We start from the raw sequence: 54,052 nt of genomic DNA on the forward strand, positions 1-54,052 counted from the left end.
CATCCGCCCGGCTCGTCGACGCTGTCCTGGTCGGCGGCGCGGCGCACGATGACGCGCGGGTCGTCGGGTCGGGCGACCAGGTCGGCGAGGGCCACGCCGAGTCCGTCGGCGATACGGTCGAGCACGACGACGGTGGGCGCCTTCTGCCCGCGCTCCACGGACGACAGCATGCTCACGCTCACGTCGGCGGCTTCCGCCACCTGCTGAAGGGTCAGGCCGAGGTCATGCCTCAGCCCCTGCACCCGCCTGCCCAGGGCCTCCAGATCCAGCATTCCTCTATAATAGCTACGGTTTTCGCTATAGAGGAAAAGGAACGGAGAGGGAGCAGAGAAATGAACGTCGCGGTGCCCCCGGCCCCCTCCCCCGTCCGTCCGGTCCGTCCGGCGGTCGCGGCCGACCTCCCGAGCGTGGCCGACATCTTCGCGCACTACGTCCGCCATACCGTCGCCACCTTCGAAGAGACCCCACCGAGCGTGGCCGACTGGGAACGGCGGCTGGAGGACCTGACCGGACGCGGGCTGCCCTTCCTCGTCGCCGAAACGGACGGCGCGGTCGTCGGCTTCGCCCACGCCTCGCCCTGGCGGCCGAAGCCGGCGTACCGGTTCACCGTGGAGGACACCGTCTACCTCGCGCCCGGCGCCACCGGCCATGGGCTCGGCGCGGCCCTGCTGGACGTGCTCGTCGCCGAGTCGGCGCGGGCGGGGATGCGGCAGATGATCGCCGTGATCGCCGACACCGGCAGTGACGCCTCGCTCGCCCTGCACCGCCGCTTCGGCTTCGCCGACGCCGGGCGCCTCGTCGGGGTCGGCCACAAGCACGGGCGGTGGATCGACACGTTCGTGCTGCAGCGGTCCCTGGCCGCGGGACAGCCGGGCTGATCCCGGTCCCCGGTCAGTGTCCCAGCGCGGCCTCCTGCGGACGCTCCTCGTCCGGTTCCCTCGGCAGCAGCAGATCCTCGTAGCGGCCCAGTGCCAGCAGCACGCCGAGCATGGCGAGCGGGAGCAGCACGGTGAGCAGTGCCATGACCTGGTCCTTCCCCAGTTCGTCCGTGGGGGGTGAAAGTCGGGTCTCCCTCCTTCCGCGGGACAAACCCCGTGTCGGCCCCCGGTGTACGGGTACGCGGTGCGGACCCCCGAAGATCTGGAGGGAGTCATGCAGCGAGGCAGTGACCGGCTGAGCGTTCATCGTGACGACGAGATGAAGCACGAACTGCAAGGCCTGCTCAGGTCCGGGCACCCGACCCGGGCCGAGGAGTGGCACGACCCCGAGCCGTCCGCCGACGACGACCCGCGCGTCGCGGGCGGGCCGGTGGCGCCGGGGACGTCGACGGCGTCCCTGGCGGTGGTCCGGCTGGAGCTGGCGCGGTTCCTGAACCGCAGTTCCTTCCCGGCGAGCCCTCGGGAGCTGGCCGGGGTCATGCGCCGCGGATACGCCCCCGACACCCTGGTCGAGCCGTTGGAGCGGCTGCCGCGCGGCGCGCGTTACGCCAACATCCAGGAGCTCGCGGAGGCCCTGACCGGCACGGGGTCGTCGTCACGGCGCCGCAGCGCATAGGCGACCGGTCGTCGGGTACCGCGAGCGTCGGCGCGCCGACGCGGCCGCGGTACCCGACCGGCCTGGGCACGCAGGAGGGCCCATTCGATGGCTGAATTCGTGAGGGACGTCATGACACCGGGCGTGGTCGCCGTACGCCCGGACGCCTCGCTCGTCGAGGCGGCGCAGCTGATGCGCACGCAGGACATCGGCGATGTGGTGGTGGCGGACGGACAGCGGATCGTCGGTGTGCTCACCGACCGTGACATCACCGTGCGGGCGGTCGCCGACGGCGCCGACCCGCTGACGGTGAGCGCCCAGTCGGTGTGCACCCCGGACCCGGTGATGATCGGCCCGGGCGAGCGGGTGTCCCTCGCCGTCTCCCTGATGCGCGAGCACCACGTGCGGCGGCTGCCGGTCGTCGAGAACGGTCTGCCGGTCGGCGTGGTCACCCTCGGGGACCTCGCCGAGACCGAGGATCCCGACTCGGCGCTGGCCGAGATCAGCCGGGCCGCACCGGACGAGTGAGCGCGTGACCGACGAGAGGAGCAATGCGTGACCGACGATCGGACGACTGGATGAGCCGGGATCAGGCCGCCGAGATCAGCGCCACCGGAGTCACCGCCGACGTGGGCGACGCCACCGTCCGCTATCTGCTGTACGGGCTGCTGCCCAGCTGGTTCGTGCCGGGTCTCGCCGACTGGGTGATGCACCGGCGGACCCGGATCGAGGAGACGGCTGGGACCAAGGAGTCCCTCATCCACGCGCTGATGATGACCGAGGTGGGCATTCCCATCGCGCTCACCCTGCGCTACGAGGTCAACCCGCTGCTGCTCACCGTGCAGTTGGGCGCGACCGCGGCGCACGAGGCGACCGCACTGTGGGACGTGCGCACGGCGGTCGGCAGCGAGCGCGAGGTCAAGCCGGTGGAGCAGCACATCCACAGCTTCCTGGAGTCGCTGCCGTTCGCCGCGCTGACCTCCCTGATGTGCCTGCACGCCGACCAGGTGAAGTCCCTGCTGCGTGGGGGCCGCGGCGACGGCGACGCGTGGCGTCTCGTGCCGCGCAGACGGCCGCTGTCGCGCGGCTACCTCGCGGGCATCGGAGTCGCCATCGGCACCTGCGTACTGCTGCCGTACGGCGAGGAACTGTTGCGCTGCGTGCGCGCCCGCCGCCGCGGCAGGAAACGCATCACCAGCGACGAGGCCCGTCACCGGGCCACGGAAGGACATTGAGACATCATGCGTATCGCATTTCTGACCGCACCCGAGGGCGTCGAGCAGGTCGAGCTGACCGATCCCTGGCAGGCGGCGGTCGACGCGGGCCACGAACCGGTGCTCGTGTCGACGAAGCCGGGCTCGATCCAGGCGTTCCACCATCTCGACAAGGCGGAGAAGTTCCCGGTGCAGGAGGTCGTGGGCGAGACCTCGGCCGACTCCTTCGGCGCGCTGGTCCTGCCGGGCGGCGTCGCCAACCCGGACTTCCTGCGGATGGACGGCAAGGCCGTCGCGTTCGTGCGGGACTTCTTCGACAAGGGCCTGCCGGTGGCCGCGATCTGCCACGCCCCGTGGACGCTGGTGGAGGCGGACGTCGTCCGCGGCCGGGTGCTGACCTCCTGGCCGAGCCTGCGCACCGACATCGGCAACGCGGGCGGCACCTGGGTCGACGAGCAGGTGCGCGTCTGCGACCACGGCCCCAACAAGCTGGTCACCAGTCGTAAGCCGGACGACCTGAAGGCGTTCTGCGAGGCGTTCCTCGACGTGTTCGCCAGGGAGTCCGAGGAGGCCGCCTGATGGCAGACCCCAAGCAGGAACAGCGGGAGCGCTTCCGGGCCGACGACCCGACGTCGGGGCCGCTGACCACCGAGCAGGGTGTGGAGGTCGACCACACCGACGACTCGCTGGCCGCCGGCGAACGCGGGCCGACGCTGATGGAGGACTTCCACTTCCGGGAGAAGCTCACCCACTTCGACCACGAGCGGATCCCGGAGCGGGTGGTGCACGCGCGGGGCGCGGGGGCGTACGGCTTCTTCGAACCGTACGAGTCCTGCGCGCGGTTCACCCGCGCGGCCTTCCTGCAGGACCCGTCCGTGCGGACGCCCGTCTTCGTCCGGTTCTCCACGGTGCAGGGCCCCAAGGGCTCGGCGGACACCGTGCGGGACGTACGGGGTTTCGCGACCAAGTTCTACACCTCGGAGGGGAATTACGACCTGGTCGGGAACAACTTCCCGGTCTTCTTCATCCAGGACGGCATCAAGTTCCCCGACTTCGTGCACGCGGTGAAGCCGGAGCCGCACAACGACATCCCGACCGGGGCCTCCGCGCACGACACCCTCTGGGACTTCGTGTCGCTCCAGCCGGAGACACTGCACGCGATCATGTGGCTGATGTCGGACCGGGCCATCCCGCGCAGTTACCGCATGATGCAGGGCTTCGGTGTGCACACCTTCCGGTTCGTGACCGCGGACGGCAAGGGCACGTTCGTGAAGTTCCACTGGACGCCGAAGCTGGGCGTGCACTCACTGGTGTGGGACGAGGCACAGGAGTGCCAGGGCCGCGACCCGGACTTCAACCGGCGTGACCTGTGGGACGCGATCGAGGCGGGCGAGTACCCGGAGTGGGAGTTGGGCGTCCAACTCGTGCCGGAGGAGGACGAGTTCGCCTTCGACTTCGACCTCCTCGACCCGACGAAGATCATCCCGGAGGAGCAGGTGCCGGTACGGCCGATCGGCCGGATGGTGCTGAACCGCAACCCGGAGAACTTCTTCGCCGAGACCGAGCAGGTCGCCTTCCACACGGCCAACGTCGTCCCCGGCATCGACTTCACCAACGACCCGCTGCTCCAGGCCCGCAACTTCTCGTACCTGGACACGCAGCTGATCCGCCTGGGCGGTCCCAACTTCACGCAGCTGCCGGTGAACCGGCCGGTGGCGCCGGTGCGCACCAACCAGCGTGACGGCTACCACCAGAGCACGGTCCACCGGGGCACGAACTACTTCCCGAACTCGCTGGGCGGCGGCTGCCCGGCGCACGGGGGCGCGGGCGGACACGCCTACACGCACTACGCCGAACGCGTCGACGGCGCGAAGATCCGCCGCCGCAGCGCCAGTTTCCAGGACCACTACACCCAGCCGGCGATGTTCTGGAACAGCATGGCGGACTGGGAGAAGCAGCACATCGTCGAGGCGTTCCGGTTCGAGCTCGGCAAGGTCGGCGCGAAGGAGGTGCGGGCCCGCACGGTCGAGCACCTCGCCAAGGTGAACGGTGAGCTGGCGGTCTCGGTGGCGCGTGGGATCGGGGTGCCCGAGCCGCAGGCGACGCAGGCGGCGGACAAGTTGTCCTCCCCCGCGCTGAGCCTGGAGTCCCTGCGCGGCGACGGCTCGATCCGGACCCGGCAGATCGCGCTACTCGTCGCCGACGGTGTCGACGTCGCCCAGGTGACGTCGGTGCGTGAGGCGCTCACGGCCGAGGGCGCCGTCGTCGAGGCACTGGCGCCGACGGACGGCACAGTCACCGGTGCCGACGGCGACCGACTCGTGGTCGACCGCGCGCTGCCGACCGTGGCCTCGGTGCTGTACGACGCCGTACTCGTGCCCGGCGGTCCGGCGGGCGCCCCGGACGCGGTCGCCGACCCGGACGCGATGCGCTTCGTGCGCGACGCCTACCGGCACGGCAAACCGGTCGGCGCGCTCGGCTCCGGCGTGGGTGTGCTGTCCGCCCTGAAGCCGGAGGGCGTACGGCTGTCGGCCGAGTTCCACCGCACGGTCACCGACCAGGGCGTGGTGACGGACACCTCGCCGGGACCGGCGACGCAGGAGTTCCTGCAGGCCTTCAGGACCGCGCTGCAGGCGCACCGGCACTGGGGCAGGCCGCCCGCGCACGGCTGAGCGGGCCACCGACTCAGCCGTACGAGACCGAGCCGCTGCGCGGTGCGAGAGGCCGAGTCGGACATCGCAGGATCAGGTGCGCCGGGTGAGGGACTCACAAGGGTCCGCCCGGCGCACCGGCGTGTCCCGGGGGCCCGGCGCGGGCGCGCCGGGCCCCGTTCACGCCGGCGGGTTCGTCGGGGTCTCGCTGCTCCCCGAGCGGTCGCGGGCGCCCTCGCGGGTGCGGCCCGAGGCGACCGTGCGACGTGGGTTGCGGCGCAGGTACTCGCCCTCCAGCTGGGCCATGCGTTCGTTGTGGGCCCGCAGCGCGTCGTTCGAGCCGTACAGCAACGTGTCGTGGCGCGTCCGGTGGATCGTCTCCAGCTCCTTCATGAGCTGCTGGTCGTCCAGCCGGCCGGGGTCGACTCCGTTCATGGTGTGCCCCGCTCGTCGTGTTCAATCTTGCCGTCCGGGTACCCGCCCGCCGAGCACACAGCACCCGAGCTCGGTACGGGAGAGAGCTATGGATCTCGCCTTTCTGCATCCACTGTACGAACACCCCGGCTCCTGGGCCTCCGTGTACGTGGGCACGTCCCGGCACACGCAGGACACGCCCCACGAGCGGCACCTCACCGCCCAGGCCCTGTCCCGGGAGCTGGCCGAGCAGGGCGCCGACGAGGCCACCTGCCGGGCCGTGCGGGACGCGCTGGAAGGGCTTGAGCACTCATCCGAGCCCCATGGACGCGCGGTCTTCGCCTGCGCCGGCAAGGTGGTCCTGGATCCGCCGCTGGCCAGGCCCCCGCAGCGGGACAGCGCCCACTGGGCGCCGCTGCCGCACACCGCGCCCCTGCTGGAGCTCGCCGGTGAGGACCCGGTGTGCGTGGTGGCCTACGTCGACCGCAGGGGCGCCGCCTTCGAGCTGCGCAGCGCGCTGGGCCGGCAGGACGTCGGCTCGGTCAGCGGCCGGCAGCACCCGATCCACCGCACGAGCAGCGTCGACTGGTCCGAGCGGCACTTCCAGCTCAAGGTGGAGAACACCTGGGAGCACAACGCGGCCGAGATCGCCGACGCGCTCACCGTCTGCCAGGAGGAGACCCGCGCCGACCTGCTGATCCTCGTCGGGGACGACCGCGAGCGGCGGTCGGTGCACGAGCGCCTGCCGCAACGGCTGCACGGCCTCGTGGTGGAGGCCCCGCACGGCACCGGCAGCAGGCTGCTCGACGATGACGTCGAACGGATCCGCGAGCAGCATGTACGGCAGCGGGCGGAGCGTGAGCTGGAACGTTTCCTGGCGGCCCGGGAGCCGGACGGCGAGGGTCGCGCCGGTGCGGCGGAGGGGGTGCCCGCGCTGATCGAGGCCGCCCGCGAGCACCGGATCGAGGAGCTGTTGATCAGGCCGGACAGCCCGGACGCCCGCCGCGAGGTGTGGATCGGCGAGGACCCGGACCAGGTGGCGGTGCGCCGAACGGATCTGAAGATCCTGGGCGAGCAGAACAGCTGGGCGGCGCGGGCCGACGACGCGCTGATCCGCTCCGCGGTCGCCACCGGCGCGGGGGCGCTGTCGGTCACCCCGGCCGACCCGGCCACGGAGCCGGCGGGCGGGCTGGGGGCGCTGCTGCGCTGGGCCTGAGCGACGTCGCCGCGAGCGCGCCGGGGGAGCCGAACGGACTCGGCTCCCCCGGCGTCCGTCGTCAGCGGGCCCGCTCCACCCGCCGCTCGTCCCACACCGGCTCGGGCGTCTCGCGCACCCGGCCGTCGCTGCCGAAGACGAGGTAGCGGTCGAAGGAGCGGGCGAACCAGCGATCGTGGGTGACGGCGAGCACCGTGCCCTCGAAGGCCTCCAGCCCCTCCTGGAGCGCGTCGGCGGACTCCAGGTCGAGGTTGTCGGTCGGCTCGTCGAGGAGGAGGGCCGTGACGCCCTGAAGCTCCAGCAGGAGGATCTGGAAGCGGGCCTGCTGGCCGCCGGAGAGCCGCTCGAAGGTCTGCTCGGCCTGCTGGGTCAGTTCGTAGCGCCGCAGGCGGGACATCGCGGCGCCCCGGTCCTGGGCGTGCTCCTTCCACAGGATGTCGAGCAGCGTGCGGCCGAACAGCTCGGGATGCGCGTGCGTCTGCGCGAAGTGCCCCGGGACGACCCGCGCGCCGAGCTTCCACTTCCCCGTGTGCGCCACCTCGTCGCCGGCCAGCAGCCGCAGGAAGTGCGACTTCCCGGAGCCGTTGGAGCCGAGGACGGCGACGCGTTCGCCGTAGAAGACCTCCAGGGAGAAGGGCTTCATCAGGCCGGTGAGCTCCAGTTCCTCGCAGGTGACGGCCCGCACGCCGGTGCGGCCGCCCTTGAGCCGCATCCTGATGTCCTGCTCGCGCGGCGGCTCCGGGGGCGGTCCGGCCTCCTCGAACTTGCGCAGCCGGGTCTGGGCGGCGCGGTAGCGGGAGGCCATGTCGGGGCTGTTCTCGGCCGCTTGCCGAAGCGTCAGGACCAGTTTCTTCAGCTGGGCGTGCTTCTCGTCCCAGCGCTTGCGCAGCTCCTCGAAGCGGGCGAAGCGCCGGCGTCGGGCCTCGTGGTAGGTGGCGAAGCCGCCGCCGTGCACCCAGGCGTCCGCGCCGACCGGTGAGGGCTCGACGGAGACGATCTTGTCGGCGGCTCGGGCGAGGAGTTCGCGGTCGTGGGAGACGAACAGGACCGTCTTGCGGGTCTCCTTCAGACGCTCCTCCAGCCACCGCTTGCCGGGCACGTCGAGGTAGTTGTCGGGCTCGTCGAGCAGCAGCACCTCGTCGGTGCCGCGCAGCAGCGCCTCCAGCACCAGCCGCTTCTGCTCACCGCCGGAGAGCGTGCGGACCTCCCGGAACTGCGCCCTGTCGTACGGCACACCGAGCGCGGCCGTCGTGCACATGTCCCACAGCGTCTCGGCCTCGTACCCGCGCACCTCGGCCCAGTCGGCCAGGGCCTGCGCGTACTTCAGCTGGGCGGCCTCGTCGTCGACGGTCATGATGGCGTGCTCGGCCTCGTCGACTGCCTGCGCGGCCTCGCGGATGCGCGGCGGCGCGACGGACACGAGCAGGTCGCGTACGGTCGTCTCGTCCCGTACGGAGCCCACGAACTGCCGCATCACGCCGAGCCCGCCACTGACGGTGACGGTGCCACCGTGCGGCTTCAGCTCCCCCGAGATCAGCCGCAGCAGGGTCGTCTTGCCGGCGCCGTTGGGCCCGACCAGCGCCACGGCGGCGCCCTCTCCCACCCGGAAGGAGACGTCGCCGAGCAGCGCCCTCCCGTCGGGGAGGTAGTACTCCAGGTGCGCGGCTTCCAGATGTCCCATGAGGCCGCATTCTGGAGTCCGCCGCGCGGCCTGGGCAAACGCTTATCCAAGGCCGGGCCCCGAGCGGACGCCGGAGGCGGTCCCGCGCCCGGCCCCGCACCCCCCGCTACGGCGCGGCCCCGTCGACGGGCCATCCGGCCGGCCCGCCCTCCCCCGCCGGAGACACCACCGCACCCGCCCACTCCAGCGCTTTCCAGCCCTCCTCGGGCGAGCCCTCCAGGATCACCACGCCCGTGTTCGCCAGCGGATGCGCCGCGGCGAACGCGACATCGACGTTGACCGCCCGCGCCGCCGTCCACATACGGATCGCCGCGCCATGGCTGACCAGGGCCGCGGTCCCGGCCCCGCCACCCGCGGCCTCCGCCACCACCGCGTCGTAGCGCGCGAGTGCCTCGGTCCCGCTCTCGCCGCCCGGCATGCGCAGCTCCGTGTCGCCGGCCGCCCAGGCGAACGCCGTCCTCATGTAGGGCTCCGCCTGCTTCGCGTGGCCCGGCAGCATCTCCATGTCGCCGGCGGCCAGCTCCCGGATGCCGTCCCGCACGAGCACGTCGAGGCCGCGGGCGGCGGCCAGCGGGGCGGCGGTGTGCTGGGCGCGGATCGCGGTGGAGGCGTAGACCGCCTCGATGTCCTCGGCGGCCAGGGCCTCGGGCAGGGCCGCGGCCTGCGCCGCGCCGAGGGCGGTCAGACCGGGGCCGGGGACGGCCGTGTCCAGCAGGTGGTCCACGTTGGAGGGCGTCTGGCCGTGGCGGATCAGGAGCAGGCGCATCGGACGGGTTCCTCCGTGGGTCGTTCACCGTCGGCCGGACAGCAATCGGCCGCTTCAGGGTACCCAGGGGTGTATGAGTCCAGACGTCGACTTCACCGTTGCCACCCGCGGCCGGCATGCTCTACGCGACCGCCTCCTCGCCCTCGACTCGCGGCTGTTCGAGTTCGCCGCCGAGCGGAACTGGCCGTATGCCGAGCCGGTGCTGCCGCGGCTGAGCCGGAGCGCGAACCACGGAGTGCTGTGGTTCGCGGCGGCCGCCGCCATCGCCGCGAGCCGCACCCCCAGGGCCCGCCGGGCGGCGGCCCGGGGCCTGGCCTCGCTGAGCCTTGCCTCGCTGACCATCAACACCCTCGGCAAGCGGTCGGTGCGCCGCCCCCGGCCCACCCTGGACCCCGTGCCGCTGGTCCGGCAGCTCAAGCGGCAGCCGATCACCACCTCGTTCCCGTCCGGGCACGCCGCCTCGGCGGCCGCGTTCGCGACCGGTGTGGCGCTGGAGTCGCCCGGCTGGGGTCTGGTGGTGGCTCCGGTGGCCTGGTCGGTGGCGCTGTCGCGGGTGTACACCGGCGTCCACTTCCCGAGCGACGTGCTGGCCGGGGCGGCGCTGGGCGCGGGTGCCGCGTTCGCCGTTCGCGGCATGGTGCCCACGCGTGACCGGCTGGTTCCACCGGCCCGGCCCCGCACGGACGTCCCGGCGCTGCCGGACGGAGAGGGCCTGGTCATGGTGGCCAACAAGGGGTCGGGCACCGCCGACCGGGTGCACGCCCTGCTGGATCTGCTGCCGCGTGCCGAGTTGGTGGAGTGCGAACCGTCCGACACCCGCGCCGAGTTGGAGAAGGCGGCGAGCCGGGCCAGGGTGCTCGGTGTGTGCGGTGGTGACGGCACGGTGAACACGGCGGCGGAGGTGGCACTGCGGCACGACCTGCCGCTCGCGGTGCTGCCCGGCGGCACGTTGAACCACTTCGCCCTCGACCTGGGCGTGGAGGACGAACGTGATCTGAGCCGGGCGGTCGGGCGCGGCGAGGCCGTGCGGGTGGACGTGGGCCGGTTCACCAGCGAGGGGCGCCAAGGGCTGTTCCTGAACACGTGCAGCCTGGGGGTGTACCCGGAGCTGGTGCGCGAGCGGGACGGCTTCACGCCCCGGGTCGGCGCCTGGCCGGCCGGGGTGCTCGCGGCCCTGCGCGTCCTGCGCCGAGAGCGGCATCCACTGCACGCCGAGGTCGGTGGCCGCGCCCACCCGTTGTGGCTGCTGTTCGCCGGGAACGGCACCTACCACCGGGTGGGCCTCGCCCCGGCCCGGCGTCTGGACCTCGCGGACGGCGTGCTCGACGTACGGGTCGTGCACGGCGGCCGTCGGCCCGCCCTGCGGCTGCTCGCCGCCGCCCTCGCGGGTCCGCTGACCCGGTCCCCGGCGCACGCGGCGGTCCAGGTGGGGCGGCTGCACCTGTCGGGGGTCACCCGGGGCGCGCTCCTCGCCTACGACGGCGAAGTCACCGAGGTGGGGGGCGAGGTGACGCTGGAGAAGCTGCCGGAGGCGCTGACCGTCTACCGACCGCTGGCCGGTACGTGAGCCCGACGGACCCTCCCGGTCCACATGCGGGCCGGTCCATATCGTGAAACAGCGGTCTCACCATTCGACATGAAGGCGTACGGTGTCGCGTACCGCCCGCGGGGCCGTGCGGCCCCTTGATCCGGTACGGCGAGACGAGGGGAACAGTCATGTCGAAGGCACGGGAACAGGCCGGGGAGACCGCTGTCTACACGCACGGGCACCACGAGTCCGTACTGCGTTCGCACACCTGGCGCACCGCGGCCAACTCCGCGGCGTACCTGCTCGGCTCGCTGGAGCCGCACATGAAGGTCCTGGACGTCGGCTGCGGCCCGGGCACGATCACCGCCGATCTGGCGGCCCTGGTCCCCGAGGGCCATGTCACCGGCGTCGACCGCGCGCCGGAGATCCTGGAGCAGGCCCGGGCCACGGCCGCCGGACGCGGTCTGTCGAACGTGGCGTTCGGGGTCGCGGACGTGCACGCCCTGGACTTCCCGGACGACACGTTCTGCGTCGTCCATGCCCACCAGGTGCTGCAGCACGTCGGGGACCCGGTGGGCGCCCTGCGCGAGATGAAGCGGGTGACCAGGCCCGGCGGCCTCATCGCGGTCCGCGACTCGGACTACGCGGCCATGACCTGGTTCCCGGCGTCACCGGGGATGGACGCCTGGCTCGACCTGTACCGCCGCGTCGCCCGCGCCAACGGCGGCGAGCCGGACGCCGGACGCCGCCTGAAGTCCTGGGCGCGCCGGGCCGGGCTCACCGACATCACGGCCGGCTCCAGCACCTGGACCTTCTCGACGCCGGACGAGCGGGCCTGGTGGAGCGGCCTGTGGGCGGACCGGACGCTGGCCTCGGCGTACGCCGAGCGGGCCACCGAGGGCGGCCACGCGAGCGGGGAGCAGCTGCGGGCCGTCTCCGAGGCGTGGCGGGAGTGGGGACGGCAGGAGGACGGCTGGTTCAGCGTGCTGCACGGGGAGATTCTGTGTCGGAAAGACGCCTGAATCGCGGTTTTCTGGAAACCCGTTGAGCAGGAGGTCAAAAAAATGGTTCCTATTCTGCTCGTGCTGCTTCTGGCTCTCATTCTCTTTGGTGCCGGATTTGCGCTGAAGGCGCTGTGGTGGATCGCGATCGCGGTTCTCGTGGTATGGCTCCTGGGTTTCGTGATGCGAAGCACGACCGCGACGGGAGGCAGGGGCCGCTGGTACCGGTGGTGAGGTGAGCTCACTCCCGGGGAAGCAGCGGTCCCAGCGGCCCGAGGTCCAGATTCAGGTCCTCGGGCCGCAGCCCGTAGCGCTCACGCAGCTCGGTCATCCGGTCGTCCAGCAGCATCAGCGTGAGCCCGATCCGTTCCTCCTGCTCCTCGCTCAGGTCCCCCTGGTCGAAACGGCGCAGCGCCTGGCGCTCCATGAGCTGGCGCAGCAACTCGACCACCGTCAGCACGAGTTTGACGAGGTCGCGTTCGACGGTGTCGGGTTCGAGGTCGAGCCGGTTGCGATGTGACGTCACGTCAGTCCCCCCACGGTGACGGTACCTGTTCGTTGACGGAGCTGATCAGCGCGTTGAGGTCGATGCGGACGAGGTCGACGTCCGCGATGCGCAACGTGATGTCCCCCGTGACGACCACTCCGCCGGACAGCAGCCGGTCGAGCAGGTCCACGAGGGCGATCTCACGGCGTTCGACGACGGTCACATCCCCTCCTCCGTCCGTTCCTCCGCGAACTCCGCCGTGAAGGAATAGGCCGCCCAGGGCCCGGTGAGTTCCACCCGTATTCCGGGGGCGTCGTCCTTCTCCCGGTCCACCAGTTCCACGAATTCCTCGGAATCCGCGCGCGGCACCAGATAAGCGGCGTTGAGCACATTCTGTCCGGAGGCCCTGGAAAGAGCGGAGTTCTGCGGGGCGTGCAGTCGGGAGTCCTCGGCGAACGCGGAGAGCGTTTCGTGCAGCCGGCTCGCGAATGCGGCGGCCCGCTGCCAGACGTCCTCGCGGGCCCTGGTCTGCGAACGGCGCCGGCGCAGATAGTCACGCCCCGACATGGCCTTCTCCTCCGTGGCGCCGCTGTCCGCGGCCTCGGCGGGCTCCGCGGGCTCCACGTCGGCGTACACCTTGACGCCCCACTCCACCCGGCCCTCAAGCCGGTCGAGGACGCGCCGGAAGTCCGCCTCGCGGGCCTCCATCATGCTGCGTACGCCGCTGTCGTCGCGGAAGACGGTGGCGAGTCGCAGCGGCAGCGGCGTCGTGACGACGGTGAGGGCGTCGATGACCTGCTGATGGGCGCGGGCCGTCGCGGTGAGCCAGTCCAGGTCCTCCAGGTGGCGCCGCAGCGACTCCTCGGCGAAGTCCGACTCGGGCACCGTACTGACGACGGCGACCAGTCCGTGGTGCGTCAGCTGTTTCGGCGGTGCCCCGGCCACCCCGCTCAGCTGGACCTGGAGCGGGGAGCGAAAGGGATGGCAGACGGCGTACACATAGCGCAGTCCGGTCATGAGGCCTCCTCCTGTGCCCGGGCCGGCTCCAGCTGGGCCAGGCGCTCACGCAACTCGGCGTTCTCCCGGGCGAGTTCGTCACGCCGGGCGCGGGAGGACAACGCGGGGTCGTCCTCCCACCAGTCGATGCCCATCTCCTTGGCCTTGTCGACCGAGGCGACGATGAGGCGCAGCTTGATCGTGAGGAGTTCGATGTCGAGCAGGTTGATCCGGATGTCGCCGGCGATGACCACGCCCTTGTCGAGCACCCGCTCCAGGATGTCGGCGAGGTTGGCGCCCCCGTTGTGGCCGTAGGGATCCGGCAGCCTACCGGGCGTCGTCATCGGCGGCTCCCGCCACCGGCGTGCTCCGCCTCGTCCTCGGATTCCTCCTCGGACTCGTACTCGGGCTCCTCTTCGGCCTCGTACTCGGGCTCCTCCTCATCCTCGTACGCGTCCTCGTCCTCGCCCTCGTCGTACTCGTCCTGCGGTTCCTCCGTGTCCTCGTCCGAGTACTCCTCGTCGTCCTCGCCCTCGTCCTCGGCGCGGGCCCCGTCGTCCGTCTCGTCCTCGCCTTCCGCCGCTTCGCCCTCCGGCGCTTCTTCCTCTTCTCCCTCGCGAGCTTCCTCTTCCTCTTCTTCCGCCACCGCGTCCTCATGGCTGCGCACGACCTCGCCGTCGCGGATCTCGCCGCGCCAGCCGTCCTCCGCCTCTCCCTTGAGGGTGATGAAGCGGACGTAGTTCTTGAGGTCGAGGCGGGCACGGCGGCCCTGGGCGCGCCATATGTTGCCGGTCTTCTCGAACAGGCCCTGGGGGTAGTACTCGATGACGAGCACGACGCGGGTGAGCTTGTCCGCGAGCCGGTGGAAGGAGACCACGCCCTTCGTGGTGCCCTTGGCGCCCTCCGACGTCCAGGTGATGCGATCGTCGGGCAGCTGCTCGGTGGTGGTCGCCTTCCAGTTGCGGTTGGACCAGAACACCTTCAGCTGCCAGTCGGACTTCGTGTCGTCGGCACGGCTCGCGCTCTTCACGCCCTTCGCGAAGGTGCTGAAGTCCTGGTACTGCGTCCACTGGTCGTACGCGGTGCGCAGCGGGACGGCGACATCGATGGACTCCAGGATGACGGTGGGCTTGCCGCCCGCCCCGCGCTTGCCCTTGCCGCCGCCGCCGAGCTTCTTGAACGCGCCGACCACCTTGTCCTTGATTCCGGAGCCGCCGACCTCCAGCGCGCTGCGCACCGGCCCCTTGCCCTCGGCCAGCTTGCGGCCGCCCTCCAGGGCCATCTTGCCGAGGCCGGGGCTGCGGCCCTCGGCCACGTCGTTCAGCTTGTTCGTGGCCTGGCCGAGCTTCTGCCCGGCGCCGGTCAGCACACGGGTGGCCTGGGCGGCGAGGTACTCGCGCACCTCCTCCTTGAGCCGGTCGGCGGCCTCGCTCTGGGCCACGCCGCCGAGCGGACCCTTCGCCGCTCCCTTCGCCGCTCCGTTCGCCGCTGAAGTCGCTGATCCGAGTGTGTCGGTCATCGTTCGTCACCGCCCTTCGGCAGTTCGGCCCGCGCTACGGGCTGCCCCGCGCGCCGCGGCCGTCTTCTTGCCGGCGGGCTTGTTCGCCGCCGTCTTCTTGGCCGCGGTCTTCTTCGCGGCCGACTTCTTGGCCGGGGGCTTCTTGGCCGCCGCCTTCTTCGCGGGTGCCTTCTTCGCAGCCTTCCGACGTGGCTTGTCCTCGGCTCCCTCCGGCTCCTCTGCGTCCTCCGACTCCTCGGCTTCCTCCGACTCCTCGGCCTCCTCCGGCTCCTCGGCTTCCTCCGACTCCTCGGCCTCCTCCGGTTCCTCGGCGTCCTCCGGCTCCTCGTCGTCCGATCCGAGGTCCGGCGTCTGCGGTGCCACTCCCGCCAGCTGGTCACGCACCTGTGCGGTACGCCCGTGCAGCCGGTCGGCGAGGGCGTCGAGCTGCCGCTCGACCATGGCGCCCGAGGCGGCCTTGCCCACACCGCGCAGATCCTCGCGCAGCTGGTCCCCGATCTCCTTGAACTGCGGGTTGTTCTGCAGTTGCTGGGACATCAGGTCCGCGAGAGCCCGCGGACTCAGGTTCATCCGCTTGCCCGCCACCAGGGAGCCGACGGCGAACGCCAGCTTCATCTTCTTCGTACGTCCCAGGACGTATCCGGCCCCTACCGCGAGGCCCAGTCCCACTCGGTTCATCGTGCCGTCCCATCGCTTGCCCGTCCCGTGCGCGCGAGCCCGGTCTCCAGCCGGTCGAGCAGTTCGTCCTCCTGACGGTCGAACTCCTCCTCGGTGATCTCACCCGCGGACAACTTCTCCTCCAGCGCGGCCAGTTCGGCGCGCACGGCGGCCGGGTCGTAGTAGAGGCGTTCCGCCTCCTGAACCACCTGTCTGATCACCCATGCGCTGCCGCGCACCGGTGCGAACGGCAGCAGCAGTACCTCTCCGATCAGTCCCACGGCCTCACTCCTCCGCGCTCTCCGCGCCGATCGTGGTGCCCGCGGGCTCGGCGGGTCCCGGCTCGACGAAGCTGTACGGCGGCAGCGGGCCGTTCACCCGCAGATCGAGGTGCGGATGGCCCTTGCGGAGCTGCTCCACGGCGGCGAGGAAGGTCTCCACCCCGTCGCGGTCCACCAGGAAGGACACATTGGCGAGCCAGCCGGAGGAGTCGGGGCCCACGCTGACCGCGTCCGCGGCCGGCTCCAGGGTGTGCCGCACGTCGGTGGCGTCCTCGGCCTCCTGCGCCTTGACCGCGGCGACCACCATCTCGCCGAGCCGCAGCCGGTCGTCGTAGGAGCCGCCGCCCGCCTGCCGGTTGGCCTCCGTCAGGGCCCGGACCTCCGGGTTGCCGGCCATCACCCGGTGCAGCACGGCCTCCTCGACGTGCGTGGCCTTGACGTTGTACTCGACCTTGCCGTCCAGGGCCCGCAGCCGCTCCTGGTAGTGGTCCGCGCGCTCGGCGAGGACCGAGGTGACCGCTTCGTCGTCGGGGGCGACGCTGCCGAACCGCATGGGCAGCACACAGCCGTTCGCTCCCACCTCGGCGAGTACGTTCGAGTGCGCGAGCAGTTCCTTGCGCTTGGGCCGCAGCCCTTCGGGGGCGTCGCTGACCAGGGCGGCCAGACCGCCCTCCTTCAGTACGCGGACGGGGCGCGGCGGGTCGCCGACGCCGCCGAAGTCCTTCGGCAGCTCGGGATGCGAGCTCGCGGTGATGCCGTACACGTACGTGCTCACTCCTGCTCCTCCTTCCGGCGCGTCGAGGTGGACTTGCGGGCACGCGGCCTGGACTCGCTCTCGCCTTCCTCCCGCGCCTGCTTGAAGGCGTCGGAGATGGTCTGGGCGGCACCGGACAGCGCGCCCTTGGACTTGCCGCGCGCCCCGGACTCGGTGATCTCCCCGACCAGGTCGGGCAGGCCCGGGTTCTTGCGCGGCCCGGCCTCAAGGTCGAGCCGGTTGCACGCCTCGGCGAAGCGCAGGTAGGTGTCGACGCTGGCGACGACCACCCGGACGTCGATCTTCAGGATCTCGATGCCGACGAGGGAGACCCGGACGAAGGCGTCGATGACGAGCCCCCTGTCGAGGACGAGTTCGAGAACGTCGTAGAGGCCGCTGCTGCCGCCTCCGCCTCCGGTCTGCTGTGCCGGTACTACGGTCATGCCGGCCGTTCCTCCTTGTCCGTGAATCTGTGTCCGTGAATCTGTCTGGGGATGGTGTGAAGGGGTGTGGGTGGGCGCCCTACCGGCCGCCCCTGCGCGCGTCCGAGCGTCCGCGTTCGTAGCGGCGGACCCGGCGGTAGCCGGTGAGCTGCCCCTGCTGGTCGAGTTCCACCTGGTAGCTCGCCATCAGGCTCATCGTGTCGGGAACACGGGCCAGCTCCAGGACCTCGATCTCCAGCGTCCAGCCGTCCTCGGTCTGCTCGAACGAGGACACCGTCTCCGCGGCCATGCCGGTGAGCTCGGCCAGCTGGGCGCGCGCCTGGCGCAGGACCTCCATGGGGCTCGGGTTGCCGTCCGCCCCATCCTGTCCTTTTCTGGATGTTTTACGAGTGTTCTGTGAATCAGTCATGTGCACCTCCAACGGCGAGTGGCCCGACAGGCGTTGGCCAAACCCACGAGTTTTCGTGGTTCAGCCACGCAATGCGTCCAGCCGGCGCCGTGCCGGGCCCAGGGCACGGCCGCGTCCCATCACCCCCGCCCATGGGTCGGTGCGGGCCTGTTCCAGTGCGTCGGCGATGCTCCAGCGGCGCGCGTCGAGACTCGGGTCGTCCAGGTCGTCCCAGGTCAGCGGCGTGGCCACGGGAGCGCCAGGCCGGGCACGGACGGTGTACGGGGCGACCGCGGTCTGCGCGTACGCGTTGCGCTGCACGTCGAGGTAGAGGCGCTCGCCGCGGTCCTTCTTGCGGGCGGCGGTGGTGAGCCGGTCCGGGTGGGCGTCGGCGAGGACGTCGGCGACGTCCCGGGCGAAGGCGCGCACCTCGTCGAAGTCGTGCTGACCGGTGAGCGGCACGACGATGTGCAGCCCGCGTGAACCGGTGGTCATCGGCGCCGACGGCAGCTTCAGCGTGTCCAGCAGTTCACCGAGCAGCCCGGCCGCCTCCCGCACCTGTCCGAAGTCGTCGTCGGCCGGGTCGAGGTCGAAGACCAGCCGGTCGGGCCGGTCGAGGCTGCCGGCGCGCGAAAGCCAGCGGTGCAGGGTGAGGCAGGCCTGGTCGGCGAGGTGGACGAGGGTGGCGGTGTCGTCGCAGACCGTGTGGCAGACGGTGCCGTCCTCCTTGGCCACCTCGACCCGGGTGATCCAGTCCGGGTAGTGCTCGGGGGTGTTCTTCTGCATGAACGCCGGCCCGTCGACGCCGTCGGGGTGCCGCTCCAGCATCAGCGGGCGGCCCCGCAGATGCGGCAGCATGAAGGGGGCGACGGACCGGTAGTAGTCGACGAGGTCGCCCTTGGTGTACTCCTTCGCGCCCCCGTCCCCGGGGAAGAGCACCTTGTCGACGCGCCTGACCTCGACCGTACGGCGACCCGCCCGGACCCTCCTGGTGTCGCCGTCGGCGGTCATCGCACGACCGCCTCCTCCACCAGCAGCTTCCCGGCGGCGGCGATGGCCGCGGCGTCGATGCCGGCGGCGTGCAGCTGCTCGTCCGGGGATGCCGAGCCCGGCATGGTGCGCACGGCGAGCCGCACCAGGCGCGGCACCGGGCGCCCGTCGAGGAACGCGTCGAGGACGGCATCGCCGAGGCCGCCCTCCTCGTGGTGGTCCTCCACGGTGAGCAGGCAGCCGGTCTCCTCGGCAGCCCGGCGCAGGGTGCCCCGGTCGACGGGCTTGACGGAGTACAGGTCGATGACCCTGACCTGGATGCCGTCGCGGTCCAGGGCGTCGGCGGCGGCGAGCGCCTCGTGCACGGTGACACCGGCCGCGACGACGGTCAGCCGGTCGCGGTCACCGGAGCGCAGCACCTTGCTGCCGCCGACGGGGAACTCCTCGTCGGGCCCGTAGATCACCGGGCTGTTGCCGCGCGAGGTGCGCAGGTAGCGGACGCCGTCCAGGCCGGCCATGGCACCGACGAGCTTGGCGGTCTGGTTGGCGTCGCACGGGTACAGCACGGTCGAGCCGTGCACGGCCCGCATCATGGCCACATCCTCCAGGCCCATCTGGCTGGGGCCGTCCTGGCCGATGGCGACACCGGCGTGCGAGCCGACGAGGTTGATGCCGGCGCCGCTGACCGACGCCATGCGCACGAAGTCATGGGCACGGGTCAGGAAGGCGGCGAAGGTGGAGGCGTACGGCACCCAGCCGCGCGTCGAGAGCCCGACCGCGGCGGCGACGAGCTGCTGCTCGGCGATGTAGCACTCGAAGAACCGGTCGGGGTGTTCCTTGGCGAAGAACTCGGCGCGCGTGGAGTCGCTGACCTCGCCGTCGAGGGCGACCACGTCGGAGCGTGCGGTGCCCAGCGCGGCGAGCGCCTCGCCGTAGGCGTTGCGCGTGGCCACCTCCTCGCCCTTCTCCCAGCGGGGCAGTTCGAGGCCGCCGGTGTGCACGGCGTGCAGCATGCGGGCGGCCGGCGGCTCGTGGACGGCGACGCGGAGGTCGCGCGGCCCGCCGAGCTCGGCGATCGCCTCGTCCGCGTCCGGCAGCGGCTTGCCGTGCAGCCCCTCGCGGTCCTGGACGCTCTCTACGCCCTTGCCCTTGAGGGTGCGGGCGAGGATGACGGTGGGCTGTCCGGTGGTGGACCTGGCCTCGCCGTACGCCCGGTCGACGGCGTCCACGTCATGGCCGTCCACCTCGACGGTGTGCCAGCCGAAGGCCTGGAAGCGGCGGGCGTAGGCGTCGAGGTCGTGGCCGTGCCGGGTCGGACCGCGCTGGCCGAGCCGGTTCACGTCGACGATGGCGGTGAGGTTGTCCAGTTCCTCGTACGCGGCGTGCTCGGCGGCCTCCCAGACGGAGCCCTCGGCGAGCTCGCTGTCCCCGCACAGGACCCACACCCGGTACCCGGACCGGTCGAGCCGCTTCCCGGCGAGCGCGATCCCGACACCGATCGGCAGTCCCTGCCCGAGCGATCCGGTCGCCGTCTCCACCCACGGCAGCCGGCGCGGGGTGGGGTGCCCTTCGAGACGGCTGCCGATCTTGCGGAACGTCGCCAGTTCACCGTCCTCGATGGCGCCGGCCGCCTTGTAGGCGGCGTACAGCAAGGGCGAGGCGTGGCCCTTGGACAGCACGAAGCGGTCGTTGGCCGGGTGGGCGGGCCGCTCGAAGTCGTAGCGCAGGTGGTTCGCGAACAGTACGGCGGCCAGATCGGCGGCGGACATCGACGACGTCGGATGCCCCGATCCCGCGGCGGCGGCGGCCCGCACACTGTCCACCCGCAACTGCTGGGCGAGCTCGACGAGTTCGGCGGTGTTCATGTGTCTCCTTCCGTGGTGGTGCGGGAGCGGGCTGGTTCGGAGGGGTCGTCGGAGGCACCGGAGTGCGATGCGCGGGCCGCTCGCAGGTCGGCGCGCGTCACGGGGCCGGGGGCTTCGGGGTGCTTGTCGGCATCCGCGTCCTGGAGGGGGCCGGACGGCTGCGCACCGTTCGGCGCCGCGCGGTCCTCCGTGCCTTCGGCGGGCTCCCCACCGGGCTGGTTCCTCGCGGGCTCCCCACCAGGCTGGTTCTTCGCCGGTTCCCCACCGGGCTGGTCCTTCGCAGGCTCCCCACCAGGCTGGTTCCTCACAGGCTCCCCACCAGGCTGGTTCCTCACAGGCTCCCCACCGGGCTGGTTCCTCGGTGGCTCACCCTCAGATCGACTCATCGCGGGCTCCCCTCCGGACCGGGCCTTCGCGGGCGCGCCCGTCTTCTCGGTGGCGCCCGCCTTGCCGCCGTCGGCCCCGGCCGCCCCGTCGGCCTCGGCCGCCCCGGCGGCCCCGGCGGCCCGCTTCCCCACCCCGTCGGGCTTGCGCACCAACTCCGGCGAAGCCGTGTCCAGCGGTACGGCCCACGACCGTACGAGGCCCAACTGCACTGCCTGGCGCGGCAGTACGGCGTCCAGGAACCAGTCGGCCGCGACCCGGACGCGGTTGCCGGGCATCGCGGCGAGGTGGTAGCCGCGGGTGACCGCGCCCGCCGCCACACCGGACAGGTGGACGCCGAGCGGATTGGCGGCGGCCTTGACACCGCCCAGGTCCACGACGAACCCCATGTCGCGGTGGCGGTAGGCGCGCCGCTCGCCGATCCCCAGGGACGCGGCCACGTTGTGGGCCACGGTCTTGCCCTGCCGCCAGGCGTGCTGCGCGGTCATCGGGGTGTACTGTCCGGGCTTGGCCAGGTCGGGGACGGCGGCCGCGTCCCCGGCGGCGAACAGCTCCGACCGGCCCGGCACCTGAAGATGCGGGTCGACGAGCAGACGGCCCCGTTCCAAGGGAAGTTCGAGGGACTCGGCGAGCGGATCGGGCCGTACGCCGACGCACCACACCAGCGTGCGGGTGTCGACGAACTCGCCGTCGGTCAGCAGAACGCCCTCGTGCGTGGCCTCCTTGACGGAGGTGCCCATCCGCACGTCCACGCCCCGCTGCCGCAGCACCTGGTCGGCGGTGCGGGAGAGCCGCTGGTCGAGCTCGGGCAGGACGCGGTCGGCGATGTCGAGCAACATCCAGCGCGGCCGCATGCCGGACCGCAGGGGGTGCTTGCGCACCTGGGCGTCGGTGAACAGCTTGCCCTGCGCGGCGACCTCCGTACCGGTGTACCCGGCGCCCACGACGACGAAGGTGCACCGTGCCGAGCAGGTCGCGGGGTCGTCCGCGGTCGCCGCCAGCTCCACCTGCCGGGTCACGTGGTCGCGCAGGTACAGCGCCTCGGGCAGCCCGCGGAAGCCGTGCGCGTGCTCGGCGACGCCGGGGATGGGCAGCAGCTTGTTGACGCTGCCCGCGGCGAGGATCAGCCGGTCGTAGGACAGGGTGCCCCCGTCGCCCTCGGGCCCGGTGTAGTGCACGGTCCGCCCGTCGAGGTCGATGCCGTCGGCCTCGCCCAGCACGAGCCGTACATGGGGCAGGGTGCCGGACAGGGAGACGGTCACCCGGCGTGGCTCCAGGATGCCCGCGGAGACCTGGGGCAGGAGGGGCAGGTACAGGAAGTAGTCGGTCGGGTTCAGCAGGGTGATGTCGGCACGGTGCCTGGTCAGCCGGGACAGCGTGCGGGCCGCACGGTATCCGGCGAATCCGGCGCCGACGATCACGATGCGGGGTCGACTCACGGTTGGCCTCCGACGTTCTTGATGGCTGGTTCGCCTGCGGGCGTCTTCAGCCCGGTCGCGTACCTCGCGAGCCTTCCGCGTCCCCCTGGTCGGGGCCGCCAAACGTGGGCCCGGGCGGCGGCGCCGCGGTCCGGCAGGTGGAACCGGCAGGACCGGTTTCCCGGCGGGGCGCCGGGTACCCGGACGGCGACCGTCCCCGCCGCCGCGGCAGTCCCGGAGGTGTCCCCCATGCCCGAGTACGGCTACTTCCTGGCGACCGAGGAGTTCCGCCCCGCCGATCTCGTCGAACAGGCACGGATGGCCGAGCAGGCCGGGTTCCAGTCGCTGTGGATCTCGGACCACTACCACCCGTGGAACGACGCGCAGGGCGAGAGCCCCTTCGTCTGGTCGGTGATCGGCGCGCTCTCGGAGGCGGTGTCGCTGCCCGTCGAGACGGCGGTGACGTGCCCGACCGTGCGGATCCATCCGGCGGTGGTGGCGCAGGCGGCGGCGACCTGCGCGGTGATGACCAACGGCCGCTTCCGGCTCGGTGTCGGCTCCGGAGAAGCCCTCAACGAGCACATCCTCGGCCATGTGTGGCCGCCGGCGAGCGTCCGCCTGGAGATGCTGGAGGAGGCGATCCTGATCATGCGCCGGCTGTTCTCCGGCGAGGAGATCAGTCACTACGGCAGCCACTACCGGGTGGAGAACGCCCGCCTCTACACGGTGCCCGACGAGCCGGTCCAGATCGACGTCTCCGGCTTCGGTCCGGAGGCCACAGCGCTGGCGGCCCGGATCGGGGACGGCTACATCACGATGATGCCGGACGAGGAGCTGGTGACACGGTTCCGCAAGGGCGGCGGGCACGGCAAGCCGGTCATGGGCGGCACGAAGGTCTGCTACGGCACCGACCACGACGAGGCCGTGCGCACGGTGCGGCGGCTGTGGTCCAACCAGCTGCTGCCGGGCGAGATGGGCCAGATCCTGCCCTCGCCGCGCCACTTCGAGCAGCTGGAGCCGCTGGTCACCGAGCAGATGGTGCGTGAGAACACGGTGTGCGGGGACGATGTCGAGGAGCACGTGGGCGCCCTGAACGCCTTCGCCGAGGCGGGCTTCGACCGGATCTACGTCAACCAGATCGGCCCCGACCAGAGGGGCTTCTTCGACTTCTACCGCACGAAGGTGCTGCCGCAGCTGCAGCGGTGACGAGGGGCGGCACCCGGCGATGAAACTCCGTCTTCCCGTCGTCTCCGTGTACACGGTCCCGACCGACGCCCCCGAGGCGGACGGCACGCTGTCCTGGAACGCCACGACAGTGGTGATCGCCGAGGTCACGGCGGGCGACGCCACCGGCACGGGCTGGACCTACGGTCCGGCGGCGATCGGCGACTTCCTGCGGGACCACCTCGCTCCCCTCGTCGAGGGCCGCGACGCCCTGGACATCCCGGCCGCGCACGAGGCGATGTGCCGCGCGATCCGCGACGCGGGCCGCCCGGGCGTCGCCGCGTGCGCGATCTCGGCGCTGGACATCGCGCTGTGGGACCTCAAGTCCCGCCTGCTGGAAATCCCCTTGGCCCGCCTGCTGGGCACGTGCCGGGAACGCGTCCCGGTGTACGGCAGCGGCGGCTTCACGACGTACCACGACACCCATCTGGTCGCGCAGCTCAACGGCTGGGTGCACGGGCAGCACATCCCGCGCGTGAAGATCAAGATCGGCGAGGAGCGGGGCGGGGCGGTCCTGCGCGACGTGGCCCGGGTCCGGGAGGCACGCAAAGTCATCGGCAACAGGGCGGAGTTGTACGTCGACGCGAACGGCGCCTATACCCGCAAGCAGGCGGTCCGCATCGGCCACGCCCTCGCCGAGCACGGCGTCGGCTGGTTCGAGGAGCCGGTGTCCTCGGACGACCTGACGGGTCTGCGGCTGGTCCGGGACGCCCTGCCGTGCGACGTCACGGCAGGCGAGTACGGGTACGACCTCCCGTACTTCGCCCGCATGATCACCGCGGGGGCGGTCGACTGCCTCCAGATCGACGCCACGCGCTGCGGCGGCCTGACGGAGTTCCTGCGCGCCGCCGCCCTGGCCCAGGCCCACGGCCTGCAGGTCTCGGCGCACTGTGCCCCGCACGCCCACGCCGCCGCTGCCGCCGCGCTGCCCAACCTCCGTCACATCGAGTGGTTCCACGACCACGTCCGTATCGAGGACATGTTCTTCGACGGCGCCCTGGACCCCACGGGCGGCACGATCACTCCCACCCAGGGCATCGGCCACGGTCTGACGCTGCGCACCGAGGAGGTCGAGCAGTACCGCGTGGCCTAGGGTCGGCCCTTCGGATGCCGACGCGCCGGGCGGGTGAGGCGTCGCGCGGCCAGGAGCCCGGCGCCGACCGTGAGCGCCCGCCCCATGCGGCCGCGGTTGCGGGAGAACCACACCTGAGGGCTCCGCCGGTGGGACTCCTCGTCGAAGCGTCCACGCGCCCCGAAGTCCCGTCCGTGCGGTCCGTCCGCCGGGGTCCACAGGTTGCCCGGGCCTTCCGGCGCGCCCTGGTCCTGCTGGGCGTCGAAGCCGGTCCGGGCCAGGTAACGGTCCAGGAAGCCGGGAGCGATCGCGTTGGTGATCAGCGTGGCCGCCGTGGCGCCGCCCACCCAGTACTCCCTGCGCCGTGGGTGCTCCGCGGCATGCACGATCGCCCGTGCCGCCACCTCCGGCTGGTACACGGGCGCCACCGGACGGACCCGTCCCGGCAGCCGGTTCAGCACCCAGTCGAACTGGGGGGTGTTGACGGCCGGCAGCTGCACCATCGTCGTACGCACCCGGCTCCCCCCGCGCAGCAGCTCGCACCGCAACGACTCGTTGAACCCCTGGATGGCGTGCTTGGCCCCGCAGTACGCCGACTGCAGCGGAATCCCCCGGTAGGCCAGCGCGGACCCGACCTGCACGATGGCGCCCCGGCCGCGCGGCAGCATATGGCGCAGGGCGGCTCGCGTGCCGAACACACAGCCCAGGTACGTCACGTCGGTCACCCGCCGGAACTCGTCCGGGGTGACCTCGGTGAAGGGCGCGTAGATCCCGGCGAAGGCGTTGTTGACCCAGATGTCGATGTGCCCGAACGCGTCGACGACCTGCTGGGCCGCGTGCTCGACGGCCTTGGCGTCGGCCATGTCCACGGTGACGGCCAGGGCCTCGCCCCCGGCCCGTTGCACGTCGTCGGCCGCCGCGGCGAGTCCCTCGCGCCCGCGTGCCAGCAGGGCGACCCGGTCGCCGCGTGCGGCGAAGGCCAGGGCCGCGGCCCGGCCCACGCCGCCGCTGGCCCCGGTCACCACCACGGACCTGCCCCGCCGGGGCAGGTCCGCCTTCCACGGCTTGCGCACGCGTGTCACGCCCGGTGATGCGGCTGTTCGGGGTCGATGTCGTCAGGGCCGGAAGTCTGCGCGCCGGGCGCTCCGGTCCCGGGCGGGCCCGCCGGCATCGGCGGGTACGGCAGGCCGAGCCCGCTGGGCGGGGTGGCCGGGGCGGTGCCGCCGACGACACGGTGGGGCGGCGTGGCGGCCGTCTCGGCCCCGTGCCCCGGCGTCGAACCGGAGGCGGAGGGACGTGCCGCACCCCGCAGCACGTAGGCCACCGCACCGAGGATCGCCGCGGTGATCAGCGCGGCGACCCAGTCCGGGAGCCCGGCCGCGAGGCCCAGCCCCAGGGCGAGCGCGAGGGCCGCGCCCGCGTACAGGGCGACGGCGCCGGACGCGGCGTACAGCATGGCCCGGCGGCGCTGCCTGCGCGTCTGCTCGCGCAGTTCGTCACGTACCGTCTCGCGCGCCACCTGCGCCAGCTCGTCGACCAGTTGCTTGTCGAGATGCTCAAGGTGATCCAAGCGGTCCATGGCCACCGAGTACCCGTACAGGCGTACGCATAACAGGGAGTGAGGGGATCGCGTGAAACGATCTCCGACCGCGGCTGTCCCCAACTAGGCTCTGGGCATGGAGATTCTGGGAGCCACGCTGCGCGTGTGCGTCGACGATCTGGAGGCCGCGGTCCCCTTCTACGAACGCCTCGCGGGCGGCACGGCCCTCCGCTTCGAACGCGGGGGCGTGCAGGTGGCCGCGATCGGCTGCTTCCTGCTGATGAGCGGTCCCGAGGCGGAGCTGGAGGTGCTGCGCAAGGTCGCGGCGACGATCGCCGTCAAGGACGTCGAGGAGACCCACCGGGTGCTCAGCGAACTGGGTGCCCGGATCATCGCCGGTCCGGTTCCGACGCCGGTGGGCCGCAATCTGATCGCCATGCATCCGGACGGGGTCGTGTACGAGTACGTGGACCGTCAGGCCTGACCGAGGGCCGCCACCACGAGGTCGGTGAGCAGTGCCCCCGCCGTGCCCTCGGGGTCCAGATCGGGGTCGTAGATGGTGACGTTGAGGCCGACGCAGTGCGGTGAGGCCAGCAACGGCTCCAGGAGCGCGACGAGTTCCCCGGGGGTGAGGCCGTCGGGGTCGGGACTGTCGACGGCGGGCATCACGGACGGGTCGAGGACATCCGCGTCCAAGTGCACCCAGTAGCCGTCCAGTTGCGGGATCTCGAACGCCTGCCGGGTCACCGAGGCGAGCGTCCCCGCCCCCCATTCCCGTACGTCACCGACGGTCACGACGGGGATCCTCAGCTCGGCGAGTTCGGCACGCTCCGCCTCGAAGCAGTCACGGATGCCGAAGTACCGCACGTCCTCGTCCCGCAGGTAGGGCCCCAGCCCTTCCAGGTTCGTCAGGTCCTCCTGCCCCCGCCCGGTGGCCAGGGCGACCTCCTCGCCGCCGGCCGCGCCGACCCGGTCGGAGTTGCCCGGGTGCCGGAAGTCGGGCGAGGCGTCCAGCACCGCCAAGCCGTACCGGCCGATGCGGCGCAGCGCCAGGGCCGCGCCCAGGTTGATGGAGCAGTCGCCGCCCAGCACGACGGGGAAGTCCCCGGCGCGTACATGATGCTCGATGCGGTCGGCGAGCCTGCGGGTGTACGCGGCGATGGCCGCAGCGTTGAAGACTCCGTCGCCCTCCTGCCAGTCCCCGCGGTCGTAGCGCGGCGGCACCACCACCCCGCCCTCCGACGCCCTGAGTCGCTGGACGATGCGCTGCTCGCGCAAGGCGCCGGCCAGCTTGTGGCAACCGGGCACGGTGCCGGGAGCGGGCGGGCGCAGACCCAGGTTGGAGGGGGCGTCGAGCACCACGAGATTCGGCATGCGACCCATTCTCGCCGAACGATGCAGATCAGATGAAGATCAACCGCAAGCCCGCATCTCGACGGTGAGCGCCCACCGTTCGTGGTCGCGCCAGGCCCCGTCGATGAAGAGCATGTTCGGTGAGAAGCCCTCCAGCCGGAATCCACAGGCGCGGGCGAGGGCGATCGAGGCGGTGTTCGCGGGCTGCACGTTGATCTCCAGCCGGTGCAGTCGCATCGGCCCGAAGGCATGCCCGATCACGAGGTCGAGCCCCTCCCGCATCAGTCCGCGCCCGGCGGCGTGGGCGAAGGCGCCGTAGCCGAGGGCGCCGCTGAGGAAGGCGCCCTCGACGATGTTGTTGATGTTGATGAACCCGGCGATGCCCCCGCCGTCGTCCTTCGCGCAGACCAGGAACCCCGCCTTGCTCGGGTCCTCGATCAGCCGCCCCGCGTAGGCGGCGTACGCCGCGGCGTCGTCCGGCGGCCAGAGCCAGGGGTGGTGCAGTTCCTTGCTCTCCCGGGCGCGGGCGGTGAACTCGGCGGCGTCCTCGTAGGTGAAGTGACGTATGCCCACGCGGGGGCCTTCGGCGAGACAGCGGGTCGCGGGATGGGGCATTGCGCCAGCCTACGACGGCGCGCGGGGCATGTCGTTCGGATCGGATCGCCCACGACGCCCCGCCACGCACCACCTAGCGGCGCCGGCTCATGAAAAGCACCCCGAGCAGCACGCCGACGACGCCGACGCCGAGCAGTGCCAGCCACAGCGGCATCGTCACCAGTGGCACCAGCAGCCGGATCTCCGTCGTGCGGGTGTTCTCGAAGATGAAGACCAGGGCGAGGGCGAGGAGCACCAGCACGGTGATCCCCTTGGGGGTCAGCGCCTCGCGCCACCCGGTTCGCGTCCCGCCCGCCTTCCTGTCTCTCCGCGAGGTCTTGGCGGTCATAGCACCAGGATGCTCCCCAGGCCGCGCTCACGCATGGTGAGCACGGCCGCGTGGGGTGGCTCAGCCGATCACCGGCAGCCGCAGCACCCCCGTGTCCCCGGGCGCGCTGACCACCGTCACCGGCTTGATCCCGCGGTTGCCGAAGTACGCGTCGTCACTCGCCGCGATCACGAACCGCAGCCGGTGGCCCTGCTGATACCGGTGCACGATCCCCGGCAGCGTCACGGTGAAGCGCTTCCTGACGTCGGGCACCCGTACGGGCGCGACCAGCCGGTGCACCAGCGTCTGCTTTCCGTCGGGCGCGACGTCGTACAGCTTGGCGAACAGGACGAGCTTGTCGGCGGCGTCCCGGGAGTGCTGGGTACGCTCGGCCACCGGGGAGACGACCTTCAGGGTGGCCCGGGGAGCGCCCACGACGTCCGTCGTGCGGGTGAGCGGCTCACTGGTCCAGGCGAGGTGGGTGCCCGGGGTGTCGTACGGCGCCGGGTCGGGGAGCCCGAGCATGCCGTACAGCGAGTTCTCCGAATGACTCGTGGAGAAGGGCCGGTTGGTGTACGTACGGCTGCCGCGGACCACCTCGGCGCGGTGGTCGACGAGCTTGCCGTCGCCGGAGAGGTGGAGTGTCCGGTTGGGCGTGGGGACGCGGTCGGCGGTGGCGTAGGTGCTGTCCGGGTCGGTGATCCAGTCCCGGCGGTAGGCGAAGGCGGGCCCGGTGTCGACGCTGTTCCCGCGCAGGTGGCGGTCGAACCAGGCGAGGATGCGCCGGCCGACGTAGCTGGTCTCCAAGTTGCCCTGGGAAAGGTTGAGTTCACCGGTGGCGGGAGCGGTGAGGCCGCCGCTGTGGCCCCAGGACTGCCAGATCATCTTCGTCGGTGTGCCCTGGGCCTTGAGCATCCGGTACGTCGCCGTCGCCTCGTTGAGGTTGAAGAGGCTGTCGGCCTGGCCCTGGACGAGGAGGGTGGGGGCCTTGACGCGGCTCAGGTACGACACCGGCGAGACGCTGCGCGCGTAGGAGAGCAGCTCGGCGGTCTGCTTCGCCGGGTAGCGACCGGAGTTGAGTGTGCGGATCGTCTCGCAGGCCTTGGTGACGAAGTGCAGGCAGGCCAGGGCGTTGATACGGGAAGGGTCGAGGTTCGGCTCCAGCAGGGGCTGGCCCTCGCCGATGAGGTAGAAGGCGTTGGTCCACTGCCACTTGAAGGCACCCGGCACGCCGCCGCTGCCGACGGCGTTGTTCGGGTCGAGGGAGTGGGCCAGGTCGTGCCACGTGATCATCGGTACCAGCGCGTCGACGCGCCGGTCCACGGCGGCCGTGGCCAGCTGGACGGCCCCGCCGTAGGAGCCGCCGATCATGCCGACGCGTGGGTCGCCGGGTGCGTCGAGGGTGACGAAGTCGGCTCTGGTGCCGTCGTCGGCGGCGCGTCGGCCGCCGAGGAAGTCGACGAGCTGCGAGGCCGCGGCACCGTCGATCCTCGGGTCGTCGAGGGAGATCAGGCAGCCGGATCTGCCGAAGCCGAGCCCGGAGTAGACGAGGGAGACGTATCCGCGCTGGGCGAAGGCCCTGCCGATGGCGTCGGTGGAGCCGTCGGACTTGCTGCCGCCGAAGCCGTTGGTGGCGAGCACGGCGGGCGCGCGGTGGCCGCGGTCGGCTCCCGTCGGACGGTACAGGTCGGCGTCGACGGTGCAGGCGCGGCCTCCCGCCTGGACGGTGAACCTCAGGGGGGTGACGGTGAACCGGCCGTCCGCGGCGGCGGCCGGGCCGGTGAGCGCGAGGGGTGCGGTGAGCGTGGCGCCGAGGACGAGAGCGAGAAGGGCTCGGGATCTGGGCACACGACGGGACACGAAGACCTCCACACTGAGGGCAGCCCTGCATACCGACCGGTAAGTACCAGCCGTTGTCATGGTGTGACACGTGTCAGAGCGGGTCAATCGGCGGGACGGGTATTTCTTGACGGGCATTCAGTGACGGGGCCTCAACGCAGCGCCGGTTCGTCGAGCGTCAACGTGCCCGCGTCGGCGTCGAGTTCGGCGCTCACCCCGAACGGGATCGTCAGCGCACCCTCGCCGTGCCCGAACCCGAACTCCTCGGCGACGGGCACACCGAGGCCGCCGAGCCGGTCCAGGAGCAGTGCGCGCACCCGCTCGTACGGCTCGCACGCGTGCCAGGAGCCCAGCAGCACCCCGCGCACCCCGTCGAACAGGCCGGCCCGCAGCAATTGGGTCAGGTAACGGTCCAGCCGGTACGTCTCCTCCCCCACGTCCTCCAGGCACAGCAATCCGCCGCGCGCGGAGGTCCGGGCGTGCGGGGTGCCCGCCTCCGCGGCGAGCAGGCACAGGCAACCGCCGAACGTGACCCCCCGCGCCCGGCCCGGAACCAGTGGCGAGCCGGTGGAGGTGATCGTGCGCACCGACTCCGGTTCGAACAGCGTGGCCTTCAGATGCTCCTGTGCCCGCGCGTTCTTCAGGAAGTCGATGCCCGCCGCCATGGGCCCGTGGAGGGTGGCCAGACCCAGCCGGGTGGCGAACGCCTCGTGCAGCACGGTGATGTCGCTGAAGCCGACGAACACCTTGGGTCCGGCGGCGCGCATCGCGTCCCAGTCCAGCAGGTCGGTCATCCGCTGCACGCCGTATCCGCCCCGGGCGCACAGCACGGCGTCGACCGACGGATCGCACCAGGCGCCCTGCAGATCGGCGGCCCGGTCGGCGTCCGTGCCCGCCAGGTAGGCGAAGTCGTTGTGCCGGTCCAGCACATGGGGGGCCACCACCGGGTCGAGGTCCCAGCCGCGCAGCACGTCGAGCCCGGCCTGCAGCCGCTCCTCGGGCACGGGCCCGCTGGGGGCCACGACCGCCACGCGGGCGCCGGGGGCGAGTCGGCGTGGCCGGACGAGGGGGCGCAGGGTCGGGGTCACGTGGTGAGCTCCAGGTTCGGGACGCCATGCGGGTTCAGGCCGAACACCTGGGCGTACAGGGAGAGTTCCGACTCCAGGACGCGGATCATCGTCTCCGCCCGTCGGAATCCGTGGCCCTCCCCCTCGAAGGCGAGGTAGGCGTGCGGCACCCGGCGCCCCTGCAGGCGGGCCAGGAACCGCTCGCACTGGGCGGGCGGGCAGATCACGTCGTCCAGGCCCTGGAGCAGCAGGAAGGGCACGGTGAGGCGGTCGGCGTGGGCGGCGGGCGAGCGCTCGGCGTATCTGGCCGGCACCTCGGCGAGCGGGCCCACGAGGGTTTCCAGGTAGTGGGACTCGAAGTCGTGGGTCTCACCCGTGCCCCAGCCGGCCAGGTCGAGGATCGGGTAGAGGATCGTGCCGCAGGCGTAGACGTCGGTCGTGGTGAGGGACGCGGCCGCCGTCCAGCCGCCCGCGCTGCCGCCGCGGATGGCGAGCCGGGCGCGGTCGGCGGTGCCCTCGTCGGCGAGGGCGAGCGCCACGGCCGCGCAGTCCTCGACGTCGACCACGCCCCACTGCTCGCGCAGCCGGTTGCGGTACGCGCGGCCGTAGCCGGTGGAGCCGCCGTAGTCGACCTCGGCGACGCCGATGCCGCGCGAGGTGAAGTAGGCGATGGTCAGGTCGAGCACGAGGGGCGCCCGGTCGGTGGGGCCGCCGTGCGCCCAGACGACGTACGGCGCCGGGGTGTCCGTGGGGGCCACGCAGGTGGGGTTGTGGGGCGGGTAGATGTGGGCGTGGATCTCGTCCCCGCCGGGGCCGGTGAAGGTGCGGATCTGCGGCTCGGGATAGTAGGCGGGGTCCACGGCGTCGTCGTGCTCGGCCCCGATCACCCGGGATCTGCCGGTGCAGGTGTCGAGTTCGACCACCTCGTAGGCGCTGCGCGGACTGGCGCCGACGGCGATCACGCGCTCTCCGTACGCCGCGAGCGTCGGCGCGATCTCGGTCCACGGCCCGGCCGCGTCGACGATCTCGCCGGTGTCCGGATCGAGGATCCCGAGGGCCGTCGAGCCACGGCCGTGCACCACCGCGACGAGCCCGTCCGCCAGCGGGGCGAACCAGCGCAGACCGAGCTTCCACAGCGGCCCGCCGAACTCCTCCTCGCGCGGGCACAGGGGCACCCCGTCGCGGTAGAGGTTCCACCAGCCGCTGCGGTCGCTGACGTACAGCAGGCGGCCGTCGTGCGACCAGTCGACCTGGGCGATCGACTCCTGAGGGCCCCCGGCGACGGTCCGCGGGCCGTCGAGGGTGCCGTCGGCCCCGACGTCGGCCACCAGCAGCTCCGTGCCGTCCCAGGGCATGCGCGGATGGTCCCAGGCGAGCCATGCCGCGCGCCGCCCGTCGGGCGAGATCCGGGGGCCGGTGACGAACCGGTGCCGGTCGTCGGTGAGTTCCCGTACGGCACCGCGGTCGTCGGCGGCCGAGCCGTCCAGGGGTACGGCGGCCAGGACACGCCGTACATCGGCGGGCCCCTCCCCCGTGAACTCCTCCAGGACGCACCACACTTCACCGTCGTCGAGCCGCAACAGCGGTTCCACCCAGCGCAGTCCACCGCCCACCGCGGACACGGGGGTGAGCGGACGCGGGTCGCCGCCCTCCTCGTACCGGTAGAGCCGCTGGTCGGCGAAGTCGACGAAGACGACGAGCGGCCGGCCCTCGACCATCGCGCCCGCCCAGGGCTGTCCGCCGTACTCGACGACCCGGCTGCGCACGTTCCACGGGGCGGGCAGGACCGACTCCTCGCGGCCGTCGGTCCGGCGCCGTACCAGGGTCCGCCGGCCGCCCTCCGTGGGGCGCGGCTCGGTCCACCACGCCTCGTCGCCCACGAAACCCACGTACTCGGGACGACCGTCGTGCGCGGCGGCCAGGGCCGCGTCGATGGGCGAGGGCCAGGAACCGTAGGCAAGTGTCCGCACTGTCTCCCCCACCCCGCCTAGGCCGTCCGCAGGAAACGGTCGAGCACCCGGACGCCGAAGTGCAGCGCCTGCACGGGTACCCGCTCGTCGACGCCGTGGAACATGGCCCCGTAGTCGTATCCCTCCGGCAGCTTCAGCGGGGAGAAGCCGTAGCCGGTGATGCCGAGCCGCGAGAACTGCTTGGCGTCCGTGCCGCCGGGCATGCAGTACGGCACGACGTGCCCCTCGGGGGCGAAATCCTCGACAGCGGCGCGCATCCGGGCGTACGTCGGCGAGTCCAGCGGCGCCTGGAGGGCGACGATCTCGCGGTGGAGGTACTCCCACTCCACGTCGGGGCCGGTGAGGCGGTCGAGGGTCTCGTGGAACTCCTCCTCGCCGCCCGGGAGACAGCGTCCGTCGACATACGCGACGGCCTCCCCCGGGATCACGTTCACCTTGTAACCCGCCTCCAGCATCGTGGGGTTGGCGCTGTTGCGGACGGTCGCCTCGACGAGCCGGGCCGCCCGGCCGAGCTTCTTCAGCAGGCCGTCCACGTCGTCCAGGTCGGCGTCGAGGCCGTACAGCGCGGCGAGTTCGGTGAGGGCGGCGCGGACCGTCGGGGTCAGCCGCAGCGGCCACTCGTGCGCGCCGATCCGGGTGACGGCCGCGGCGAGGCGGGTCACCGCGTTCTCCCGGTTGGGCTGGGAGCCGTGCGCGGCCCGCCCGCGTGCCGTGAGCCTGAGCCAGGCGGTGCCCCGTTCACCGGCCGCGATCGGGTAGATCTGCCGCCCGTCGCCGTCGTGGAAGGTGAACGCGCCGGACTCGCCGATGCCCTCGGTGCAGCCCTCGAACAGCCCGGCGTGCCGATCGGCGAGGAATCCGGCGCCGTCCTCGGCGCTGGCCTCCTCGTCCGCGGTGAACGCGATCACGACGTCCCGCCGGGGCCGGACGCCGTGCCTTGCCCAGGCCCGCACCACGGCCAGGATCATCGCGTCCATGTTCTTCATGTCGACCGCGCCCCGGCCCCACACCACCCCGTCGCGGATCTCCCCGGAGAAGGGGTGCACGCTCCACTCGGCGGCCTGGGCGGGCACGACGTCCAGGTGACCGTGGACGAGCAGCGCGTCCGCCGACGGGTCGGTGCCCTCGATGCGGGCGACGACGTTGGTCCGGCCCCGGGTGCGCTCCAGCAGGGTGGGCTCCAGACCCGCCTCGGCCAGCCGCGCGGCCGCGTACTCGGCGGCGGGGCGCTCCTGGCAGTCCCCGCCGCCGCGGTTGGTGGTGTCGACGCGGATGAGGTCGGAGGTGAACGTCACGACCTCGTCCAGTGCCTGCTGGTCAGCCATACTGCTCCTCCACCGCCGCCGAGGCGATCGTGGTCACTGCCTTGAAGGTACGGATTCCCGCGTACATGTGCTCGCTCGTGTACGCCACCTTCCGCTCCCCGGTCCGTTCCACACCCGGGACGACGGTGACGGCCATCGCCAGGTGCTCGGCGTCGAACTCGACAGCGACCGTGAACGGCCCCGCGCGCACCGGTTCCTGACGGACCGCCAGCGAGGCGGCCTCCTTGGCCGCGGCGCGGATGCCGGCGGCGGTCCTGGCCGGCGTACGGCACACCGCCGCGTACCGCGAGACATGGTCCTTGACGGCGACCTTCAGCGCGCCGGGCGCGTACCCGAGCGCGTCCTCGCAGGCCACGTCGTCGCCGGTGACGAGCACGACGGGCACGCCGTACTCGGCGGCGACGTGCGCGTTCAGCAGCCCCTCGCTCGCGCGGACGCCGTTCAGCCACACCCCTGTGATCTGGTTCGCGAGGTAGGTGTGGGCGAGGACACCCTCCATGCCGGCGCCCGCGTGGTAGCCGACGAAGGCGATCCCGTCCACGTCGCCGTGCTGGACGCCCTCGACCATGGAGAGTTCCTTGTGCCGGCCGGTGAGCATCTGAGCCCGCTCGTCGAGCCGTTCCAACAGCAGGTTGCGCATGGACCAGTGCGCCTCGTTGATGACGACGGCGTCGGCGCCCCCGTCGAAGAATCCCCGCACGGCGGCGTCGACGTCCGAGGTGAACATCCCGCGGCACCGCTCCCACTGTGGCGTCCCCGGCAGCACGTCCCCCGGCCAGGTCACGCCGGTGGCGCCCTCCATGTCGGCGCTGATGAGGATCTTCATGTTCCGTCACGTTACGCGCCGAGGGGGAAACCCGCCATGAAGCGGGCGAACGCCACTTTCACGCCCCCGGGGCCCGCTTGTCAGCCACCCGCTGCGGGCACTACTGTCACCACGCCTTGGTGAACGGGAAATCCGGTGTGATGCCGGTGCGGCCCTCGCCACTGTGAATCGGGAAGTCCGGCTCCAGCCCTCACGGGCAGCCACTGGGTCCCTCCGGACCCGGGAAGGCGGAGCACGGGCGGTGGTACCCGTCAGCCAGGAGACCGGCCAAGGCACGTCAACCATCCACGAGGTGCTGGAGAGGGTCTGCTGAGCCATGCACATAGCCGAGGGTTTCCTGCCTCCGGCGCACGCGGTCGCCTGGAGCGTAGCGTCGGCGCCGTTCGTCGTCCACGGAGTCCGTTCACTCACCCGTGAGGTCAGGGAGCATCCCGAGAGCACCCTGCTCCTCGGCGCCTCCGGAGCCTTCACCTTCGTCCTGTCCGCGCTCAAGCTGCCGTCGGTGACCGGGAGCTGCTCCCATCCCACCGGCACGGGGCTGGGCGCCATCCTGTTCCGGCCCCCGATCATGGCGGTCCTGGGCACGATCACCCTGCTCTTCCAGGCGCTGCTGCTCGCGCACGGCGGTCTGACCACGCTCGGCGCGAACGTCTTCTCGATGGCGATCGTCGGGCCATGGGCCGGATACGCCGTCTACAAGCTGCTGCGGCGTTTCGACGTGCCGCTGATGGTCGCCGTCTTCTTCGGCGCGTTCGTCGCCGACCTGTCCACCTACTGCGTCACCAGCGTCCAGCTGGCGCTCGCCTTCCCCGACCCGGGCAGCGGATTCCTGGGCGCGCTCGGCAAGTTCGGTTCCATCTTCGCCCTCACGCAGATCCCCCTCGCGGTGAGCGAGGGCCTGCTCACGGTGCTCGTCATGCGGCTGCTGGTGCAGTCCAGCAAGGGCGAACTGACCCGGCTTGGCGTGCTCCTCGCCAAGAAGCAGTCCCGGACCGAGACGGAGGCGGTGGCCCGATGAGCAAGAACACCAGGATCAACCTCGTGCTGCTGCTCGTGGTGGCCGCGCTGGCCGTGCTGCCGCTGGCGCTCGGCCTCGGCGACCACAAGGAGGAGCCGTTCACGGGCGCCGACGGTGAGGCCGAGTCGGCGATCACCGAGATCGAGCCGGACTACGAGCCCTGGTTCTCACCCCTGTACGAACCGCCGTCCGGTGAGATCGAGTCGGCGCTGTTCTCCCTGCAGGCGGCCCTCGGCGCCGGAGTGCTCGCCTACTACTTCGGTCTGCACCGGGGGCGGCGGCAGGGTGAGCAGCGGGCGCTGGAGCGGGAACGGGACCGGGACCGGGAGGCCGGGAGCGTCCCGAGCGGCACCGCCGGGAAGTCGTCGGCCGAAGGGGACTGAGCCCGCGTGCTGCCGATCGACGCGGCGGCGCACAGCAGTCGCTGGCGCCGCCGCCACCCCGTGGACAAGGCCGTGCTCGGGCTGGGTCTCACCGCGCTCGCGATCTCGCTGCCGCCCTGGCCGGGCGGGGCCCTGGTGCTGGTCACCGCCCTGTTGGTGCTGCTGGGTCCCGCGGGGGTGCCGGGGCGCCGGCTGTGGCGGGCGTACCGGGTGCCGCTGGGCTTCTGCGTGACCGGCGCGGTGACGCTGCTCGTCCAGGTCGGCGGTCCCGGGGGCATGGTCTCGCTCGCCGACGGCGGTCCGCTGCGCGCCGGGGAGCTGCTGCTGCGCACCTCGGCGGCCTCCCTCGGGGTGCTGCTGTTCGCCTTCACCACGCCGATGTCCGATCTGCTGCCCCGGCTGGTGAAGGCGGGGGTGCCCGCGCCGGTGGTCGACGTGGCCCTGGTGACGTACCGCATGAGCTTCCTGCTCCTGGACTCGGTGCGCCGCATCCGGGAGGCCCAGGCGGCTCGGCTCGGGCACATGAGCCGGGCCGCGGAGTGGCGTTCCCTGGCCGGGCTCGGCGCCGTCGCCTTCGTGCGCGCATTCGACCGGGCCACCCGGCTCCAGGCCGGGCTCGCCGGGCGGGGGTACGACGGTACCCTGCGCGTCCTGGTGCCCGAGGCCCGGGTCTCCGTCCGTTTCACGGCCGCGAGTTGCGTGCTGCTCGCAGCGCTGGCCGCCCTCACCCTCGTACTGGAGAAGGCCCTGCCATGAGCGAGCCCACCGCCCTGGTCGCCCTGCGGGGCGCGTCCTACGCCTATGAGGACGGCCCCCTCGTTCTCGACGGCCTCGACTTCGACGTGCACGAGGGGCGCGCGCTGGCGCTGCTCGGGCGCAACGGCACCGGCAAGACCACATTGATGCGGCTGCTCAGCGGCGGACTGCGCCCGCATCAGGGCCGGTTGACGGTGGAGGGTTCCCCGGTCACCTACGACCGCAAGGGGCTGACCCGGCTGCGGACGACCGTCCAGCTGGTGGTGCAGGACCCCGACGACCAGCTGTTCGCGGCGTCCGTCGCCCAGGACGTGTCCTTCGGCCCGCTGAACCTCGGCCTCGCGGATGCCGAGGTACGGGCGCGGGTCGACGAGGCGCTCACCGCCCTGGACATCACCGCGCTGGCCGACCGGCCCACGCACCTGCTGTCGTACGGGCAGCGCAAGCGCACCGCCATCGCGGGCGCGGTGGCGATGCGGCCGAGGGTGCTGATCCTGGACGAGCCGACCGCCGGCCTCGACCCCGACGGCCAGGAACGCCTGCTGGCCACCCTCGACGGGCTGCGCGCGGGCGGCACCACGGTGGTGATGGCCACCCACGACGTCGACCTCGCCCTGCGGTGGGCGGACGACGCGGCGCTCCTGACGCCGTCCGGTGTACGCACCGGCGCCGCGCCCGCGATGCTGGCCCGCACCGACCTCCTCCAGCAGGCCGGCCTGCGGTTGCCCTGGGGCATCGCGGCCACCCAGGTGCTCCGCGCGCACGGCCTGCTGGACGACGCGGCACCCGGCCCGCGCAGCCCCGCCGACCTGGCCGTCATGGCTCGGACGCAGACCCCGCCCGCGGTTGCGGCCGACGGCTGACGTTCCCGTACGAGCGCACTCGGGTGATACATCCCGCGCTGGGGAGTCCAAGGCGCGCCGGGCCCCGTGCCTGCCGGTTTCATGTGGTCGTACCCGACCGAGGCGAGGCAGCATGACCGAAGGCAGCGCGGACACCCGGCCCGCGAGCGGTTTGAAGGCCGACGCGATCGGGTTCCTCGACGCACTCGTCATCGGTCTCAACGCCACCTCGCCCGCGTACTCGCTGGCCGCGGCCATCGGCCCGGTCGTGGCGCTGGTGGGCGTCCACGCGCCGGGCGTCATGCTCGCGTCCTTCGTGCCCATGCTGCTGATCGCGTCGGCGTTCTACTACCTCAACAAGGTCGACCAGGACTGCGGGACCACCTTCTCCTGGGTCACCCGTGCGATGGGCCCGTGGGCGGGATGGCTCGGCGGCTGGGCCATCACCATGACCGGGGTCCTGGTGATCGGCTCACTGGCCGACGTCGCGGTGACCTTCGCCCTGCTCGCCGTCGGCCTCGACGGCTGGGTCGAGAACGATTTCGCGCGCGAGGCGCTCACGGTGCTGCTCATCCTGGTGATGACGGCCGTGTGCGTGATCGGCACCGAGGTCTCGGCCAGGGTGCAGAACGTGCTCATCCTCGCGCAGGTCGGCTGCCTGCTGGCGTTCGCCGTGGTGGCGATCTACCGCGTCTACGCCGACACCGGCACGCTCGACTCCGCCGACCCGTCGATCAGCTGGCTGGATCCCTTCGGCGCCGGGGGCGCGGAGCTGACGGCGGGTCTGCTGCTGGGCGTGTTCATCTACTGGGGCTGGGAGTCGGCGGTCAACCTCACCGAGGAGACCGAGAACCCCGCCACCGCGCCCGGCAGGGCGGCCGTGTGGTCGACGGTGATCCTGCTGGTGACCTATGTGGCGGTCGCCGTCGCGGTCGTGGCCTACGCGGGGCCCGCCTACCTGGCGGAGAACGCCGAGGAGGAGGAGTTCATCTTCGCCCTGCTCGCCGACGAGGCGATGGGGGCGTGGGACTGGGTGGTGCTGCTGGCCGTGTCGACCTCCGGGCTGGCGTCGACTCAGACGACGATCATCCCGGCCTCGCGCACCGCCCTGTCCATGGCGCGCCGGCGCGCCCTGCCGGCGCACTTCGGTCACATCCACGCACGGTTCCGCACCCCGGACGTGAGCACCTGGTGGGTGGCCGGCATCGCCATCGCCTGGTATCTCGCCGTCCGCCGGATCAGTGAGAACGCCCTCTTCGACTCGCTGACCGCGCTGTCGCTGCTGATCGCGTTCTACTACGCGCTGACGGGTGTCGCGTGCGCGGTCTACCACCGCCGTCATCTCACCGAGAGCCTGCACCACTTCGTCCTCATCGGCCTCGGCCCCGTGGTCGGCGCGGGGCTGCTGGTCTGGCTGCTGGTCGAGTCGATCAGCGACATGTCCGATCCCGCCAACTCCTACAGCGGCGTCTCGTGGTTCGGGCTCGGCCCCCCGCTGGTCATCGGCATCGGCATCACCCTCGCGGGGGTGATCTTCATGCTGGTGCGGCGTGTGACGGCGCCCGCCTTCTGGTCCGAACGCCCCGAGGTGGCCGACCCCGCACTGGTCCACGGCGACACGAAGGAGGGCTGAGGATGTCGATCGTTCTCGGCTACGACGAGTCCCCCGGCGCGGTGCGCGCCCTGCAGGTCGCCATCGAGGTGTCGGCGGCGTTCGGCGAGCCGCTCGTGCTGGTCTACGGCGCCGCGGCACCGGGCGCGCTCGGCGAGGAGTACTCCGCCCACCGCGACGCCCTTCACGAGACCGGCCGGGCCGCGCTCGCGCACGCCGTCGCGGTGGCCGACGAGGCCGGCGTGCCGACCAGGATCGAGGTGGTCGACCGGAAACCCGCGGAGGCGCTGGTGGACGCCGCGACCCGGCACGCGGCCCGGTGCATCGTGGTCGGCAGCTGGGGTGAGAGCCCGCTGCGAGGGGCCCTGCTGGGCTCGACCCCGCACAAGCTGCTGCACCTGTCCCGCACACCGGTGCTCTGCGTGCCCACCGAGTCCTGAGGCCACGCCCCGGCTCAGGACTCGGTGGCACGTCGTCCGTCCGGAGTCCCTCGTACTGGATGTACTTGGGGCTCCGCCCGGTGCGGCGAGAGTGCGTGCCAGGATTCGCGGGGCAGGCGGGACTTTGCGGTCACGGCCTGGTGCCCGGTCAGGCGGTCCGGCCCGCCACCATCCACATCGACGGCAGCTCGATCCGTGTGCCGTCGGGCCGGTACTCCGTGGTGACCAGCGGCATCTCGCCGCTCGCGAGCACGCTCAGCCCGGCCGCCCGCAGATACTCGGGTATCGCGGCGTCGGCCACCTCACCCGGGGCGATGCCGTGCCGGAAGATCGGCGCGAGTTTGGCGGGCGGTCCGGCGGGGCTCTGGGCGAGGCCCCTCAGGACCGGCTTCGCGGACGCGGAGAGCTCGACGAGGAAGGCACGGCCGCGCTCGCCGACCAGCGTGGCGATCCCGTTCGTCATGGGCTGCCGGTCGTCCGGCTCGGCCTGGTGCAGGACGCCCCGCATATAGACGTTGACGTCACCGAGTTCGGCGTGCAGCGTCTCGGCCTCGGTCTTGTCCACGGCGTCGAACAGGCGGTACGTCGCCTGTCCCGCGGGGTCGCAGGTGCGCGCATGCCGAAGTGCCGCGTCGGCCAGGTCTACGCCGACGACGCGGGGGAAGCGGTCGGCGAGGAACCGGGTCAGGGTGCCGTTGCCGCAGCCCAGGTCCACCATCGGCAGGCCGGGATCGGTCAGGTGCGTCTCGAACAGTGCCAGGTGGCGGCCGACGGTCAGAGCCGGCTCCGCGTCCCAGAACACCGCCCCCTGTTCGTCCGGGGCCTCACTCCAAAAGCCTTCCCAGGCCTCGCGGTACCGACTCGTCACGCTCATGACCGACTCCCCAGGGTGCGATGCCGACCCGCCGTGAACGGGCGGGCGAGTACGGTCTATCGCGGCCGGGTGACGGCTACAAGCCGGTGACGCACACCTTCACTCCGCGTTCGCGACCGGCGTGCCGTCGTCGCCCTCGGCGGGCAGACGTGATCAGCGCCGCGGGAGCGTGAGTTCGAACCATACGGTCTTGCCGCCACCGGTCCGGGTGGTGCCCCACTCGCGGGCCAGTGTGCTCACCACACGCAGCCCTCGCCCGGCCTCGTCGTGGGGGCCCGCGCTGAGGAGGGTCGGCAGATCGTGGGCGTCGTCGTCGACCTCGCACAGCAGGGTGTCTCCGCGCACGAGACGCAGTACGACCGGGCGGCTGTGGGAATGCCGCAGGGCGTTGGTGACCAGCTCGCTGACCATCAGCTCCGCGCTGTCGGCCGGTGTCGGCAGGCCCCATGCGCGCAGCTGCTCGCGGACCACGGCCCGGGCCCGCCCGACCTCCACGGGATCGAGGGAGAGCCGCCATTCGGCGACGTCCCGCGGTGCGATGCCGTTGAGACGGGCCATCAGCAGGGCCACGTCGTCCTTGCGGCCGCCTCGTGTGTTGAGGGCACGGATGATGGTGTCGCAGGCATCGTCCATGGAAGCGGCCGGGTGGGCGGCGGACTCGCACAGGGTGGCCAGGCCGACACCGATGTCCTCACCGCGCACCTCGACCAGTCCGTCGGTGCACATGACGATCCGGTCCCCGGGCGCCACGCGCACGCGCACCGCCTCGAAGGGCACCCCGCCGACGCCGACCGGCGCGCCCGTGGGCAGGTCGAGCAGCTCACTGCGGCCGTCGTCGGCGCGGACCAGGACGGGCGGGATGTGTCCGGCGTTGGCCAGGTGCAGCTCGCTCGCGATGGGGTCGTACACGGCGTACAGACAGGTCGCGAGGTAGGTCTCGCCGAGGCGCTGGGCGAGGTCGTCGAGGTTGCGGAGCAGCTGGGCGGGCGGCAGGTCGAGGGCGGCCATGGTCTGCACGGCCGTACGCAACTGGCCCATCATGGCGGCCGAGTTGAGGCCGTGCCCCATGACATCGCCGACGACGAGGGCGGTGCGGGCGCCGGGCAGCTTCACGGAGTCGAACCAGTCGCCGCCGACCCGGCCGAGGAGGGTGCCGGGCAGATAGCGGGTGGCGATGTCGCAGCCCGCCCTGCGCGGGGGGATGTGCGGCAGCATGCTGTCCTGGAGGGTCTCGGCGACCGCCTCCTGGTAGGTGTACATGCGCGCGTTGTCCAGCACGAGGCCCGCGCGGGCGGCGAGTTCGGCGCCGGTGACCCGGTCCATGTCGTTGAACTCGGCCCGCTCCGGGTGCCGCAGCAGGATCATGAAGCCGAGCACCACGTTGCGGGCTTTGAGCGGTACGACCAGCATCGAGCGGCCCGTGATCAGCGGCCGGATGTCGCGCTTGTCGAACTGCGAGGCGATGGCGTGGCCCATCTGCTCGCTGATGCGCGGCACGAGGACGGGTTCGCCGGTGGTCATGCACTGGAAGAAGGGTGTGTGCGCCGGGAACGGCATGGCCTCGCCGACCGGTACGACGTCGTCCCAGCGGCCGGGTTCGTCGGTGTGCTCGACGGCGACGCGGTGCCACATGGTGGTCGTGTCGGGCACGCCGTCGGGGAATCCCTCGCCGGCGACGACCTGTTCGCGCAGGTAGGTGCCGGCGACGTCGGTGAAGCGGGGCACGACGGCCTTGCTGACCTCGACGATGGTCTGCGCCAGGTCGAGGGAGGTGCCGATGCGGCCGCTGACCTCGTTGAGGAACTCCAGGCGTTCGCGTACGGCGACGTACTCGAGGTCCTCGCCGTCGTCGGCGTACTCCTGTGGTAACGGCACCCCTTCGGCGGCGGCCCGTGCGGCGCGCTCGCGCCGGGCTCTGCGCTCAACGCGCCGGGGCACACCCCAGTCGGGTGTGACGGGCACCCGGTCGCTCTGGCTGAACTCAAGGACCGGATAGCCCAGTTCGAGGATCTGCCCGACGATGCGGGCGCCCTCCTCGACGCTCATGCTGGGCAGGATCTCGGGGAGCTTGCGTGCGAGTTCCTCGGCGCCCGGGAAGTCGGTGTGCAGGGCGAAGCCGGGCGCGACGCGTTCGAAGGCGGTGTGGTCCTCGGGCGTGTCCCGCTGGAGCCTGCCGACGTCGGCGCCGAGCACGAGCAGCCGCTCCGGGCCGGGCCCCACCAGCGGGTAGGCCCACCACAGGACGTCGACGCGGTCCTGCTCGGGCACGGTGAGCCGGGCGCGGCCCGCGGCCGGGTAGTACAGCCCTCCGTCCAGGGACGTTTCGAGGTCGTGGCCGAGTCCGTCGTAGGCGGAGTAGGCCCCGTACGGTGTGCCGTCGTCCTCGTCCGGCAGCGCTCCGGAGACGGGCAGCAGGTCGACGGCCGGGCGTCCGATCGCCTCTTCCTTCGCGGCGCCGAACAGGCGTCGTGCGCCGGAACTCCAGTGGGAGACGAGCCCCTCGCGGTCCACCACGACCACGGCCAGCGGGATACGGCCGGTCGCGGCGTGTTCGGTCACCGCGCCGTCCCTCTCGGTGCCACGGTTCATGCCCCAGGCCCTCTCTCCCCACGGCTCCGCAAGATCTGTGCCGCCTACTCCACCGTACGGCTCCGGATGGGAACGATGTGCGGCAATAAGGGAATTGGTGTGGCGCCGCGGCGCCGGCGCGCACGACTGCGGGGCCGGCCGCGTCCCCGCAGGACAGCGGCCCGCACCGGTGTGCGCCTCAGTCCTCGTGCCCGAGCTGAAGATCGCGTTCCGTACGGCCTCCCCCGGCGACCTGGAGCACGGAGGCGACCGGCGGGTAACCCGTGGCGATGACCGTGTACTCGCCCGAAGGCAGGTCGACGAACCGGAACGTGCCGTCGGGGCCGGTGGTGAGGGTGTCCATGACGGTGCCGACGGCGTCGAGAAGGGTCACCCGCGCGTCCTCGACGGGCCGGCCGCCACCCGCCCGCACGGTGCCGCGCAGAACGGCGCCACCGGCGAGTTCGATGTCGCGGCGGGTCTCGCGGGCCGCCTGGACGGTGACGGGGACGGCGGCCGGGCGGTAGGCGGCCGAGCTCGCCGCGAGGGTGTACTCGCCGGCGACCAGGTCGGTGATGACGTAGCCGCCCTCGCGGTCGCTGCGGGTGGTGGCGACGACCTCCCCCTGGACGTCGGTGAGCGTGACGGTGGCGTCCACGGGCGTGCCGTCGGGGGTGAGCACCCGCCCGGCGAGGCCTCCGGCGCCGCCGAGGACGATGTCCACCTCGACGGGAGACCGACCGACGGTCACGGAGACGGCCTGCGGCTGGTGGCCGCCCGCCGCGGCGATCATGACGTACGTCCCCTCGCCCGGCGTCGTCAGGGCGAACCGCCCGTCCGCACCGCTCGCGCCACGCCCGACCTGCTGCCCGGTGACGTCGATGAGCGTGAGCGCCGCGCGCGACACGACGGTCCCGTCCGGGTGCTGCACCGTGCCGAGGACGGGGACTCCGGCCCAGTGCGGAGAACGGGCCGGGGGGACCGGGGTGTGCACGGGCGCGGGTTCCGTCTCGGGAGCCGGGCCGTCGTGGGACGCCAGGGGCTTCTCCTTGAGGAAGCACGCGATGAGCAGACCGAGGACGAGCACGGGTACGAGGTAGAGGAAGATCCTCGGCATGGCGTCGGCGTACGCCTGGACGTAGGCGTCCCGCAGATGCGGGGGCATGGCGTGGACCAGCTGCGGGGTGATGGCCTGCGGGTCCGGCAGTTCGGGGGCCCCGCGCGCGGGCAGGCGTTCGGCCAGGGCGTCGGCGAGCCGGTCGGCGAAGAGGGTGCCGAAGATCGCGGCGCCGACGCTGCCGCCGATCTGCCGGAAGTAGTTGTTGGCGCTGGTGGCGGTGCCGAGGTCGGCGGGGCGCACGGAGTTCTGCACGGCGAGGATCAGGACCGGCATCACCATGCCGATCCCGGCGCCGAGGACGGCCATCCAGATGCTGTAGTGCAGCCGCGGTGTGTCGGCGTCGAGGCGGGAGAGCAGCCACATGCCGACGACGGAGAGCGCGCTGCCGAGCACGGGGTGGAGCTTGTAGCGGCCGGTGCGGCTGATGAGCTGGCCGGAGATGATCGAGGCGCCGACGATGCCGCCCATCATCGGCAGCATGAGCAGGCCGGACTCGGTGGCCGTGGCCCCGTCGGCCATCTGCAGGAAGGTCGGCAGGTAGCTGGCCGCGCCGAACAGCGCGACACCGATCACGAGGCCGACCAGTCCGGTGACGTTGAAGACGGAGTCCCTGAACAGCCTGAGCGGGATGAGGGGTTCGGGGGCGAAGCGCTCGACGACCAGGAAGAGGACGGTGGCGACGGCCGCGCCCGCACCGAGGCCGAGGACGACACGGGAGTCCCAGGCGTACTCGGTGCCGCCCCAACTGGTCAGCAGGACCAGGCAGGTGGAGGCGGCGGCGAGCAGCAGGGAGCCGAGGATGTCGAGGCGGGCCCTGGCCCTGGGCTTGGGCAGCTTCAGGGCGACGGCGACGACGGCCAGGGTGACGAGGCCGAAGGGGACGTTGATGTAGAAGCACCAGCGCCAGGAGAGGTGGTCGGTGAAGTAGCCGCCCAGCAGGGGCCCGGCCACCGAGGCGAGGCCGAACGCGGCGCCGATCAGGCCCATGAAGCGGCCGCGTTCGCGGGCGGGGACGATGTCCGCGATGATCGCCTGCACACCGATCAGGAGGCCGCCGGCGCCGATGCCCTGGACGGCTCGGTAGGCGATCAGCTGATTCATGGTCTCGGCCCGCCCGGCGAGTGCGGAGCCGACGACGAAGACGACGATCGCGAACTGGAAGACGCCCTTGCGTCCGACGAGATCACCGAGCTTGCCGTAGACGGGCAACCCGACGGTGGCGGTGAGCAGATAGGCGGTGATGGCCCAGGACATCCTGTCCAGGCCGTGCAGTTCGCCGACGATCTTCGGCAGCGCGGTGGCGACGATCATCTGCTCCAGCGCCGCGAGCAGCAGCGCGAGCATCAGCGCGAAGAAGACCAACCGGACGCGGCGGGGGCTGAGTTCGGTGCCCTGAGCGTGATGCGGAGCAGGGGCGTCCGTGGGCGCCGCGGCCGGTTCGTCCTGTACCAGAGTGATCCCGCCCACGTACCGCTCCCCTCGTCGCGCTGCTGCACAATTCCCGCGTAAGCGACAACTACGAGCAAGCGCGACGAGTTACGGCATTTCGCCGGGCGAGGGGAAGATCCACTCGATCCGGTGAGGCGGTGGAGAGCTGCCGCCCGGGAGCGGGCCCGACAACCACCCGCGGCGGGCCGGGAGTTACTTCTCGACCTCGGTGGCGAGCTTGGCGAGCAGCGCGTCGTAGATCCGTCCGAGACCCTTCGGCGCGAAGGTCCTCTCGAAGAAGCCGCCGATGCCGCCGGCGCCCTGCCAGGTGCTGATGACGACGACCCGGGACCTGCCCTCACCGGCCGGGGTGACCCGCCAGGTGGTGACCATCGAGGAGTTGCGGTCCTTCTCGACGAGCTCGCCGTCGGTGGGCTCGCTGACCTCCAGGAGGCAGTCGCGGACGCGCTTGCTGGTGGCCTGGAGCTTCCAGTGGACGAGGGTGCCCTCGCCGTCGCCGCCCTCGCGCACCTCGTACTCGCTGAAGTGCTCGGGCAGGATCTTCTGCCGGGTGCCGCTGTAGTCGGCGAGGGCGTCGAACACCTTCTCCGCGTCCGCCGCGACGACCCGCTCCGTAGTGGCCTCGACCTGCGCCATTGACTTCCTCCAGGACCAGAGTTCTCGGGGTTGGGGCAAGCCAACCACCCCGCTCCCGGACCACCCAAATCGGGGTCCCCGTCAGCACACGGAAGCGATCGCACAGTGATCGAAAACAGACCTGGGAGATAGACCGCACGATCAAGGGAACATGTGTTCTATTCTGTGCCCAGTGCTACCGAGGAGGCACCATGCGCTGGGAGAACCTCACCCTGGAGTCCGACCACAGCCGGGCCGACGCGGCGCTGTTCGGCGCGGACGCCGTGGTCACCCGCACCTTCGACACGCCCGAGTTCGCCGGGATCACGTTCCACGAGATCCGGGCCCGCTCGATCGTCAACCGGGTGCCGGGCGCCTCGCGCATGCCCTTCGAGTGGACGGTGAACCCCTATCGCGGCTGCTCGCACGCGTGCGTGTACTGCTTCGCCCGCAAGACCCACAGCTATCTCGACCTCGACACGGGCCTCGGCTTCGACTCCCAGATCGTGGTCAAGGTGAACGCGCCGGAGCTGCTGCGCCGCCAGCTGTCCTCGCGGCGCTGGCTGGGCGAGCACATAGCCATGGGTACGAACGTCGACTGCTACCAGCGCGCGGAGGGCCGCTACCGTCTGATGCCGGGCATCCTCGCCGCCCTGCGCGACCACGCCAACCCCTACTCGATCCTGACCAAGGGCACGCTGATCCTGCGCGACCTGGAACTGCTCAAGCAGTCCGCGGCGGTGACCGACGTCGGCGTCTGCGTGTCGGTCGGCTTCACCGATCCCGAGCTGTGGCGCACCGTGGAGCCGGGCACGCCCGCGCCCGAGCGGCGCCTGGACGTCGTACGGACCCTGACCGAGCACGGTCTGGGGTGCGGTGTGCTGATGGCGCCGGTGATCCCGTTCCTGAGCGACCACCCGGCGCAGTTGCGGGCCACCGTGCGCGCGATCGCCGCCTCCGGCGCCACGTCCGTCACCCCGCTGGTGCTGCATCTGCGGCCCGGGGCCCGCGAGTGGTTCATGGCCTGGCTCGGCCGTGAGCACCCCCATCTGGTGCGCAGGTACGAACGGCTGTACGCGGACGGGGCCTACGCGCCGAAGTGGTACCAGCGCCGGATCACCCGTCAGGTGCACGACCTGGCACAGGAGTACGGCATCGGCCCCACGCGCGCGGGGATGTCACGGCGGATCCGCGAGAGCGAGCCGGAGCCGGCCGAGCACACGCGGTCCGAACCCACCCAGCTGTCGCTCATCTGAGGGCGCGGGAGCGTATCTCCCGACCCGATCGGGTCAAGTCTCACCGGAACCGGTTCCCCCCGGCTCCCGTTCCGGGACGAATACGGCGAGGGCCGTGGCACGCGCGGTCCGAGACCTGCGTCCTGGAAGGACCCCATGGGAAAACGCGCAGCCGTGTTGTGCGCCGCCGTCGTCGTCCTGGCCACAGCCGTCGCGGCCGTCCCCGCCGGGGCGAACGCCCCGTACGGCCCGGGAGCCGCTCACGCCGCGGCGCTCACCTGGAAGAAGTGCGGCACCAAGGACTACCCGAAGCTCCAGTGCGCGTCCTTGAAGGTGCCGCTCGACCACACCCGTCCGCGGGGACGGCAGATCACGCTCGCCCTGACCCGCGTCCCGCACACCGCGAAGAAGTTCCAGGGACCCCTGCTGGTCAACCCCGGCGGCCCCGGCGGCAGCGGGCGGCGGCTCGCCGGATACGTCGCCTCCGCGCTGCCCAGGGCGGTGGCGGCGCAGTACGACGTCATCGGCTTCGACCCGCGCGGCGTCGGCCGGAGCAAGCCCGCACTCGACTGCCGCCCCGGCCACTTCGACGCGGTGCGACCGGACTCCGTGCCGAGGACTTCGCGGATCGAGCGGGCCAACCTCGCGCGCGCCAGGTCCTTCGCGCGGGCCTGCGGCGAGAAGTACGCGGATGTGCTGCCGTACATCGACACGGTCAGCGCCGTGCGGGACATGGACCGGATCCGCGCGGCGCTCGGTGCGAGGCGCATCAACTACTTCGGGTACTCCTACGGCACCTACCTCGGCGCGGTCTACGCCAAGCTCTTCCCGCAGCGGGTGCGGCGCGCGGTCCTGGACTCGGTCGTCGATCCGACCGGGGTCTGGCACGAGGCCAACCTCGCTCAGGACCTCGCCTTCGACGACCGCCACCGCGCGTTCATGGCGTGGGTCGCCAAATACGACACCACCTACCGGCTGGGCCGCGATCCGGCGGTGGTCGAGGCCAAGTGGTACGCCATGCGCAGGGCCCTGGCCAGGAAGCCGGCCGAGGGGAAGGTGGGCGCCGCGGAGCTGGAGGACACCTACCTGCCCGGTGGCTACTACAACGGCTACTGGCCCTATCTCGCCGAGGTGTTCGCGGCGTACGTGAACGACAAGGACACCGACCCGCTGATCGAGGCGTACGAGAAGTTCGGCGAGGCCGACGCCTCGGACGACAACGGCTACAGCGTCTACGCCTCGGTGCAGTGCCGTGACGCCGCCTGGCCGCGCGGGTGGGGGCGTTGGCGGGCGGACAACTGGGAGATGTACGCGAAGGCACCGTTCATGACCTGGAACAACGCCTGGTACAACGCGCCGTGCGCCTTCTGGCCGACCAGCCCGCTCCGGTCGGTGGAGATCGACAACACCGAGGTGCCGCCGATGCTGCTGTTCCAGGCGACCGACGACGCGGCCACCCCGTACGAGGGCGGTGTGACGGTGCACCGCAAGCTCGCCGGGTCCAGCCTGGTGATCGAGCGGGGCGGCGGCAACCACGCCGTCACGCTGGGCGGGAACCGGTGCCTGGACAAGCACCTCGTGGCCTACCTCACCGACGGCACGGTGCCGCGCGGCAGGGGTGAGTTCGACGCGGTGTGCGCGGCGCTGCCCGATCCCGAGCCGCTGCGCTCCAAGGTGGCCTCGATCTCGCCGCGCGGCGCCGAACTGCACGAACTGCTCGGCTTCCGCCACTGAGCCGGTGCCGCCCGACCGTCCGTCGGGGGCGTTGTCAGACCCATGGTCCACCATGGGACGCATGAGTGAGCTGACAAGGATCCCCGCCCCCGACGGAGTCGCGCCCGCCGCCCAGTACACGCATGTCGTGCTCGGCACCGGCCGTTTCGTCGCCGTCTCCGGCCAGCTCGCCCTGGACGAGAAAGGCGAGCTCGTCGGTGAAGGCGACCCGGCGGCCCAGGCCCACCAGGTCTTCGAGAACCTGAGGCGCTGTCTGGCCGCGGCCGGCGCGTCCTTCGACCACGTGGTGAAACTCACCTATTTCGTCACGGACATGGCGCACATGCCCGCCATTCGCGCGGCCCGCGCCGCGCACATACCCGACGACTGTCTGCCTGCGGCGTCTGCGGTGCAGGTGGCCGGGCTGGTGCGGCCGGAGTTCCTGATGGAGGTCGAGGCGTTCGCGGTGGTGCCCGGGTAATCGGAGGCGCCCGGGACCTTCGGTGCCTACGGTGCCGTCATGGACGAGGAACGCACACGGATCCGCATCCGCCCCATGACCCCGGCCGACTGCCACCGTGTCGCCGAGATCCGCGTCGGCGGCTGGCGAAGCGCCTATCGGGGCCTGGTGCCGCAGTCGTACATCGACTCCCTCGACGTGGCCCAGGACGCCGAGTTCCGCCGCGCCTGTCTCGCGCGATCCGACGGCAGCGTGCTGGACCTGGTCGCCGAGCGCGCCGGTGAGATCGAGGGATGGGCCTGCCACGGTCCGTACCGGGACGGTGAAACGCGCACGCGGGACGCCGAGTTGTACGCCCTTTACGTGGATCCCGGGCGGTTCGGCACCGGCATCGGCCGGACCCTGCTCCAGGAGTCGGTGCGCCGGTGCACGGCCGCCGGGCATCCCCGTATGTTCCTGTGGGTCCTCGAAGCCAACGCCCGCGCCCGTCGCTTCTACGAGCGGGCGGGCTTTCGGGCGGACGGCGCGCGGGAGCACTTCGAAGTGGACGGCGTGCAGGTGCCGGAGGTGCGCTACGCGCGACAGTTGGGAGCACGCTGAAGGGCCGCTTCGACACCACCGGGCGGCCGGTGCCTCAGCGCTGGCGAGGGATCCGTGCCAGCGCCTGCACCGCCGCCTCCGCCAGGGCCGGGTGGGCGAGCGCCTCGTTCAGGACCCGTCTGGCGCGGGTGTCGCCGAGGCTGCCTAGCCCCTCCACGCAGGCGAGGGCGACACGGCGGTACGGGTCGTGCGGGCGCAGCCTTCGCTCCAGGGTGGTGATCAGGGCCGGCACGGACTCGGGGGCGCGCAGCCGGACCAGCAGCCGGACGGGGTGCAGGGCGTAGGCGACCCGCAGTTCGTTGGTGGCCAGGGCGGCCGCGGCACGGGCGGTGCGCGGGTCGCCGAGGCGGGCCAGGGCGTGGGCGGCGGAGGCGCAGCGCTGGGGGTCGCGGTGGTTCAGGAGCAGGACGAGGGACTCGAAGGCCCGGCGGTCCCCGACGAGGCCCAGTCGGAACGCGGCCAGTTCCCTGGCCCACAGCGGCTGTCCCGGCGCGGTGAGCACGTCGGCCAGTTCGTCGGCGTCCTCGGTCGCCGTGAGGCGGTCGTACGCGGGCGACGCCCCGGACTCCTGCCGTAAGCGCTCCGTGAGTGATCGCAACTCTTCGTCCATGAAGGCGAGGGTAGAGGGGACGGTGGGCGAGCGGGACCTACATCACAAACTCGGGGGCTGGCGCGCTCGTTACCCACTGGTTAAGCTCAGACGAGCGAGTTACCCACTCGCGAACCCCTCGTGGCGGCCTGGTGACGCAGTCGCCGCGAGAAGCAGTCGGTTCGGTACATCGAGTACCGCAGTACGACTCGGCCTCGGGACAGGGCCGGTCGGTCATCACCGCTCCTCGGACGTGTGCACGTCCGCAGCGACGGCACCGGGCGTGTGCGCTCGCAGCCCGGCAACACCCGCACTCCTTCCGCACCCGGTGCGCCCATGGTTCGGCTTCGGCTTCGGTCGGGCCCCCCTCGGCGCACCCGGCGCACTTCCAGTCGTCACCCTCATTCCTGGAGTCCCGCGATGGCCACTCCCCTGTCCGACACCCCTCTGTCCCCGCTCAAGACGGTCGCCGTCGTCGGCCTCGGCACCATGGGCACCGGCATCGCCGAGGTCCTCGCCAAGGCCGGCCGCGACGTCGTCGGCATCGACATCAGCGAAGCCGCGGCCGCGACGTCCGTCGCCGCCCTCGAGGCCTCGACCGCCCGTGCCGTGGAGCGCGGCAAGCTGACCGAGCAGGACCGCGCGGACGCCCTCGCCCGCATCCGCACCTCCACCGACCTGCGGGCCGCGGCGGACGCGGACCTGGTCATCGAGGTGGCTCCGGAGTCGTACGAGATCAAGCAGCAGATCTTCCGCGAGCTGGACGGGATCGTGCGCCCCGAGACCATCCTGGCGACCGGCACGAACGCCCTGTCCGTGACGCGCCTGGCCGCCGACTCCGCCCGCCCCGAGCGGGTGCTCGGCCTGCACTTCTTCAACCCGGCGCCCGCGATGCGGCTGGTCGAGGTCGTCTCCAGCGTGCTGACCGCGCCGCAGGCCGTCACCGCGGTCACCAACCTCGCCCTCGACCTCGGCAAGGAGCCGGTCGCGGTCGGCGACCGGCCCGGGTTCGTCGCCGACGGACTGCTCTTCGGCTACCTCAACCAGGCCGCCGCGATGTACGAGGCGAAGTACGCCTCCCGTGAGGACATCGACGCCGCGATGCGGCTGGGCTGCGGGCTGCCGATGGGCCCGCTCGCCCTGCTCGACCTGATCGGCATCGACACCGCGCGCACCGTCCTGGACGCCATGTACGCCGAGTCCCACGACCGGCTGCACGCCCCCGCCCCGATCCTCAAGCAGCTCAGCGAGGCGGGCCTGACGGGCCGTAAGTCGGGCCGTGGCTTCTACACGTACGAGGCTCCCGGCAGCGCCACCGTCGTGCGGGACGCGCTGACCCCCCTGGAGGGCGCCGCCCTCACTCCCGGCCGTACGGTGCGCTCCGTCGGCGTCGCCGGTTCCGGCACCATGGCGTCCGGCATCGTGGAGGTCTTCGCGAAGGCCGGCTACCAGGTCGTGATCGCCGCGCGCAGCGAGGAGAAGGCGCAGGCCGCGAAGGCCCGTATCGGCAAGTCGCTCTCCCGCTCCGTCGACAAGGGGCGGATGACCGCCGAGGCCGCCGCGCAGACCCTGGACCGGATCACCGCGGCGGGTTCGTACGACGCGTTCGCCGACGTCGACCTCGCCGTGGAGGCGGTCGCCGAGGACCTGGAGATCAAGCAGCAGCTGTTCGCGACGCTGGACAAGGTCTGCAAGCCGGGCGCGGTGCTGGCCACCACCACCTCGTCGCTGCCCGTCGTCGCCTGCGCCCGTGCCACCTCGCGTCCGCAGGACGTGATCGGCATGCACTTCTTCAACCCGGCGCCGGCGATGAAGCTGGTCGAGGTCGTCCGTACCGTGCTGACCGCCGACGACGTCCACGCCACGGTCCGCGAGGTCTGCGGCCAGATCAAGAAGCACGCGGTCGACTGCGGTGACCGGGCCGGATTCATCGTCAACGCGCTGCTGTTCCCGTACCTGAACAACGCGATCAAGATGGTGCAGGAGCACTACGCCTCGCTCGACGACATCGACGCGGCGATGAAGCTGGGCGGCGGTTACCCGATGGGTCCGTTCGAGCTGCTGGACGTCGTCGGGCTGGATGTCTCCCTCGCCATCGAGAAGGTCCTGCACCGGGAGTTCCGCGACCCCGGTCTCGCCCCGGCACCGCTCCTGGAGCACCTGGTGGCCGCGGGCTGCCTCGGCCGCAAGACCGGCCGTGGCTTCCGCGAATATGCCCGGCGCTGAGCGACCCGGGGACTGGTTCGCGGGCGGTCAGGAGTGGGGCGGGCTGCTGGACCCCGGCAGCCCGCCCGCGGCCCCGCGGCGTAGCTCGGCCCCGCCCCGCGAACCCGGCCCTCCCCCGCCCGCCGAGGGCGGGGGCACCCCCGTACATGCGCAGCAAGCTGCGCACATGCAGTACGTTCGGGTCATGCCCCAGCCCGCCAAGTCCTCACGTACACCAGCCACGCCCGA

Annotated in this window: 57 protein-coding genes, 1 pseudogene and 1 riboswitch (2 of these 59 only partly in view); of the genes and pseudogenes, 25 read left to right on the forward strand and 33 right to left on the reverse strand. The window is 72.0% G+C overall.

Features of this window, described 5'->3' with window-relative positions:
• Window positions 1-272 carry the start of a helix-turn-helix domain-containing protein gene (locus ACFYNL_RS28830; RefSeq protein WP_388808128.1) on the reverse strand. The gene continues 352 nt to the left of window position 1, outside the view, so 272 of the gene's 624 nt are visible here — the first part of the coding sequence; the start codon lies at window positions 270-272; its stop codon lies off the left edge, out of view.
• Between the two features lie 60 nt (window positions 273-332).
• Here ACFYNL_RS28830 and ACFYNL_RS28835 point away from each other — a divergent pair, with 60 nt between their 5' ends.
• Entirely contained in the window at window positions 333-878 is a 546-nt protein-coding gene (locus tag ACFYNL_RS28835; RefSeq protein ID WP_388808130.1) for a GNAT family N-acetyltransferase, read from the forward strand.
• A gap of 13 nt (window positions 879-891) precedes the next feature.
• Here the strand turns inward: ACFYNL_RS28835 and ACFYNL_RS28840 are convergent, their stop codons facing one another.
• Window positions 892-1,023 carry a hypothetical protein gene (locus ACFYNL_RS28840; protein WP_388808132.1) on the reverse strand — a complete coding sequence of 44 codons (132 nt, stop codon included), beginning with the start codon at window positions 1,021-1,023 and terminating at the stop codon, window positions 892-894.
• A 129-nt stretch (window positions 1,024-1,152) separates the two neighbouring features.
• Between ACFYNL_RS28840 and ACFYNL_RS28845 the strand changes: the two genes are divergently transcribed.
• The 5 genes from ACFYNL_RS28845 to ACFYNL_RS28865 all read left to right on the forward strand — a co-directional run bounded on the left by ACFYNL_RS28845 (window position 1,153) and on the right by ACFYNL_RS28865 (window position 5,419).
• A complete protein-coding gene (locus ACFYNL_RS28845) occupies window positions 1,153-1,554 on the forward strand; it encodes a DUF2795 domain-containing protein (protein WP_388808133.1) in 402 nt (133 codons plus the stop codon).
• Window positions 1,555-1,641: 87 nt separating this feature from the next.
• Window positions 1,642-2,061: a CBS domain-containing protein gene (locus ACFYNL_RS28850; RefSeq protein WP_388808134.1), complete on the forward strand. Its 420-nt coding sequence runs from the start codon at window positions 1,642-1,644 to the stop codon at window positions 2,059-2,061.
• A gap of 50 nt (window positions 2,062-2,111) precedes the next feature.
• Complete coding sequence (locus ACFYNL_RS28855) at window positions 2,112-2,768, forward strand: diguanylate cyclase (RefSeq protein WP_388809071.1); 657 nt, start codon at window positions 2,112-2,114, stop codon at window positions 2,766-2,768.
• A gap of 6 nt (window positions 2,769-2,774) precedes the next feature.
• On the forward strand, window positions 2,775-3,326 hold the full coding sequence (locus tag ACFYNL_RS28860) for a type 1 glutamine amidotransferase domain-containing protein (RefSeq protein WP_388808135.1): 552 nt from the start codon (window positions 2,775-2,777) through the stop codon (window positions 3,324-3,326).
• Window positions 3,326-5,419 carry a catalase gene (locus ACFYNL_RS28865; RefSeq protein ID WP_388808137.1) on the forward strand — a complete coding sequence of 698 codons (2,094 nt, stop codon included), beginning with the start codon at window positions 3,326-3,328 and terminating at the stop codon, window positions 5,417-5,419. Before ACFYNL_RS28860 ends, ACFYNL_RS28865 begins: the two co-directional genes overlap by 1 nt.
• Window positions 5,420-5,578: 159 nt before the next feature.
• On the opposite strand, the pseudogene ACFYNL_RS28870 reads toward ACFYNL_RS28865, so the two are convergent.
• Window positions 5,579-5,859 (reverse strand): annotated as a pseudogene (locus ACFYNL_RS28870) (DUF6158 family protein).
• Window positions 5,860-5,921: 62 nt separating this feature from the next.
• On the opposite strand from ACFYNL_RS28870, the gene ACFYNL_RS28875 reads away from it, so the two are divergent.
• Window positions 5,922-7,028, forward strand: a complete 1,107-nt coding sequence (locus tag ACFYNL_RS28875) for a Vms1/Ankzf1 family peptidyl-tRNA hydrolase (protein WP_388808138.1) — start codon at window positions 5,922-5,924, stop codon at window positions 7,026-7,028.
• Window positions 7,029-7,089: 61 nt separating this feature from the next.
• Here the strand turns inward: ACFYNL_RS28875 and ACFYNL_RS28880 are convergent, their stop codons facing one another.
• Entirely contained in the window at window positions 7,090-8,709 is a 1,620-nt protein-coding gene (locus ACFYNL_RS28880) for an ABC-F family ATP-binding cassette domain-containing protein (protein ID WP_388808140.1), read from the reverse strand.
• A gap of 106 nt (window positions 8,710-8,815) precedes the next feature.
• Window positions 8,816-9,475, reverse strand: a complete 660-nt coding sequence (locus ACFYNL_RS28885) for a histidine phosphatase family protein (protein WP_388808142.1) — start codon at window positions 9,473-9,475, stop codon at window positions 8,816-8,818.
• A gap of 73 nt (window positions 9,476-9,548) precedes the next feature.
• Between ACFYNL_RS28885 and ACFYNL_RS28890 the strand changes: the two genes are divergently transcribed.
• The 3 genes from ACFYNL_RS28890 to ACFYNL_RS28900 all read left to right on the forward strand — a co-directional run bounded on the left by ACFYNL_RS28890 (window position 9,549) and on the right by ACFYNL_RS28900 (window position 12,238).
• Window positions 9,549-11,042, forward strand: a complete 1,494-nt coding sequence (locus ACFYNL_RS28890) for a bifunctional phosphatase PAP2/diacylglycerol kinase family protein (RefSeq protein WP_388808144.1) — start codon at window positions 9,549-9,551, stop codon at window positions 11,040-11,042.
• A 149-nt stretch (window positions 11,043-11,191) separates the two neighbouring features.
• Window positions 11,192-12,025 (forward strand): methyltransferase domain-containing protein, encoded by an 834-nt coding sequence (locus tag ACFYNL_RS28895; RefSeq protein ID WP_388808145.1) that lies wholly within the window; start codon window positions 11,192-11,194, stop codon window positions 12,023-12,025.
• Window positions 12,026-12,067: 42 nt separating this feature from the next.
• A complete protein-coding gene (locus ACFYNL_RS28900) occupies window positions 12,068-12,238 on the forward strand; it encodes a hydrophobic protein (protein WP_388808147.1) in 171 nt (56 codons plus the stop codon).
• 7 nt (window positions 12,239-12,245) lie between these two features.
• On the opposite strand, the gene ACFYNL_RS28905 is transcribed toward ACFYNL_RS28900, so the two are convergent.
• The 13 genes from ACFYNL_RS28905 to ACFYNL_RS28965 form a co-directional block, all read right to left on the reverse strand.
• Window positions 12,246-12,530, reverse strand: a complete 285-nt coding sequence (locus ACFYNL_RS28905) for a gas vesicle protein K (protein ID WP_388808149.1) — start codon at window positions 12,528-12,530, stop codon at window positions 12,246-12,248.
• Between the two features lies 1 nt (window position 12,531).
• Window positions 12,532-12,714, reverse strand: a complete 183-nt coding sequence (locus ACFYNL_RS28910; RefSeq protein ID WP_388808150.1) for a gas vesicle protein — start codon at window positions 12,712-12,714, stop codon at window positions 12,532-12,534.
• Window positions 12,711-13,508 carry a GvpL/GvpF family gas vesicle protein gene (locus ACFYNL_RS28915; RefSeq protein ID WP_388808151.1) on the reverse strand — a complete coding sequence of 266 codons (798 nt, stop codon included), beginning with the start codon at window positions 13,506-13,508 and terminating at the stop codon, window positions 12,711-12,713. Before ACFYNL_RS28915 ends, ACFYNL_RS28910 begins: the two co-directional genes overlap by 4 nt.
• The gene (locus tag ACFYNL_RS28920) at window positions 13,505-13,831 is read right to left on the reverse strand and encodes a gas vesicle protein (RefSeq protein WP_388808153.1); all 327 of its coding nucleotides are present in this window, start codon (window positions 13,829-13,831) and stop codon (window positions 13,505-13,507) included. Before ACFYNL_RS28920 ends, ACFYNL_RS28915 begins: the two co-directional genes overlap by 4 nt.
• Window positions 13,828-15,006 (reverse strand): SRPBCC family protein, encoded by a 1,179-nt coding sequence (locus ACFYNL_RS28925; RefSeq protein ID WP_388808154.1) that lies wholly within the window; start codon window positions 15,004-15,006, stop codon window positions 13,828-13,830. Before ACFYNL_RS28925 ends, ACFYNL_RS28920 begins: the two co-directional genes overlap by 4 nt.
• Before the next feature lie 6 nt (window positions 15,007-15,012).
• Entirely contained in the window at window positions 15,013-15,684 is a 672-nt protein-coding gene (locus ACFYNL_RS28930) for a DNA primase (RefSeq protein WP_388808155.1), read from the reverse strand.
• The gene (locus tag ACFYNL_RS28935; protein ID WP_019760423.1) at window positions 15,681-15,944 is read right to left on the reverse strand and encodes a gas vesicle protein GvpG; all 264 of its coding nucleotides are present in this window, start codon (window positions 15,942-15,944) and stop codon (window positions 15,681-15,683) included. The genes ACFYNL_RS28930 and ACFYNL_RS28935 overlap by 4 nt, the downstream gene beginning before the upstream one ends.
• 4 nt (window positions 15,945-15,948) lie before the next feature.
• Window positions 15,949-16,719 carry a GvpL/GvpF family gas vesicle protein gene (locus ACFYNL_RS28940; protein ID WP_388808157.1) on the reverse strand — a complete coding sequence of 257 codons (771 nt, stop codon included), beginning with the start codon at window positions 16,717-16,719 and terminating at the stop codon, window positions 15,949-15,951.
• Window positions 16,716-17,141: a gas vesicle structural protein GvpA gene (locus ACFYNL_RS28945; RefSeq protein ID WP_388808158.1), complete on the reverse strand. Its 426-nt coding sequence runs from the start codon at window positions 17,139-17,141 to the stop codon at window positions 16,716-16,718. Before ACFYNL_RS28945 ends, ACFYNL_RS28940 begins: the two co-directional genes overlap by 4 nt.
• Before the next feature lie 79 nt (window positions 17,142-17,220).
• Window positions 17,221-17,550 carry a gas vesicle protein gene (locus ACFYNL_RS28950; RefSeq protein ID WP_388808160.1) on the reverse strand — a complete coding sequence of 110 codons (330 nt, stop codon included), beginning with the start codon at window positions 17,548-17,550 and terminating at the stop codon, window positions 17,221-17,223.
• 60 nt (window positions 17,551-17,610) lie between these two features.
• Window positions 17,611-18,540 carry a non-homologous end-joining DNA ligase gene (ligD, locus tag ACFYNL_RS28955; protein ID WP_388808161.1) on the reverse strand — a complete coding sequence of 310 codons (930 nt, stop codon included), beginning with the start codon at window positions 18,538-18,540 and terminating at the stop codon, window positions 17,611-17,613.
• A complete protein-coding gene (locus tag ACFYNL_RS28960) occupies window positions 18,537-20,384 on the reverse strand; it encodes a transketolase (RefSeq protein ID WP_388808163.1) in 1,848 nt (615 codons plus the stop codon). The genes ligD and ACFYNL_RS28960 overlap by 4 nt, the downstream gene beginning before the upstream one ends.
• A complete protein-coding gene (locus ACFYNL_RS28965) occupies window positions 20,381-22,189 on the reverse strand; it encodes an FAD-dependent oxidoreductase (RefSeq protein WP_388809074.1) in 1,809 nt (602 codons plus the stop codon). The genes ACFYNL_RS28960 and ACFYNL_RS28965 overlap by 4 nt, the downstream gene beginning before the upstream one ends.
• Window positions 22,190-22,435: 246 nt before the next feature.
• Between ACFYNL_RS28965 and ACFYNL_RS28970 the strand changes: the two genes are divergently transcribed.
• Window positions 22,436-23,392 carry an LLM class F420-dependent oxidoreductase gene (locus ACFYNL_RS28970; protein WP_388808164.1) on the forward strand — a complete coding sequence of 319 codons (957 nt, stop codon included), beginning with the start codon at window positions 22,436-22,438 and terminating at the stop codon, window positions 23,390-23,392.
• Between the two features lie 19 nt (window positions 23,393-23,411).
• Entirely contained in the window at window positions 23,412-24,503 is a 1,092-nt protein-coding gene (locus ACFYNL_RS28975) for an enolase C-terminal domain-like protein (RefSeq protein ID WP_388808165.1), read from the forward strand.
• Here ACFYNL_RS28975 and ACFYNL_RS28980 read toward each other — a convergent pair.
• Together ACFYNL_RS28980 and ACFYNL_RS28985 are read right to left on the reverse strand one after the other, a co-directional pair.
• On the reverse strand, window positions 24,500-25,555 hold the full coding sequence (locus ACFYNL_RS28980) for an SDR family oxidoreductase (RefSeq protein ID WP_388808166.1): 1,056 nt from the start codon (window positions 25,553-25,555) through the stop codon (window positions 24,500-24,502). The two genes, ACFYNL_RS28975 and ACFYNL_RS28980, sit on opposite strands and share 4 nt — an antisense overlap.
• Window positions 25,556-25,560: 5 nt before the next feature.
• On the reverse strand, window positions 25,561-26,061 hold the full coding sequence (locus tag ACFYNL_RS28985) for a phage holin family protein (RefSeq protein ID WP_388808167.1): 501 nt from the start codon (window positions 26,059-26,061) through the stop codon (window positions 25,561-25,563).
• Window positions 26,062-26,158: 97 nt separating this feature from the next.
• Between ACFYNL_RS28985 and ACFYNL_RS28990 the strand changes: the two genes are divergently transcribed.
• The gene (locus ACFYNL_RS28990) at window positions 26,159-26,506 is read left to right on the forward strand and encodes a VOC family protein (protein ID WP_388808168.1); all 348 of its coding nucleotides are present in this window, start codon (window positions 26,159-26,161) and stop codon (window positions 26,504-26,506) included.
• On the opposite strand, the gene ACFYNL_RS28995 is transcribed toward ACFYNL_RS28990, so the two are convergent.
• The 8 genes from ACFYNL_RS28995 to ACFYNL_RS29030 form a co-directional block, all read right to left on the reverse strand.
• Window positions 26,497-27,396 (reverse strand): arginase family protein, encoded by a 900-nt coding sequence (locus tag ACFYNL_RS28995; protein ID WP_388808169.1) that lies wholly within the window; start codon window positions 27,394-27,396, stop codon window positions 26,497-26,499. The two genes, ACFYNL_RS28990 and ACFYNL_RS28995, sit on opposite strands and share 10 nt — an antisense overlap.
• Before the next feature lie 39 nt (window positions 27,397-27,435).
• The gene (locus ACFYNL_RS29000; protein WP_388808170.1) at window positions 27,436-27,990 is read right to left on the reverse strand and encodes a GNAT family N-acetyltransferase; all 555 of its coding nucleotides are present in this window, start codon (window positions 27,988-27,990) and stop codon (window positions 27,436-27,438) included.
• Window positions 27,991-28,063: 73 nt separating this feature from the next.
• Window positions 28,064-28,318, reverse strand: a complete 255-nt coding sequence (locus ACFYNL_RS29005) for a DUF1049 domain-containing protein (RefSeq protein WP_388808172.1) — start codon at window positions 28,316-28,318, stop codon at window positions 28,064-28,066.
• 60 nt (window positions 28,319-28,378) lie between these two features.
• The gene (locus ACFYNL_RS29010; RefSeq protein WP_388808174.1) at window positions 28,379-30,157 is read right to left on the reverse strand and encodes a CocE/NonD family hydrolase; all 1,779 of its coding nucleotides are present in this window, start codon (window positions 30,155-30,157) and stop codon (window positions 28,379-28,381) included.
• Between the two features lie 131 nt (window positions 30,158-30,288).
• A complete protein-coding gene (locus ACFYNL_RS29015; protein ID WP_388809076.1) occupies window positions 30,289-31,212 on the reverse strand; it encodes an LD-carboxypeptidase in 924 nt (307 codons plus the stop codon).
• Between the two features lie 8 nt (window positions 31,213-31,220).
• Complete coding sequence (locus tag ACFYNL_RS29020; RefSeq protein ID WP_388808176.1) at window positions 31,221-33,185, reverse strand: prolyl oligopeptidase family serine peptidase; 1,965 nt, start codon at window positions 33,183-33,185, stop codon at window positions 31,221-31,223.
• A gap of 5 nt (window positions 33,186-33,190) precedes the next feature.
• On the reverse strand, window positions 33,191-34,498 hold the full coding sequence (locus tag ACFYNL_RS29025) for a M20/M25/M40 family metallo-hydrolase (protein WP_388808177.1): 1,308 nt from the start codon (window positions 34,496-34,498) through the stop codon (window positions 33,191-33,193).
• Entirely contained in the window at window positions 34,491-35,324 is an 834-nt protein-coding gene (locus ACFYNL_RS29030) for a M55 family metallopeptidase (RefSeq protein ID WP_388808179.1), read from the reverse strand. Before ACFYNL_RS29030 ends, ACFYNL_RS29025 begins: the two co-directional genes overlap by 8 nt.
• Window positions 35,325-35,424: 100 nt before the next feature.
• A riboswitch (cobalamin riboswitch) is annotated at window positions 35,425-35,611 on the forward strand.
• Window positions 35,612-35,640: 29 nt separating this feature from the next.
• On the opposite strand from ACFYNL_RS29030, the gene ACFYNL_RS29035 reads away from it, so the two are divergent.
• From ACFYNL_RS29035 to ACFYNL_RS29060, 6 genes are all read left to right on the forward strand, one after another.
• Entirely contained in the window at window positions 35,641-36,342 is a 702-nt protein-coding gene (locus ACFYNL_RS29035; protein WP_388808180.1) for an energy-coupling factor ABC transporter permease, read from the forward strand.
• The gene (locus ACFYNL_RS29040) at window positions 36,339-36,725 is read left to right on the forward strand and encodes an energy-coupling factor ABC transporter substrate-binding protein (protein WP_388808182.1); all 387 of its coding nucleotides are present in this window, start codon (window positions 36,339-36,341) and stop codon (window positions 36,723-36,725) included. Before ACFYNL_RS29035 ends, ACFYNL_RS29040 begins: the two co-directional genes overlap by 4 nt.
• Before the next feature lie 6 nt (window positions 36,726-36,731).
• Window positions 36,732-37,481, forward strand: a complete 750-nt coding sequence (gene cbiQ, locus ACFYNL_RS29045; RefSeq protein WP_388808184.1) for a cobalt ECF transporter T component CbiQ — start codon at window positions 36,732-36,734, stop codon at window positions 37,479-37,481.
• Entirely contained in the window at window positions 37,478-38,344 is an 867-nt protein-coding gene (locus ACFYNL_RS29050; RefSeq protein WP_388808186.1) for an ATP-binding cassette domain-containing protein, read from the forward strand. The genes cbiQ and ACFYNL_RS29050 overlap by 4 nt, the downstream gene beginning before the upstream one ends.
• 112 nt (window positions 38,345-38,456) lie before the next feature.
• On the forward strand, window positions 38,457-39,956 hold the full coding sequence (locus ACFYNL_RS29055; protein WP_388808187.1) for an APC family permease: 1,500 nt from the start codon (window positions 38,457-38,459) through the stop codon (window positions 39,954-39,956).
• 2 nt (window positions 39,957-39,958) lie between these two features.
• Window positions 39,959-40,375, forward strand: coding sequence for a universal stress protein (locus ACFYNL_RS29060; RefSeq protein ID WP_388808188.1), 417 nt, complete (start codon window positions 39,959-39,961; stop codon window positions 40,373-40,375).
• 148 nt (window positions 40,376-40,523) lie between these two features.
• On the opposite strand, the gene ACFYNL_RS29065 is transcribed toward ACFYNL_RS29060, so the two are convergent.
• The 4 genes from ACFYNL_RS29065 to ACFYNL_RS29080 form a co-directional block, all read right to left on the reverse strand.
• On the reverse strand, window positions 40,524-41,249 hold the full coding sequence (locus ACFYNL_RS29065; protein ID WP_388808189.1) for a class I SAM-dependent methyltransferase: 726 nt from the start codon (window positions 41,247-41,249) through the stop codon (window positions 40,524-40,526).
• Between the two features lie 153 nt (window positions 41,250-41,402).
• Window positions 41,403-43,838 (reverse strand): SpoIIE family protein phosphatase, encoded by a 2,436-nt coding sequence (locus tag ACFYNL_RS29070; protein WP_388808190.1) that lies wholly within the window; start codon window positions 43,836-43,838, stop codon window positions 41,403-41,405.
• A 178-nt stretch (window positions 43,839-44,016) separates the two neighbouring features.
• Complete coding sequence (locus ACFYNL_RS29075) at window positions 44,017-46,404, reverse strand: MFS transporter (protein WP_388808192.1); 2,388 nt, start codon at window positions 46,402-46,404, stop codon at window positions 44,017-44,019.
• 174 nt (window positions 46,405-46,578) lie between these two features.
• A complete protein-coding gene (locus ACFYNL_RS29080) occupies window positions 46,579-47,022 on the reverse strand; it encodes an SRPBCC family protein (protein ID WP_388808194.1) in 444 nt (147 codons plus the stop codon).
• 191 nt (window positions 47,023-47,213) lie between these two features.
• On the opposite strand from ACFYNL_RS29080, the gene ACFYNL_RS29085 reads away from it, so the two are divergent.
• The 4 genes from ACFYNL_RS29085 (at window position 47,214) to ACFYNL_RS29100 (ending at window position 51,009) form a co-directional block, all read left to right on the forward strand.
• Window positions 47,214-48,257 carry an Rv2578c family radical SAM protein gene (locus tag ACFYNL_RS29085; RefSeq protein ID WP_388808195.1) on the forward strand — a complete coding sequence of 348 codons (1,044 nt, stop codon included), beginning with the start codon at window positions 47,214-47,216 and terminating at the stop codon, window positions 48,255-48,257.
• A 135-nt stretch (window positions 48,258-48,392) separates the two neighbouring features.
• Complete coding sequence (locus ACFYNL_RS29090; RefSeq protein WP_388808197.1) at window positions 48,393-49,970, forward strand: alpha/beta hydrolase; 1,578 nt, start codon at window positions 48,393-48,395, stop codon at window positions 49,968-49,970.
• A 61-nt stretch (window positions 49,971-50,031) separates the two neighbouring features.
• On the forward strand, window positions 50,032-50,430 hold the full coding sequence (locus tag ACFYNL_RS29095; protein WP_388808199.1) for a RidA family protein: 399 nt from the start codon (window positions 50,032-50,034) through the stop codon (window positions 50,428-50,430).
• A gap of 39 nt (window positions 50,431-50,469) precedes the next feature.
• Window positions 50,470-51,009: a GNAT family N-acetyltransferase gene (locus ACFYNL_RS29100; protein WP_388808200.1), complete on the forward strand. Its 540-nt coding sequence runs from the start codon at window positions 50,470-50,472 to the stop codon at window positions 51,007-51,009.
• 34 nt (window positions 51,010-51,043) lie between these two features.
• Here ACFYNL_RS29100 and ACFYNL_RS29105 read toward each other — a convergent pair whose 3' ends face one another.
• Complete coding sequence (locus ACFYNL_RS29105; protein WP_388808201.1) at window positions 51,044-51,619, reverse strand: adenylosuccinate lyase; 576 nt, start codon at window positions 51,617-51,619, stop codon at window positions 51,044-51,046.
• Between the two features lie 399 nt (window positions 51,620-52,018).
• On the opposite strand from ACFYNL_RS29105, the gene ACFYNL_RS29110 reads away from it, so the two are divergent.
• Together ACFYNL_RS29110 and ACFYNL_RS29115 are read left to right on the forward strand one after the other, a co-directional pair.
• Complete coding sequence (locus tag ACFYNL_RS29110; protein WP_388808203.1) at window positions 52,019-53,824, forward strand: 3-hydroxyacyl-CoA dehydrogenase family protein; 1,806 nt, start codon at window positions 52,019-52,021, stop codon at window positions 53,822-53,824.
• 184 nt (window positions 53,825-54,008) lie between these two features.
• A protein-coding gene (locus ACFYNL_RS29115; protein WP_388808204.1) for a TetR family transcriptional regulator crosses the window boundary here: on the forward strand, window positions 54,009-54,052 show its start. The gene runs 769 nt beyond the window's last position; the window shows 44 of its 813 coding nt (coding positions 1-44); it begins with the start codon at window positions 54,009-54,011; its stop codon lies beyond the right edge, outside the window.

Source organism: Streptomyces sp. NPDC007808, from assembly GCF_042868655.1.
GTDB lineage: Bacteria > Actinomycetota > Actinomycetes > Streptomycetales > Streptomycetaceae > Streptomyces.

Bases quoted from the DNA above. Each gene is read 5' to 3' on its own strand.
- ACFYNL_RS28835 (WP_388808130.1), top strand. From the start codon at position 333: ATGAACGTCGCGGTGCCCCCGGCCCCCTCCCCCGTCCGTCCGGTCCGT.
- ACFYNL_RS28840 (WP_388808132.1), bottom strand. From the start codon at position 1,023: ATGGCACTGCTCACCGTGCTGCTCCCGCTCGCCATGCTCGGCGTGCTG.
- ACFYNL_RS28845 (WP_388808133.1), top strand. From the start codon at position 1,153: ATGCAGCGAGGCAGTGACCGGCTGAGCGTTCATCGTGACGACGAGATG.
- ACFYNL_RS28850 (WP_388808134.1), top strand. From the start codon at position 1,642: ATGGCTGAATTCGTGAGGGACGTCATGACACCGGGCGTGGTCGCCGTA.
- ACFYNL_RS28855 (WP_388809071.1), top strand. From the start codon at position 2,112: ATGAGCCGGGATCAGGCCGCCGAGATCAGCGCCACCGGAGTCACCGCC.
- ACFYNL_RS28860 (WP_388808135.1), top strand. From the start codon at position 2,775: ATGCGTATCGCATTTCTGACCGCACCCGAGGGCGTCGAGCAGGTCGAG.
- ACFYNL_RS28865 (WP_388808137.1), top strand. From the start codon at position 3,326: ATGGCAGACCCCAAGCAGGAACAGCGGGAGCGCTTCCGGGCCGACGAC.
- ACFYNL_RS28875 (WP_388808138.1), top strand. From the start codon at position 5,922: ATGGATCTCGCCTTTCTGCATCCACTGTACGAACACCCCGGCTCCTGG.
- ACFYNL_RS28880 (WP_388808140.1), bottom strand. From the start codon at position 8,709: ATGGGACATCTGGAAGCCGCGCACCTGGAGTACTACCTCCCCGACGGG.
- ACFYNL_RS28885 (WP_388808142.1), bottom strand. From the start codon at position 9,475: ATGCGCCTGCTCCTGATCCGCCACGGCCAGACGCCCTCCAACGTGGAC.
- ACFYNL_RS28890 (WP_388808144.1), top strand. From the start codon at position 9,549: ATGAGTCCAGACGTCGACTTCACCGTTGCCACCCGCGGCCGGCATGCT.
- ACFYNL_RS28895 (WP_388808145.1), top strand. From the start codon at position 11,192: ATGTCGAAGGCACGGGAACAGGCCGGGGAGACCGCTGTCTACACGCAC.
- ACFYNL_RS28900 (WP_388808147.1), top strand. From the start codon at position 12,068: ATGGTTCCTATTCTGCTCGTGCTGCTTCTGGCTCTCATTCTCTTTGGT.
- ACFYNL_RS28915 (WP_388808151.1), bottom strand. From the start codon at position 13,508: ATGACCGGACTGCGCTATGTGTACGCCGTCTGCCATCCCTTTCGCTCC.
- ACFYNL_RS28920 (WP_388808153.1), bottom strand. From the start codon at position 13,831: ATGACGACGCCCGGTAGGCTGCCGGATCCCTACGGCCACAACGGGGGC.
- ACFYNL_RS28925 (WP_388808154.1), bottom strand. From the start codon at position 15,006: ATGACCGACACACTCGGATCAGCGACTTCAGCGGCGAACGGAGCGGCG.
- ACFYNL_RS28930 (WP_388808155.1), bottom strand. From the start codon at position 15,684: ATGAACCGAGTGGGACTGGGCCTCGCGGTAGGGGCCGGATACGTCCTG.
- ACFYNL_RS28945 (WP_388808158.1), bottom strand. From the start codon at position 17,141: ATGACCGTAGTACCGGCACAGCAGACCGGAGGCGGAGGCGGCAGCAGC.
- ACFYNL_RS28950 (WP_388808160.1), bottom strand. From the start codon at position 17,550: ATGACTGATTCACAGAACACTCGTAAAACATCCAGAAAAGGACAGGAT.
- ligD (WP_388808161.1), bottom strand. From the start codon at position 18,540: ATGACCGCCGACGGCGACACCAGGAGGGTCCGGGCGGGTCGCCGTACG.
- ACFYNL_RS28960 (WP_388808163.1), bottom strand. From the start codon at position 20,384: ATGAACACCGCCGAACTCGTCGAGCTCGCCCAGCAGTTGCGGGTGGAC.
- ACFYNL_RS28970 (WP_388808164.1), top strand. From the start codon at position 22,436: ATGCCCGAGTACGGCTACTTCCTGGCGACCGAGGAGTTCCGCCCCGCC.
- ACFYNL_RS28975 (WP_388808165.1), top strand. From the start codon at position 23,412: ATGAAACTCCGTCTTCCCGTCGTCTCCGTGTACACGGTCCCGACCGAC.
- ACFYNL_RS28985 (WP_388808167.1), bottom strand. From the start codon at position 26,061: ATGGACCGCTTGGATCACCTTGAGCATCTCGACAAGCAACTGGTCGAC.
- ACFYNL_RS28990 (WP_388808168.1), top strand. From the start codon at position 26,159: ATGGAGATTCTGGGAGCCACGCTGCGCGTGTGCGTCGACGATCTGGAG.
- ACFYNL_RS28995 (WP_388808169.1), bottom strand. From the start codon at position 27,396: ATGCCGAATCTCGTGGTGCTCGACGCCCCCTCCAACCTGGGTCTGCGC.
- ACFYNL_RS29000 (WP_388808170.1), bottom strand. From the start codon at position 27,990: ATGCCCCATCCCGCGACCCGCTGTCTCGCCGAAGGCCCCCGCGTGGGC.
- ACFYNL_RS29005 (WP_388808172.1), bottom strand. From the start codon at position 28,318: ATGACCGCCAAGACCTCGCGGAGAGACAGGAAGGCGGGCGGGACGCGA.
- ACFYNL_RS29025 (WP_388808177.1), bottom strand. From the start codon at position 34,498: ATGGCTGACCAGCAGGCACTGGACGAGGTCGTGACGTTCACCTCCGAC.
- ACFYNL_RS29030 (WP_388808179.1), bottom strand. From the start codon at position 35,324: ATGAAGATCCTCATCAGCGCCGACATGGAGGGCGCCACCGGCGTGACC.
- ACFYNL_RS29035 (WP_388808180.1), top strand. From the start codon at position 35,641: ATGCACATAGCCGAGGGTTTCCTGCCTCCGGCGCACGCGGTCGCCTGG.
- ACFYNL_RS29040 (WP_388808182.1), top strand. From the start codon at position 36,339: ATGAGCAAGAACACCAGGATCAACCTCGTGCTGCTGCTCGTGGTGGCC.
- ACFYNL_RS29050 (WP_388808186.1), top strand. From the start codon at position 37,478: ATGAGCGAGCCCACCGCCCTGGTCGCCCTGCGGGGCGCGTCCTACGCC.
- ACFYNL_RS29055 (WP_388808187.1), top strand. From the start codon at position 38,457: ATGACCGAAGGCAGCGCGGACACCCGGCCCGCGAGCGGTTTGAAGGCC.
- ACFYNL_RS29060 (WP_388808188.1), top strand. From the start codon at position 39,959: ATGTCGATCGTTCTCGGCTACGACGAGTCCCCCGGCGCGGTGCGCGCC.
- ACFYNL_RS29065 (WP_388808189.1), bottom strand. From the start codon at position 41,249: ATGAGCGTGACGAGTCGGTACCGCGAGGCCTGGGAAGGCTTTTGGAGT.
- ACFYNL_RS29070 (WP_388808190.1), bottom strand. From the start codon at position 43,838: ATGAACCGTGGCACCGAGAGGGACGGCGCGGTGACCGAACACGCCGCG.
- ACFYNL_RS29080 (WP_388808194.1), bottom strand. From the start codon at position 47,022: ATGGCGCAGGTCGAGGCCACTACGGAGCGGGTCGTCGCGGCGGACGCG.
- ACFYNL_RS29085 (WP_388808195.1), top strand. From the start codon at position 47,214: ATGCGCTGGGAGAACCTCACCCTGGAGTCCGACCACAGCCGGGCCGAC.
- ACFYNL_RS29090 (WP_388808197.1), top strand. From the start codon at position 48,393: ATGGGAAAACGCGCAGCCGTGTTGTGCGCCGCCGTCGTCGTCCTGGCC.
- ACFYNL_RS29095 (WP_388808199.1), top strand. From the start codon at position 50,032: ATGAGTGAGCTGACAAGGATCCCCGCCCCCGACGGAGTCGCGCCCGCC.
- ACFYNL_RS29100 (WP_388808200.1), top strand. From the start codon at position 50,470: ATGGACGAGGAACGCACACGGATCCGCATCCGCCCCATGACCCCGGCC.
- ACFYNL_RS29105 (WP_388808201.1), bottom strand. From the start codon at position 51,619: ATGGACGAAGAGTTGCGATCACTCACGGAGCGCTTACGGCAGGAGTCC.
- ACFYNL_RS29110 (WP_388808203.1), top strand. From the start codon at position 52,019: ATGGCCACTCCCCTGTCCGACACCCCTCTGTCCCCGCTCAAGACGGTC.